Origin of the sequence: Geovibrio ferrireducens (assembly GCF_026226615.1) — a bacterium.
In the GTDB taxonomy this organism is placed as follows: Bacteria; Chrysiogenota; Deferribacteres; order Deferribacterales; family Geovibrionaceae; genus Geovibrio; species Geovibrio ferrireducens.
Genome location: NZ_JAJAPB010000001.1, coordinates 1 through 57179, shown reverse-complemented (window position 1 = coordinate 57179; position 57179 = coordinate 1). Strand labels below are relative to the sequence as shown.

Annotated in this window: 55 protein-coding genes (1 of these 55 running past the window's edge); 35 read left to right on the top strand and 20 right to left on the bottom strand. The window is 47.7% G+C overall.

From position 1 onward, the window contains the following. The 4 genes in view from OSQ85_RS00275 to OSQ85_RS00260 are tightly spaced (at most 17 nt apart) and all read left to right on the top strand, a layout consistent with a single transcriptional unit that may run on beyond the window. A protein-coding gene (locus OSQ85_RS00275; protein ID WP_265820628.1) for a glycogen synthase crosses the window boundary here: on the top strand, positions 1 to 1061 show its 3' portion. 352 nt of this gene lie to the left of the window's left edge; only the last 1061 of its 1413 coding nucleotides appear in the window; its start codon lies off the left edge, out of view; it ends in the stop codon at positions 1059 to 1061. A 2-nt stretch (positions 1062 to 1063) separates the two neighbouring features. After that, on the top strand, positions 1064 to 1792 hold the full coding sequence (locus tag OSQ85_RS00270; protein ID WP_265820626.1) for a DUF4912 domain-containing protein: 729 nt from the start codon (positions 1064 to 1066) through the stop codon (positions 1790 to 1792). Continuing rightward, complete coding sequence (locus tag OSQ85_RS00265) at positions 1792 to 3366, top strand: glycoside hydrolase family 57 protein (RefSeq protein WP_265820625.1); 1575 nt, start codon at positions 1792 to 1794, stop codon at positions 3364 to 3366. Before OSQ85_RS00270 ends, OSQ85_RS00265 begins: the two co-directional genes overlap by 1 nt. A gap of 17 nt (positions 3367 to 3383) precedes the next feature. Continuing rightward, the gene (locus tag OSQ85_RS00260) at positions 3384 to 3899 is read left to right on the top strand and encodes a ferritin (protein ID WP_265820624.1); all 516 of its coding nucleotides are present in this window, start codon (positions 3384 to 3386) and stop codon (positions 3897 to 3899) included. 240 nt (positions 3900 to 4139) lie between these two features. On the opposite strand, the gene OSQ85_RS00255 is transcribed toward OSQ85_RS00260, so the two are convergent. The 10 genes from OSQ85_RS00255 to mqnC all read right to left on the bottom strand — a co-directional run bounded on the left by OSQ85_RS00255 (position 4140) and on the right by mqnC (position 17023). Beyond that, positions 4140 to 4622 carry a DsrE family protein gene (locus OSQ85_RS00255; protein ID WP_265820623.1) on the bottom strand — a complete coding sequence of 161 codons (483 nt, stop codon included), beginning with the start codon at positions 4620 to 4622 and terminating at the stop codon, positions 4140 to 4142. A 41-nt stretch (positions 4623 to 4663) separates the two neighbouring features. Continuing rightward, entirely contained in the window at positions 4664 to 5278 is a 615-nt protein-coding gene (locus tag OSQ85_RS00250; protein ID WP_265820622.1) for a DNA-3-methyladenine glycosylase, read from the bottom strand. 75 nt (positions 5279 to 5353) lie between these two features. After that, on the bottom strand, positions 5354 to 5956 hold the full coding sequence (locus OSQ85_RS00245) for a hypothetical protein (protein ID WP_265820621.1): 603 nt from the start codon (positions 5954 to 5956) through the stop codon (positions 5354 to 5356). 381 nt (positions 5957 to 6337) lie between these two features. Continuing rightward, positions 6338 to 7978 carry a chaperonin GroEL gene (gene groL / locus OSQ85_RS00240; RefSeq protein WP_265820620.1) on the bottom strand — a complete coding sequence of 547 codons (1641 nt, stop codon included), beginning with the start codon at positions 7976 to 7978 and terminating at the stop codon, positions 6338 to 6340. 20 nt (positions 7979 to 7998) lie between these two features. Continuing rightward, a complete protein-coding gene (gene groES, locus OSQ85_RS00235) occupies positions 7999 to 8289 on the bottom strand; it encodes a co-chaperone GroES (RefSeq protein ID WP_265820619.1) in 291 nt (96 codons plus the stop codon). 210 nt (positions 8290 to 8499) lie between these two features. Continuing rightward, positions 8500 to 10335: an N-acetylmuramoyl-L-alanine amidase gene (locus OSQ85_RS00230; protein WP_265820618.1), complete on the bottom strand. Its 1836-nt coding sequence runs from the start codon at positions 10333 to 10335 to the stop codon at positions 8500 to 8502. Position 10336: 1 nt separating this feature from the next. After that, positions 10337 to 13153 (bottom strand): excinuclease ABC subunit UvrA, encoded by a 2817-nt coding sequence (gene uvrA, locus OSQ85_RS00225; RefSeq protein ID WP_265820617.1) that lies wholly within the window; start codon positions 13151 to 13153, stop codon positions 10337 to 10339. After that, the gene (locus tag OSQ85_RS00220; protein WP_265820616.1) at positions 13131 to 14669 is read right to left on the bottom strand and encodes a DUF342 domain-containing protein; all 1539 of its coding nucleotides are present in this window, start codon (positions 14667 to 14669) and stop codon (positions 13131 to 13133) included. The genes uvrA and OSQ85_RS00220 overlap by 23 nt, the downstream gene beginning before the upstream one ends. Then, positions 14656 to 15807 (bottom strand): GAF domain-containing sensor histidine kinase, encoded by a 1152-nt coding sequence (locus OSQ85_RS00215; protein WP_265820615.1) that lies wholly within the window; start codon positions 15805 to 15807, stop codon positions 14656 to 14658. Before OSQ85_RS00215 ends, OSQ85_RS00220 begins: the two co-directional genes overlap by 14 nt. Before the next feature lie 184 nt (positions 15808 to 15991). After that, entirely contained in the window at positions 15992 to 17023 is a 1032-nt protein-coding gene (gene mqnC / locus OSQ85_RS00210) for a cyclic dehypoxanthinyl futalosine synthase (RefSeq protein WP_265820614.1), read from the bottom strand. Between the two features lie 163 nt (positions 17024 to 17186). On the opposite strand from mqnC, the gene OSQ85_RS00205 reads away from it, so the two are divergent. From OSQ85_RS00205 to OSQ85_RS00065, 29 genes are all read left to right on the top strand, one after another. Continuing rightward, positions 17187 to 17870 carry a response regulator transcription factor gene (locus OSQ85_RS00205; RefSeq protein WP_265820613.1) on the top strand — a complete coding sequence of 228 codons (684 nt, stop codon included), beginning with the start codon at positions 17187 to 17189 and terminating at the stop codon, positions 17868 to 17870. Continuing rightward, the gene (locus OSQ85_RS00200; RefSeq protein WP_265820612.1) at positions 17867 to 19282 is read left to right on the top strand and encodes a sensor histidine kinase; all 1416 of its coding nucleotides are present in this window, start codon (positions 17867 to 17869) and stop codon (positions 19280 to 19282) included. The genes OSQ85_RS00205 and OSQ85_RS00200 overlap by 4 nt, the downstream gene beginning before the upstream one ends. 53 nt (positions 19283 to 19335) lie before the next feature. After that, positions 19336 to 20934 carry an ArnT family glycosyltransferase gene (locus OSQ85_RS00195; protein ID WP_265820611.1) on the top strand — a complete coding sequence of 533 codons (1599 nt, stop codon included), beginning with the start codon at positions 19336 to 19338 and terminating at the stop codon, positions 20932 to 20934. Beyond that, positions 20901 to 21704 (top strand): glycosyltransferase family 2 protein, encoded by an 804-nt coding sequence (locus tag OSQ85_RS00190; RefSeq protein WP_265820610.1) that lies wholly within the window; start codon positions 20901 to 20903, stop codon positions 21702 to 21704. The genes OSQ85_RS00195 and OSQ85_RS00190 overlap by 34 nt, the downstream gene beginning before the upstream one ends. A gap of 55 nt (positions 21705 to 21759) precedes the next feature. After that, positions 21760 to 22542: a flagellar biosynthetic protein FliR gene (gene fliR, locus OSQ85_RS00185; protein WP_265820609.1), complete on the top strand. Its 783-nt coding sequence runs from the start codon at positions 21760 to 21762 to the stop codon at positions 22540 to 22542. Beyond that, entirely contained in the window at positions 22542 to 23603 is a 1062-nt protein-coding gene (flhB, locus tag OSQ85_RS00180) for a flagellar biosynthesis protein FlhB (protein ID WP_265820608.1), read from the top strand. The genes fliR and flhB overlap by 1 nt, the downstream gene beginning before the upstream one ends. A 23-nt stretch (positions 23604 to 23626) precedes the next feature. Then, positions 23627 to 25690: a flagellar biosynthesis protein FlhA gene (gene flhA / locus OSQ85_RS00175; RefSeq protein WP_265820607.1), complete on the top strand. Its 2064-nt coding sequence runs from the start codon at positions 23627 to 23629 to the stop codon at positions 25688 to 25690. Beyond that, a complete protein-coding gene (gene flhF, locus OSQ85_RS00170; RefSeq protein ID WP_265820606.1) occupies positions 25687 to 27024 on the top strand; it encodes a flagellar biosynthesis protein FlhF in 1338 nt (445 codons plus the stop codon). The genes flhA and flhF overlap by 4 nt, the downstream gene beginning before the upstream one ends. After that, positions 27021 to 27866 carry a MinD/ParA family protein gene (locus OSQ85_RS00165; protein WP_265820604.1) on the top strand — a complete coding sequence of 282 codons (846 nt, stop codon included), beginning with the start codon at positions 27021 to 27023 and terminating at the stop codon, positions 27864 to 27866. The genes flhF and OSQ85_RS00165 overlap by 4 nt, the downstream gene beginning before the upstream one ends. Continuing rightward, positions 27863 to 28066 carry a hypothetical protein gene (locus OSQ85_RS00160; protein ID WP_265820602.1) on the top strand — a complete coding sequence of 68 codons (204 nt, stop codon included), beginning with the start codon at positions 27863 to 27865 and terminating at the stop codon, positions 28064 to 28066. Before OSQ85_RS00165 ends, OSQ85_RS00160 begins: the two co-directional genes overlap by 4 nt. After that, complete coding sequence (locus tag OSQ85_RS00155; RefSeq protein ID WP_265820601.1) at positions 28066 to 28803, top strand: sigma-70 family RNA polymerase sigma factor; 738 nt, start codon at positions 28066 to 28068, stop codon at positions 28801 to 28803. Before OSQ85_RS00160 ends, OSQ85_RS00155 begins: the two co-directional genes overlap by 1 nt. Further along, positions 28796 to 29884, top strand: a complete 1089-nt coding sequence (locus OSQ85_RS00150) for a protein-glutamate methylesterase/protein-glutamine glutaminase (protein WP_265820600.1) — start codon at positions 28796 to 28798, stop codon at positions 29882 to 29884. Before OSQ85_RS00155 ends, OSQ85_RS00150 begins: the two co-directional genes overlap by 8 nt. A 394-nt stretch (positions 29885 to 30278) precedes the next feature. Continuing rightward, the gene (fliM, locus tag OSQ85_RS00145; RefSeq protein WP_265820599.1) at positions 30279 to 31289 is read left to right on the top strand and encodes a flagellar motor switch protein FliM; all 1011 of its coding nucleotides are present in this window, start codon (positions 30279 to 30281) and stop codon (positions 31287 to 31289) included. Next, complete coding sequence (gene fliN, locus OSQ85_RS00140) at positions 31270 to 32196, top strand: flagellar motor switch protein FliN (RefSeq protein WP_265820598.1); 927 nt, start codon at positions 31270 to 31272, stop codon at positions 32194 to 32196. Before fliM ends, fliN begins: the two co-directional genes overlap by 20 nt. Positions 32197 to 32253: 57 nt before the next feature. After that, positions 32254 to 32631, top strand: coding sequence for a response regulator (locus OSQ85_RS00135; RefSeq protein WP_128467649.1), 378 nt, complete (start codon positions 32254 to 32256; stop codon positions 32629 to 32631). Between the two features lie 2 nt (positions 32632 to 32633). Next, positions 32634 to 33266 carry a protein phosphatase CheZ gene (locus OSQ85_RS00130; protein ID WP_265820597.1) on the top strand — a complete coding sequence of 211 codons (633 nt, stop codon included), beginning with the start codon at positions 32634 to 32636 and terminating at the stop codon, positions 33264 to 33266. Between the two features lie 323 nt (positions 33267 to 33589). After that, positions 33590 to 35698 (top strand): hybrid sensor histidine kinase/response regulator, encoded by a 2109-nt coding sequence (locus tag OSQ85_RS00125; RefSeq protein WP_265820595.1) that lies wholly within the window; start codon positions 33590 to 33592, stop codon positions 35696 to 35698. 218 nt (positions 35699 to 35916) lie between these two features. Beyond that, complete coding sequence (locus tag OSQ85_RS00120; RefSeq protein WP_265820594.1) at positions 35917 to 36663, top strand: OmpA family protein; 747 nt, start codon at positions 35917 to 35919, stop codon at positions 36661 to 36663. Beyond that, positions 36650 to 37621: a hypothetical protein gene (locus tag OSQ85_RS00115; protein ID WP_265820593.1), complete on the top strand. Its 972-nt coding sequence runs from the start codon at positions 36650 to 36652 to the stop codon at positions 37619 to 37621. The genes OSQ85_RS00120 and OSQ85_RS00115 overlap by 14 nt, the downstream gene beginning before the upstream one ends. 205 nt (positions 37622 to 37826) lie before the next feature. Next, entirely contained in the window at positions 37827 to 39401 is a 1575-nt protein-coding gene (locus OSQ85_RS00110; RefSeq protein ID WP_265820592.1) for a SpoIIE family protein phosphatase, read from the top strand. A gap of 9 nt (positions 39402 to 39410) precedes the next feature. Continuing rightward, positions 39411 to 39731: an STAS domain-containing protein gene (locus OSQ85_RS00105; protein WP_265820591.1), complete on the top strand. Its 321-nt coding sequence runs from the start codon at positions 39411 to 39413 to the stop codon at positions 39729 to 39731. A 3-nt stretch (positions 39732 to 39734) separates the two neighbouring features. Further along, entirely contained in the window at positions 39735 to 41153 is a 1419-nt protein-coding gene (locus tag OSQ85_RS00100; RefSeq protein ID WP_265820589.1) for a HEAT repeat domain-containing protein, read from the top strand. After that, positions 41150 to 41980 carry a CheR family methyltransferase gene (locus tag OSQ85_RS00095; protein ID WP_265820587.1) on the top strand — a complete coding sequence of 277 codons (831 nt, stop codon included), beginning with the start codon at positions 41150 to 41152 and terminating at the stop codon, positions 41978 to 41980. Before OSQ85_RS00100 ends, OSQ85_RS00095 begins: the two co-directional genes overlap by 4 nt. Positions 41981 to 42111: 131 nt before the next feature. Then, the gene (locus tag OSQ85_RS00090) at positions 42112 to 42393 is read left to right on the top strand and encodes a hypothetical protein (RefSeq protein WP_265820585.1); all 282 of its coding nucleotides are present in this window, start codon (positions 42112 to 42114) and stop codon (positions 42391 to 42393) included. Positions 42394 to 42396: 3 nt separating this feature from the next. Beyond that, complete coding sequence (locus tag OSQ85_RS00085) at positions 42397 to 43182, top strand: PilZ domain-containing protein (RefSeq protein WP_265820584.1); 786 nt, start codon at positions 42397 to 42399, stop codon at positions 43180 to 43182. Then, positions 43179 to 43595 (top strand): hypothetical protein, encoded by a 417-nt coding sequence (locus tag OSQ85_RS00080; protein WP_265820583.1) that lies wholly within the window; start codon positions 43179 to 43181, stop codon positions 43593 to 43595. Before OSQ85_RS00085 ends, OSQ85_RS00080 begins: the two co-directional genes overlap by 4 nt. Then, a complete protein-coding gene (locus tag OSQ85_RS00075; protein ID WP_265820582.1) occupies positions 43592 to 44734 on the top strand; it encodes a hypothetical protein in 1143 nt (380 codons plus the stop codon). The genes OSQ85_RS00080 and OSQ85_RS00075 overlap by 4 nt, the downstream gene beginning before the upstream one ends. Positions 44735 to 44742: 8 nt before the next feature. Beyond that, entirely contained in the window at positions 44743 to 45966 is a 1224-nt protein-coding gene (locus tag OSQ85_RS00070) for a mechanosensitive ion channel family protein (RefSeq protein WP_265820581.1), read from the top strand. 179 nt (positions 45967 to 46145) lie between these two features. Continuing rightward, positions 46146 to 46931: an IclR family transcriptional regulator gene (locus OSQ85_RS00065; protein ID WP_265820580.1), complete on the top strand. Its 786-nt coding sequence runs from the start codon at positions 46146 to 46148 to the stop codon at positions 46929 to 46931. Positions 46932 to 46971: 40 nt separating this feature from the next. Here the strand turns inward: OSQ85_RS00065 and OSQ85_RS00060 are convergent, their stop codons facing one another. The 10 genes from OSQ85_RS00060 to OSQ85_RS00015 all read right to left on the bottom strand — a co-directional run bounded on the left by OSQ85_RS00060 (position 46972) and on the right by OSQ85_RS00015 (position 55040). Further along, complete coding sequence (locus tag OSQ85_RS00060) at positions 46972 to 47274, bottom strand: NINE protein (protein ID WP_265820579.1); 303 nt, start codon at positions 47272 to 47274, stop codon at positions 46972 to 46974. Between the two features lie 118 nt (positions 47275 to 47392). Further along, the gene (secF, locus tag OSQ85_RS00055) at positions 47393 to 48307 is read right to left on the bottom strand and encodes a protein translocase subunit SecF (protein ID WP_265820577.1); all 915 of its coding nucleotides are present in this window, start codon (positions 48305 to 48307) and stop codon (positions 47393 to 47395) included. Between the two features lie 11 nt (positions 48308 to 48318). Then, the gene (secD, locus tag OSQ85_RS00050) at positions 48319 to 49863 is read right to left on the bottom strand and encodes a protein translocase subunit SecD (RefSeq protein WP_265820575.1); all 1545 of its coding nucleotides are present in this window, start codon (positions 49861 to 49863) and stop codon (positions 48319 to 48321) included. 5 nt (positions 49864 to 49868) lie between these two features. After that, positions 49869 to 50186, bottom strand: a complete 318-nt coding sequence (gene yajC, locus OSQ85_RS00045) for a preprotein translocase subunit YajC (protein ID WP_265820573.1) — start codon at positions 50184 to 50186, stop codon at positions 49869 to 49871. Beyond that, positions 50179 to 51300, bottom strand: a complete 1122-nt coding sequence (tgt, locus tag OSQ85_RS00040; RefSeq protein ID WP_265820571.1) for a tRNA guanosine(34) transglycosylase Tgt — start codon at positions 51298 to 51300, stop codon at positions 50179 to 50181. The genes yajC and tgt overlap by 8 nt, the downstream gene beginning before the upstream one ends. Before the next feature lie 38 nt (positions 51301 to 51338). Continuing rightward, a complete protein-coding gene (queA, locus tag OSQ85_RS00035) occupies positions 51339 to 52355 on the bottom strand; it encodes a tRNA preQ1(34) S-adenosylmethionine ribosyltransferase-isomerase QueA (RefSeq protein ID WP_265820570.1) in 1017 nt (338 codons plus the stop codon). Further along, on the bottom strand, positions 52355 to 53731 hold the full coding sequence (gene thrC / locus OSQ85_RS00030; RefSeq protein WP_265820569.1) for a threonine synthase: 1377 nt from the start codon (positions 53729 to 53731) through the stop codon (positions 52355 to 52357). The genes queA and thrC overlap by 1 nt, the downstream gene beginning before the upstream one ends. 5 nt (positions 53732 to 53736) lie before the next feature. Then, positions 53737 to 54153 carry a nucleoside-diphosphate kinase gene (ndk, locus tag OSQ85_RS00025; protein WP_265820568.1) on the bottom strand — a complete coding sequence of 139 codons (417 nt, stop codon included), beginning with the start codon at positions 54151 to 54153 and terminating at the stop codon, positions 53737 to 53739. 132 nt (positions 54154 to 54285) lie between these two features. Beyond that, complete coding sequence (locus OSQ85_RS00020; protein WP_265820566.1) at positions 54286 to 54630, bottom strand: cupin domain-containing protein; 345 nt, start codon at positions 54628 to 54630, stop codon at positions 54286 to 54288. Then, on the bottom strand, positions 54627 to 55040 hold the full coding sequence (locus OSQ85_RS00015) for a rhodanese-like domain-containing protein (protein WP_265820565.1): 414 nt from the start codon (positions 55038 to 55040) through the stop codon (positions 54627 to 54629). The genes OSQ85_RS00020 and OSQ85_RS00015 overlap by 4 nt, the downstream gene beginning before the upstream one ends. 164 nt (positions 55041 to 55204) lie before the next feature. Between OSQ85_RS00015 and ispF the strand changes: the two genes are divergently transcribed. Further along, positions 55205 to 55684 carry a 2-C-methyl-D-erythritol 2,4-cyclodiphosphate synthase gene (gene ispF / locus OSQ85_RS00010; RefSeq protein WP_265820564.1) on the top strand — a complete coding sequence of 160 codons (480 nt, stop codon included), beginning with the start codon at positions 55205 to 55207 and terminating at the stop codon, positions 55682 to 55684. 15 nt (positions 55685 to 55699) lie between these two features. Then, positions 55700 to 56818, top strand: coding sequence for an ABC transporter substrate-binding protein (locus OSQ85_RS00005; protein WP_265820562.1), 1119 nt, complete (start codon positions 55700 to 55702; stop codon positions 56816 to 56818). Positions 56819 to 57179 lie beyond the last annotated feature (361 nt).

Genomic DNA, 57179 nt, shown 5'->3' with positions numbered 1-57179 from the left:
AGGCGTGCCTGTTTTACTTTGCGGGCGGCTGCTCATCACCGGATATTCTCCACTGCCATGACTGGCAGGCGGGGCTTGTGCCTCTTTACAATTCCCTGCTTTTCAGGGATATGAAATGGAAAACGGTTTTCACAGTGCACGATGTCCAGTGTCAGGGGCTTTTCCAGCGGATGGATCTTGAAGAACTCAACCTTCCGTGGGAAGTGTACGACATTGAGGGAATAGAGTTTTACGGACAGATAAGCTTCCTCAAAGCGGGGATAGTTTACTCTGACTTCATAACAACCGTAAGCCCCGCCTATGCGCGGGACATACAGACCGAAGGCTTCGCCGGGGGGATGGAAGGTGTTATGACAAAATATTCATACAAGTTGAAAGGAATCCTCAACGGAATAGATTATAATGTATGGAACCCCGGTAATGACTGCTATGTTTCATGCAGAATAGGCAACGGGAAAAACTGGAAAAAAGAATGCAAAAAGGAGCTGGCAAAGGATTTCGGCATAAATCCGGACAGACCTCTTTTTGTTATGATAGGCAGGATGAGCAACAGGAAAGGGCTGGAGCTTGTGCTGGACGCAGCGCCTGATCTTGCGCAGAAGGAGGCCGATTTTTTCATACTCGGCCACGGCGACAAGATGTATGTGCGTATTATAAAGAAGCTGGCCGGAAGTTTCGGCAATTTCTTTATACATACCAGATATGACCATGCGCTGGCGCACAGGCTTTTTGCCGCGGCGGACTTTATACTGGCTCCGTCCGTGTATGAACCTTTCGGTTCGTCCCACCTCATAGGAACACGTTACGGCGCAGTGCCCCTTGTCAACCCCGCAGGCGGGGTGGAGGACACTGTTAAATATTTTGCCGAGAACGGCTGCGCGCTGGTGATGAAGGAATACACTGTGGCGGAACTGTTAAACAAGGTTGATGAAGCTATAAAGATGTACAGCACGGGCGATTTAACGCAGAAGGTTATGGAATCCTCATGTTGCGCTGATTTTTCATGGGAGAGAGCAGCGGCACAGTACCTCGAAATTTATCTGTCACCGGACGGAGGATGAACATGAATCTCTCTGAAATGAGTAAGAAAGAGCTTTACAGGCTTGCTGTGGAGCTCAATGTGGAAAACAGGTCAAAAATGACCAGAGAAGAGCTGGCAGCGGCTCTCACTGCGGCTATGTCCGAACAGAAAGTTTATTCCAGTACGGAGCAGCATAAGGCTGAGGTGGCTCACTCCATGCCTGAGAAGGTGCGCCCTGCCGAATATCCCATACCGAACAGGTATCAGATAGACACTGCGGTTCTTCTTCCCATAAACCCCCGCAAGGAATATGTTTACTGGGAAGTTTCGGATAATACCGTAAACCGTTTCAGGACGGAGCACGGCAGCCCGGATGCGGCATTTGTACTGAAAATCTTCGGCAGCACCAGCGGGGAAGATTCGGAAGAGCTTGCCAGTGTCCGCGTGGGCAGGTACGGCAACTGGTTTTTTGACCTTTATGTGCCGGAGAGGCTGATCTGGGCTGAAATAGGGCTGATGGACAATAAGGGCAACTACTTTGCCGTGGCGCATTCACGCAAGGTACGTATGCCGTCTGATAAAATAAGCGAAATTATTGATGAGGAAACCTGGATGACAGTTGGGGAAAAAATTGAGGACATATACCGTCTTTCCGGTGTGAACGAGCTTGACTCGTCCGTTCCGGGAAGCGTTCGTATATTTCAGGAGGCGATGAGATTTCTTGAGAAATCCGTATCCTCCGGCGAAACAGCAAAAAGAGAGGGAAGATAATGTCCGGCTGCTGGATGTTGGTTCTTCACTCGCACCTTCCCTTTGTGAAGCATCCTGAATTTGATTACTTTCTGGAAGAGCACTGGCTGTACGAGGCGATAAGCGAAACATATCTGCCTCTTTTGATGAACATGAAAAAGCTTGAAGAGGAAGGAGTTCCGTTTCGTATTACCGTTTCGGTGACTCCGCCTCTGGCCGATATGCTTTCGGATACCATGCTTATGCAGAGGTTCGAGAAATATCTGGACAGGCTTATAGAGCTTGCAAACAAAGAAAAAGAGAGAACCGCACACGACCGCACACAGAACCGTGTTGCGTGGATGTATCTTGAGCGCTTTGAGCGGCTTAAGGAGTTTTACACAGGCTTTTTAGGCAGGAGCGTGCTGAACGGCTACCGTTATTTTATGAATAAAGGCAGTCTGGAGATAATCACCTGCGGGTTCACCCACGGTTTTCTGCCGCTGATGAACGGCGACAATGCGGTTCGCGCGCAGATTGAGCTTGCGGTTAAAAGCCATGAAAAGAAATTCGGCACACCGCCCAAGGGGATATGGCTGCCGGAATGCGCCTATTACGCCGGACTTGAGAAAATTCTCTCCGATTACGGCATAAGATATTTCTTCGTTGATACACACGGGGTTCTCTACTCCAAACCCAGACCGCGTTACGGCGTGTACGCTCCCGTATACACATCAAACGGAGTGGCCGCCTTCGGGCGTGACTATTATTCCTCAAAGCAGGTCTGGAGCAGCAAGGAAGGCTACCCCGGAGACACATGCTACAGGGATTTTTACCGTGACATAGGCTACGATCTGGACGCGGAATATATTGCGCCTTACATAAGCCCAGACGGAACAAGGGTTTTTACGGGCATGAAGTATCATAAAATAACCGGAAGCAGTGAGCACAAGGAGATCTACGAACCCGAAGCGGCAAAGAGCAAAACAGCGGAACACGCTGCCCACTTTGTTGCGGAGAGGGAGAAGCAGATAAAAGAACTCAACGGCGTAATGGACAGAAAGCCTCTGGTGGTTTCGCCTTACGATGCGGAGCTTTTCGGCCACTGGTGGTTTGAGGGGCCCGATTTTCTCGCAAATGTTTTCCGTGAGATAGATAAAAACCCTGAAATAACCGCCGTAACCCCTATGGAGTATCTTGCGGAGTTTCCCACCAACCAGATGGTTGAGGTGAATCCGTCCTCATGGGGTGACAAGGGCTATTATGATGTGTGGCTTAATAACGGAAACGAGTGGATTTACCGCCACCTGCATTTCATGGCGGATGCAATGGTCAGCCTTGCCAGAAAACACAGCAGCACAAAGGAAGACTTCATCAACCGTGCGCTGAACCAGATGACAAGAGAGCTTTTTCTGGCGCAAAGCAGCGACTGGGCTTTCCTTATGACCACGGAAACAGCCACTGAGTACTCAACAAGAAGAACAAAGGAACATATACATAATTTTCTCAGGCTCAGGGAACTTGTGGACAACAGGGATTTCGATTATGATTTCCTCACGAAGCTTGAAACAAAAAACAGTATATTTCCCGAAATAGATTTCAGGGTATATGCCTGAACAAAACGGAGGAAACCATGATTTCCAAGAAAATGGAAAAAGCGCTGAACGAACAGCTTAACTTTGAAATGTATTCGGCTTATGTTTACCTTGCCATGAGCGCCCACTGTGAAAGCAAGGGGCTCAAGGGCTTCGCCAACTGGTTTAATGTGCAGTATCAGGAAGAGATGATGCACGCCATGAAGTTTTATAACTTCATACTTGACCAGAGTGCGGAAGTGGAGCTTGAGGCCATAAAAAAACCTAAAAAAGATTACGATACGCTTCTTTCGATCTTCGAGGAGACTCTTGTCCATGAAAGGGAAGTTACGAAAAGGATATACAAGCTCGTTGACCTTGCCCTTGACGAAAGAGACCACGGAACAAATGCATTTCTTCAGTGGTTTGTGACCGAGCAGATTGAGGAGGAGTCATCCGTTAACCAGATTATAGATAAGCTTAAACTTGTTCAGGGCAACGGCAACGGCATATTCCTTCTGGATGCCGAGCTTGCCACGAGGGTTTTCACTCCTCCTGCCGCTGCAACAGCTTAATAAATTTAGAGCCTCCCTCCGGGGAGGGGGCAGACTGATGACAAAGACATTAGCCGGCTCTGTTCATATAAAATCCCCCTCCTGTCCCCCTTTGCAAAGGGGGAAGCTATTGCTGTTAAAAGCAAAACACCCTCCTTTCTTAAAGGAGGGCTGGGGAAGGATTTATGCAACTTTTTCCCTTTTAAAAGGACTTTATCAACAAATTGAGCCTCCCTTCGGGGAGGCTTTTTGTATTAAGCGTCAGTCCATCGGCAGCAGGGCGTAGCCTTTGTTCTGGTACGCCGCAAGGCTGATATAGCCGTTTTTCACTATCTCCACGCCGCTTATGATATTTGCTGAGTCTATCTTCATGTACGCCAGCGAAAGGCCGCACTGCTGAAAGCGCACTCCCATATCCCTGAGTTCGTTTATCCGCTTGTGCATTATTTTCTTGAGGCCTGTGTCCATGCTGCTGATATATTTGTCCGACTCTGTCATAAAGGCGGATGCGTCACCCCTGATGATTACTATGAATAAGGGTTTCACACCTTCGCTCTTTAAGTTTTCAATGGTTTTTCTTATGGCGACAAGGCGGAGATCCAGAAGGTTTGCCTTGCCCTGATTCAAATCAATAACTGCCCTGACCGTAGTGAGACCTGAAAGCGAGTCGGAGTGGCTTTCCTCTGCGTATGCGGCATATGCAGCAAACAGCGTAAGGAGAACCGCGACCAGAATTTTTTTCATACTTCCACCGCAGATTCTTTTTGAAGACATTATACCAGATTTTATGGATTTTTTAGCGGTTTTGTGCAGAAATTCATATATTTTACATCTATATATCTATAGGGCAGGTGCTCATCACGCCCTTCCGGAATGCCGAGGCGCGGGGCTTGGGCTATCTTTTCCGGCCTGTAGCCCGTATCCGCCATGAAGAAGCTTTCGTCAAATGTTTTTGCGTCATACTGCGGAACCTTCAATGCCAGTGAGCTGCATATAAGGGTCTGCCCGCTGCACAGTTTTCCGGTTTCCCGCTCCCGCCCGTCGCTTTTGAAGGGGTTGAGCTTTTTCATCATGCGTATCATCTCCGCATCATCCCCGTAAGGATAGCCGGATTTTATCAGCACTGCATTTCCTTCCCCGTGACAGCTCATGTTCAGCGAGTCCCCGCCGCGGGCATAGTACATATATATTGTTCCGGCGGGCATGAACAGCGCCTTGCGCTTTTCGGTGTAGCCGAGGGAGGCGTGGCTTCCCTTTTCATGCAGGTAGTAACTTTCGGTCTCGATAATCTGCGCCCTGAGCCATATGCCCTCATAGAGGCGGAATATCACCTTCCCCAGAAGATCACGGGCTACTTCGCACGGCGTACGGTCAAAGAACGATTCTTCAAGCTTTTTCATAAGGATGATGATAGCGGAATAAGCGAAATAAAAAAAGCCCCGCCTTTTAAGGGCAGGGGCTTTGTGTTGTTAAGTTTACTTTATCATGCCTTTATTAGTTTTGAAATTTTCTGGTTTTTTATATATTGAAAGTAGCCACTTATTGTCTGCTTTTAAATAGCTTTCTGTTTTAGGTGTTTCCATATCAGCAATCATGGCAATCTGTGTCAGGCAACTACGAATGTGAGTTCGAAGCTGTTCTAGAATACTAAAGTATTGCTCTCGAATATGCGGAGATCTATAATTTTCTCTATGAATAACATCCTCTTCCATTTTTGTTCTTAAATATTCTTCATAAGTGATAAATTGACGAACTCCCTCTGCTATAAGCTCTATTAATAGATATAAACCACCGTCATAGTAATCAGATAATTTAACCTGTGAATCAATTAAGACCTTACGAATTTCCTGCAATGAAGTTAAAGAATTATCAATGCAATTATCACAGCATTCTGTTGAGCTTAAGACTCTTTTGTCTGAAAGGCGTATCAATAGCTCTCTTGCTACTGATTTTTCTATATCCGTTGGTTTTAGTGTGAATGAAATAAAAGGCAAATTGATTGTTACGCCATCAATATGTTTTTTAGTCTTTGTTTGAGCTTTTTTCAACAAGTTAGTAATTTCGAATTTGAATTCCATATCTATCCTTATTTTATGACACAACAACATTATTCAATTATGTCTAATCATAAGCTTAACGTTAATTTATACGATCAGCAATTTAAAAGTTCAAAGGGTTAATTAAGCAGTAAGCCCGATTCCCAAAGGTGCTTCAATTAATTATACAAGACGTACTGCGTGGTATATGCAAAATTTGCACAGTCCATTTTTGCCCCAATTCATCTTTGTTTCATCTATTCCATAATCTCAGAATGTTTCCAGCCTAAACTGCTGCTCCATTATACCCATAAATATACACAACTTGCCGAAAAAAATATCAAATAAAAAAAGCCCGCAAACCGGTGAGGCCTGCGGGCTTTGTGAGACTTATTTAAATTTGCTGAACAGGTTGCGTGATGATTACATCATGCCGCCCATTCCTCCCATGCCGCCCATATCGGGCATGCCTGCGCCTGCATCTTTCTTCTCAGGGATCTCAGTGATGAGAGCCTCAGTAGTAAGCATAAGGCTGGCAACAGATGCGGCGTTCTGGAGTGCGCTTCTTGTAACCTTTGTGGGGTCGATAACGCCGTCAGCAACCATATCAGTGTACTGCTCTGAGTATGCGTTGAAGCCGTAGTTGTTGCTGGGGTTATTTTTAATTTCGTTAACGATGATTGAGGGCTCGAAACCTGCGTTCGCAACGATTTGTCTGAGCGGGAACTCAAGAGCTTTTCTCACGAGTTCAACGCCGATCTGCTCGTCGCCGTCAAGAGCCATTGATTCAACAGCTTTAAGGGCTTTGATAAGAGCAACGCCGCCTCCGGGGACTATGCCTTCCTCAACTGCTGCTTTTGTAGCGTTGAGAGCATCTTCCACTCTGGCTTTTTTCTCTTTCATTTCTGTTTCAGTAGCAGCGCCGACTTTGATAACGGCTACGCCGCCAACAAGTTTGGCAAGTCTTTCCTGAAGTTTTTCCCTGTCGTAGTCGCTTGTGGTGTCCTCAGACTGTTTTTTGATCTGGTTTACGCGTGCCTGAATCTCTTCTGTTTTGCCTGCGCCTTCAACTATGGTTGTGTTCTCTTTGTCCACAACGATTTTTTTGGCGCGGCCGAGGTCAGCCAGTGTAACAGTGTCAATTTTGATGCCGAGGTCTTCGCTGATAACCTGACCGCCTGTAAGAACGGCGATGTCTTTCAGCATTTCCTTTCTTCTGTCGCCGAAGCCGGGAGCCTTAACAGCGCAGCAGTTAAGAGTGCCGCGGAGTTTGTTCACCACGAGTGTGGCGAGGGCTTCGCCTTCAACATCTTCAGCGATGATGAGGAAAGGAGCGTTCTGTTTTGCAAGCTGCTCAAGAACGGGAAGAATCTCTTTCATGTTGGAGATTTTTTTCTCGTATATAAGTATGTAGGGGTTATCAAGAGAAGCTTCCATGTTTTCGGGGTTTGTCACGAAATAGGGTGACAGGTAGCCTCTGTCGAACTGCATACCTTCAACAACATCAAGAACTGTGTCTGTTGATTTGTTTTCTTCGATTGTGATAACGCCGTCTTTGCCGACTTTTTCCATAGCCTCAGCTATGATTCCGCCGATTTCTTTGTCGTTGTTGGCGGAAATAGTGCCGACCTGCTCGATCTCTTTTTTATCTGCAATGGGTTTGGAGATTTTTTTAAGTTCAGCTATAACAGCCGTAACCGCTTTATCAAGCCCTCTTTTGAGCTCCATAGGGTTAGCGCCTGCCACAACGTTTTTCATGCCTTCTCTGTAGATTGCCTGAGCAAGAACAGTGGCTGTGGTTGTACCGTCGCCCGCTATGTCAGATGTTTTGGAAGCAACTTCCTTAACCATCTGCGCGCCAAGGTTTTCAAGAGCGTCTTCAAGCTCGATTTCCTTAGCAACGGAAACACCGTCTTTAGTAACAAGGGGTGAGCCGAATTTTTTTTCTATTACAACGTTTCTTCCTTTGGGTCCGAGTGTAACTTTAACCGCGTCTGCGAGTTTGTCCACGCCGCGTCCGATGGCGCGTCTGGCCTCTTCACCGAAAACTATTTTCTTAGCCATGGTATTAATTCCCTCCGTAATTAGTTAAGGATGCCGAGGATGTCATCCTCACGCATGATAAGGTATTCTTCATCGCCGAATTTAACTTCTGTTCCTGCATATTTGCTGAACAGTACTTTGTCGCCCGCTTTAACCGTGAGCTCAACCTTGTTTCCGTTGTCAAGGTATTTGCCGGGGCCTGTAGCGATAACTTCGCCTTCCATGGGTTTTTCCTTTGCACTGTCGGGAATGATGATTCCTGAGGCAGTTTTCTCTTCGCTTTTAAAGCGTTTAACGAGAACTCTGTCCTGAAGCGGCTTAATCTGTGCCATCTTCTTCCTCCTTATATTTTTTGTTTTAATTGCCCTAATCAGGTTATTAGCACTCTGGGGTGTTGAGTGCCAACAGTGTTATTTTTATAGATCGCGGGCGAAAAAATCAAGAGAAAAATACATGAAAAAATGAATAGGGTTATGAATATGGAAAGGGTGGGATAAAGGCGGGCACAGCCGCAAAAATACCTGCGGCTGTGCTGCCTGTGATTACTTATGAAGTTCTATATAGTTCTGTAAGCCCTGAAAAATACCGTAGGCTATCTTCTTTCTGTGGGCACTGCTTTTCAGCATCTCAGCTTCCTCCCTGTTTGAGATGAAGCCCGCCTCAACCAGTATGGAGGGCATCTTCGCACCGACAAGAACATAGAACGGAGCCTGTTTGACCCCTCTGTTGTTTTTGTGGTTTGCCGTTCCGTAAACCGACTGAGTGAGTGATTCCTGTGCCTTGGCAGCGAGCAGGAGCGATTCCTCAAGCTTGGAGTTCAGCATTATATCTTTCAGGATTCCCTGAAGGTCGCTCATGGATTTTTCCGTGGCCATGTTTTCCGCCGCAGCGACTTCCAGAGCCGACTGATCTTTGGTTACGTTAAGCACAAAGGTTTCAAGCCCGCTGCTGTTTTTGTTTCTGCTGGCATTGACATGCACAGATACAAAAATATCCGCCTTAAGCCTGTTCGCTATGGCTGTTCTTTCTTCAAGCGGGATGAACACATCCGTCCTTCTGGTGAGGTGCACCTCAAGATCTGTGTTCTGCTTGAACAGTCTTTCAAGCTCAAGGGCGATGTCGAGGACTATATCCTTTTCCTTAAGCCCGTAATATGAGGCTCCGGGGTCTTTTCCGCCGTGACCGGCATCGATCACTATGCGGCGCACCTTAAGACCGAAAACACTTGCCAGAGTCGTCTTTGAGAGATCACGGTCATTGGTTATGTTTCTCTCCGCTGTTCTCAGTGTTTCCGGCTGTTTGTTGTCTATACCCTGATTGCTTACGTCTATGACTATTCTGTCCGGGTTGCTCATGGCGAAGACAGTGAAGTCCTTAACATTGTCGCTGTCCAGAACAATGCGTGTAACGCCGGGACGGTTCGGAGCCCAGCGCACAGAGCGGAGCAGGCCGTCTTTTATGTCTATCTCCTTAGGGATGGAGGCATCTATTGAGTCGGTCTGGAGGTCTATGAAGAGCCTCGGCGGCTTGTTGAACTCAGGGTTTTCCCTGAGCCAGTGCTTCATGAACTCCGTGGGTTTGTTCAGGTCTATGACCACTCTGGTGTAGTCGCTTGCGGCGAAGTGGCGTATGCTTTTCACCACCTTGTCGCTGGTTCCGCCCGCCTTAACGCCGTAGTAATTTTCACCTGCTTTCTGGTCTGATGCAGCCTGATCTGTGTAAAAGCTGTCTGTGCTTTTAACTGCGGGCTGTGAAACTGTGCCAGCTGCTGAGGCCGGGTTTGACTTGAGTTCGGGCACTGCGGGAGGAAGATTTTCCTCAGGAAGCGAAGCCAGAACAGGGGGTGCGGCAGGCGGTACAACTGTGCGGTCCTTTCTTTCCGCCGCGGCTATGAGTTCGTTTATCTGCTCCAGTTTGTTCTTTGCTGCCGGAGTGTCTTCCGATTTAGGGAACTTAATGAGCATCTTGTTCAGAGTGAATCTAGCCGAGGGGTAATCCTTGCTTGCTATGTAGATGTCGGCAAGCTGGATATACGCAAGGGATGCCAGCCTTGTGTTGTAGTTAACCGCCAGCAGGTTGAGGTTTCTGATTGTTTTCAGGAGATCATCCCTGCTGTTAAAGCGTTTGTAGCTTCTGTAGTATGTCTGCGCTGTGTAGTGCAGGGCATCATCCGCCAGCGCCCCTGAGGGCTGAACGGAATATATCTGGAAAAACCTGTCAGCCACATTCTCATAGGATTTTCGTGTGACTTTGGAAGACTTTTCTATGTAGGCGAGGTCATTCTTGGCCGAGTTGTACTTGTCAATCAGCCCCTCCGCAAACGCGGATGCGAAGGATGCAAGCAGAATTAAAATCAGTAAAAGGTTTTTCTTCTTCACGCTACAGTTTCCTTTTCAGGTATCTTCCCGTGTAGGATTCGGTGCATTCGGCGCACTTTTCGGGAGTACCCTTGAAAATTATTGTTCCTCCCCCGTCGCCGCCTTCGGGTCCGAGGTCGATAATATGGTCGGCACATTTGATAACATCAAGGTTATGCTCAATGATGATAACAGTATTTCCGCTTTCGGTCAAAGCCCTGAAAATTTTCACAAGCTTGTTTATATCATCGAAATGCAGCCCTGTTGTAGGTTCATCAAAAATATAAACTGTTTTTCCCGTGGGGCGCTTCATCAGCTCCTTTGCGAGTTTCACCCTCTGGGCTTCTCCGCCGGAAAGGGTTGTTGCAGGCTGGCCGAGCTTAATATAGCCCAGACCTACATTGACAAGAACCTCAAGCTTATTCTTTAATTTCGGCACATTTTCGAAAAACTCAAATGCCTGATTCACTGTCATATCAAGCACATCTGAGATATTTTTATCTTTATAGCGGATGTCCAGCGTGTCACGGTTGTATCTCTTCCCGCCGCAGGCATCACATTTAACGTACATATCCGGGAGGAAGTGCATCTCAATTTTGATGTACCCCTCACCCTGACAGGTTTCGCAGCGTCCGTAGCGGACGTTGAAGCTGAACCTTCCCGCCTTGTAGCCGCGTTTTTTCGCGTCCGGCGTCTGGGCGAAGAGATCGCGCATATCGGTGAAAATTCCCGTATAGGTGGATGGGTTAGAGCGGGGCGTGCGCCCGATCGGACTCTGATCTATGTCGATCACTTTGTCTATGTGCTCCGTCCCTGTGATTTCGGTGAATACCCCGCCGCGCATCCCTGTTCCGTGGAGGCGTTTCATCAGCGCGGGGTAAAGTGTGTCCATTATGAGTGTTGACTTGCCGGAGCCGCTCACCCCTGTTACGCAGACCATCAGCCCAAGGGGTATTTCAATATCCACATCCTTGAGGTTGTGCTCCTTGGCTCCTTTCAGTGCGAGGATACGCTTTTTATCGGCCTTTTTTCGTTTGGGAACCTCTATCTCTTTGACTCCGCTGAGGTAAGCCCCGGTGAGGGATGCCTCGCAGTGGCGTATCTCCTCCGGTCTGCCGCTGAAAACAATGTGGCCGCCCTTGCGCCCTGCGCCGGGGCCCATGTCTATTACATGGTCACAGGCGGCTATGGTGTCCTCGTCATGCTCAACCACGAGGACAGAGTTGCCTATGTCGCGGAGGTTTTTCAGCGTGGCGATAAGCATATCGTTGTCACGCTGGTGAAGCCCTATGGAAGGCTCATCCAGAACATAGAGAACACCTGTCAGCCCTGAGCCTATCTGGGTGGCGAGTCTTATTCTCTGCGCCTCTCCGCCGGAGAGTGTGGATGATTTCCTTGAGAGGGTTATGTATTCGAGCCCAACATCCTTAAGGAAGCTGAGGCGGCGCTTTATCTCTGTGTTGATTTTGTCTGCCACCTCTTTTTTAAAGCCCTCAAGGTGGATCCCATTGAAAAAGTCCAGAGCTTCCGTGATGTTAAGCTCTGATGTGTCGTATATATTTCTGCCGCCCACGGTTACTGCAAGGCTGGTTGGCTTGAGCCTTGCCCCTTTGCATACAGGGCAGTCCATGGAGGCCATGAATCTGCGCGCCGTTTCCCTGTCGGTCATGTTGTCGGAGTAGAGCTTTTCACGGAGCCAACCCACAACACCGTCAAACTTTTTCTCGTACTGAACCTTCTTTTCGCCTCGAAATGTTTCCAGCTTAAGGGGAGTTTCGCTTCCGTTGAGCATTATCTCCTTTTCCGCCTCTGTAAGCTTTGAGAAGGGTTTGTTCATGTCAATGCCGAACTGCTGGGATATGGCTACCAGTGTGTTGTAATGGTGAAAGTTGTCAAACTGCTCCCATGGCTTGAGCGCGCCGTCCCTAATGCTTAATGAAGGGTCAGGGACAATAGCGTCCATATCAAAGACCGATTTCTCACCCAGACCTTCGCATTCCGGACATGCGCCGAAAGGGTTGTTGAATGAGAAGCTGCGGGGCTCTATCTCCTCTATGCTTATATTGCATTCGGGACAGGCGAATTTCTCTGAAAAAAGGCGTGTTTCGCCGTTGACATCTATCTCCGCCAGCCCTTCGGAGAGCTTCAGGGCGGTCTCCACCGAATCAGCCAGTCTGCGCTGGAGGCCTTCTTTCAGCTTAAGCCTGTCTATGGAGACGCTTATTGAGTGCTTTATTTTTTTATCAAGGTCTATCTCTTCCTCAAGCCTTCTCTGCTCACCGTCAACCAGTACTCGGACGAAGCCGTCCTTGAGGAGTTTTTCGAATACCTTTTTATATTCGCCTTTTTTACCTCTGACTATGGGGGAGTATATCTCCACTCTGGCATCGTCAGGGTGTGAGGTTATGAAGTCCACTATCTGCTGAACAGAGTAGCTCTCCACCTTTTTGCCGCAGGACGGGCAATGTACATCCCCCACACGGGCATAAAGGAGGCGCATGTAGTCATAAATCTCGGTTATTGTCCCCACCGTGGAGCGGGGGTTTTTGCTGATCGATTTCTGCTCTATACTTATGGCGGGGGAGAGGAAGTCGATTGAATCCACATCGGGCTTTTCCATGAGTTCAAGGAACTGCCTCGCATATGCGGAGAGAGATTCCACATATCTCCTCTGCCCTTCGGCGTAGAGTGTGTCAAAGGCAAGGGTGGACTTGCCGGAGCCGCTGACTCCGGTTATTACCACAAGTTTGTTTTTAGGAATTTCAAGATCGATGTTTTTTAGGTTGTGCTGCCTTGCGCCTTTGATGATTATGTTGTCATTCGTACTGTGTCTTGTCATCCAGCGATACCCAGATTATCCTTTCATATTTTTCATCGTAGATGAAGACAACCTTCTCCTTTTTTTCTCTCATGGTTATTTTTTCTCTGAAAATCTGAACATCCAGCCCTTCGAACATGGTTCCGCTTATCTTAATTTTCGGTTTGCGGTGATGGGCTGATTTTATAAGTTTCTGGATCTGTTCCTCAGTTTTCGTCATATTGTCCATGACCTGCTTGCGCAGGACGAGAAGCTGCTTCACCTTCGGATTTTTTAAAATTTCCTTGTTGGAAGTATCAAGCTTACTGAGGAATTCGTCAACCTTTTCCAGATTCTGAATGTATTTATCTTTGTTATCCTGGAGAATTTTCAGTTCATCTTCAAAGTAATACTTGGTTCCGACGCACATCAGGAAATTTGTATTCCCCTTTGTGCCGGACTGATTAATGTTGATTTCGGAGAATGCGGTGATCTTTCCGCCTGCTATGATCCCCGGAGCGCCTGTAGCCTGAACGTATCCGCCGGCTTTTATATTGGTGTTGTAGACGTATTTCAGTATTTCCACATTGCCTCTGGCGGCGATATTCCCTTTTTCCGCGTAACCCACTGTTACATCACCTGCGGCAATCACATTGTTATTTACTTCGCCCTTGATGCCTGTCTTGATTACTATGCTGCCTCCGGCGACCATGGTGGCATCCTGCACTATGCCTTCCACCATGATGTCCTTCTCCGCCTTTACGGAAAAGCCGCTGAGCACATCCCCCCTTATATGCACAACACCGTTGAAAACGATGTTGCCTGTGGAGTAGTCCACATTGCCGGGCACACTGTATATGGGGCTTACTCCGAGCTTATTGTTATGGAAGGTGACGCAGCCGTCCACTGTGGCGTAGTATTCTTTTTCATGTGCATCAGTGGTAATGCCGTCATCCAGAACAAGCTTAATATCATTTCCTTTTTCCGCCGGGATCTCTTCGTTGCGCACGGTAAGTCCTTTGACTCCGTTTGTGAACGGGCGTTTGGTAAGGAGAAGGTCGCCTTTTCGGGTGAGGCGTATATTATCTATATTTTTGTAGTCCACCCTTCCGTTAGACAGGAGGCGGGGCTGGCTGTTTACAGGGTCAAAGTTCAGCATGACCTGAGCATCGGAACCGTTTATGGGTTTGATCCCTTCCGCAAACATCATGTTTTCTATTATTCCGCCTTCGGAATAGATCTCAAAGGCCTGTTTGATTATCTCTGTTTTGAGGTTAACGCTTATGCCGTTTTCAGCAATCAGGCTCATCACGCGCTCAAGGGTATAGGTTTCACCGTCATTCACTGCGGGGTAAAGGGAGATATAGGCGCGCAGTCCGTCTGCGGTAACACTGATGTCAATGATGGAATCGGCTGATTCCATGGTAGTGATTTTGGCGATGAGAACCCCGTCCTCTTTTTTGAGGATATAGTCAGCCGGGGTCAGATCATACTTCTGTGACAGAAGATATTTGAACTCTGTCTCATTTTTTTGTGTGTGGTTTTTAAGTTGGTTCATATCGCAACGGCACCCTAACTTTGAAAACCGTGTATTCACCCGGTTTAGAATCAACACATATAAAGCCGGAGTGAGCCTCGACAATCATCTTAACGATGGCAAGACCCAGTCCCGTTCCCTTTATCTTCCCCGAAGTGAAAAAGGGGTCGAAAATTTTGTTTATCATATCCTGCGGAATGCCTTTTCCGTTGTCATATATATTAAATTCGCAGAAGCAGTCGGTAACGGCGGCACTGACGCGCACCGTTCCCTTCTCTGCCAGAACATCCACAGCATTGCCTATGAGGTTAAACAGCATTCTGAATATTTTTTCCCTGTCCAGCCAGAGTTCGGGATCTGCTTCGTTGATGAACTCCACTGTAACTTTCGTATCTCTGGTGAGAACCCGGAACTGTTTTGCCAGATCTTTAAACAGGTCAGACACGCGGAACCGGACGAGGTTTATGGACACCTTCTGCCTTGAGAAATCCAGCAGATCCAGCGTGAGGCCGTGTATCCTCTTAACTTCCGAGTGGATCGACTCTATATAGTCCGCCACTTCGCCGTCCAGCTCGGTTATGTCTATCAGTTCAAGATAGCTCTGCACTATATTCAGCAGGTTTTTTATGTCATGTGCTATGGAGCTGTTCAGCATGCCTATAACGCGGAGGTTCTCGCTCTTGCGCATATCCTTCATCAGGTTGAACCGCTCAATGCCCAGCGCGCACTGGGAGGCGATGTAGCGGGCTATGCGTACATCGTCTTCGGTGAAGTAGTCATGCTCTTTGTCTGTGAGGTTGAGCACGCCTATGACCTTATTGTTTGTCCTCACCGGAACAGACATGAAGGAGGAAGCTCTGTAGCCCATCTCCTCGCGGGATTCCTCAGAAAGGTTTACCACGGTCTCCACACCTGTCTCGGCGACTCTGCCCGCTATGCCTTCACCGAGGGCTATCTCAATGTTGCCGGGGTCTATTTCAAAGCCCGAATGGGCGGATATGCTGAGTCTGTGCCCGTTGATGAGCATGAGGGATGACCGCTTCACTCCGAGGTATTCCCTTGCGATGGAAATAATGGAGGGAAGAAGATCGTTTACATCGAAAATACTGTTCATCTTTTCGGAAATCTCGACCAGAACTTCCAGCAAATCGTTCTTCAAGTCTCAACCTTTGATAATTATTTATAATTATGTTATCGGATATTCTGTTGTATTTATTAGTACATTAAGTTGTTTTATATAGTTCGAAAACGGTACGTCCTGTCCGTTTCCTCACACGCTCGCGCCTTGCAAAGCAAGCCTTCGCTCCGCACGGCGCAGCCCCTTCCATGGGGCTGTATGTATACTAGAAACGCTTGACTATATTATACTGCATGTCTCTTTGGGCGGCCTTGAAGCCGGCGCGTTCAATGTTGTGGACAATCTCCTCCACGCTCATGCGGAAGGATGCCCCGCAGGAAGCCACAACATTCTCCTCTATCATAAGGCTGCCGAAGTCGTTTCCGCCGAAGCGGAGCGCCGTCTGGCCGGTTTTGGGTCCCTGAGTAACCCATGAAACCTGAAGGTTTTTTATATTGTCCAGATAAATGCGCGCAGCGGCAAATATCCTTAAATATTCCACAGGGCTGGCCTTTTTTCCGCCCAGTTCCGTATTGTCCGGCTGGAACGGCCATGGGATAAATGCTGTGAATCCGCCGGTTTTGTCCTGCAGTGTGCGGATTCTGTCAAAGTGCTCCGCTATTTTCTCATATTCGTCATCAGCCTTGAACATCATGGTGGCGCTGGTCTTAAGACCCTGCCTGTGCGCCTCTTCCATGACTCCCAGCCATTTATCCGAGAGTATTTTGTTCGGGCTTATGCGGAGCCTTTCCTCATCCACCAGCAGTTCCGCCCCTCCGCCGGGGATAGAGTCCATCCCCGCTTTAACGAGCCTTGATATTGTTTCGGCTGTGCTGAGGCCGCTTATCTTCGCTATGTGGTGAATCTCAGGCGGGCTGAATGCATGCAGCCATACTCCGAGGGATTTCATGTAGGTGAGCATCTCCTCGTAAAACTCAATTCCGAGTGTGGGGTGGAGCCCGCCCTGAAGCAGTATCTGTGTTCCGCCGAGAGCCTTTGTTTCGTCTATTTTCTTCTTAAGCTCATCCTTATCAAGAACATAAGCGCCTTCCTCATCCGCTTCACGGTAAAAGGCACAAAACGAACATTTGCATGTGCAGATATTTGTGTAGTTTATGTTTCTGTCTATTACAAAAGTCACCACCCCTTCAGGATGGAGGGATTTTCTTATTCCGTCCGCTTCGCGGGCGAGTTCGTACAGGTCAGCCGTTTCAAGCATTCTGACTGCATCCTGTTTTGTTAACCGCTTTTTTGTCATTATTTATATCTGCCGTTTGTCCGTTTTATAAAACTGTTTAATATTAAATATTGCATATCAGGAGGGCAATTAAAAGAGTTTTTTAACTTTCGGCGCGGCTTCCTGTCTTTTCTTGGTATTTAAAAAGTGAACAAAAAAGTTTATATTCAGTCAGCGGTGAAGAATGAGAATCCTGATTGTGGAAGATGAACCGGAACTTAATGAGCAGCTGAGGCGCACTCTTGAAGCGCAGAGGTATTCAGCCGACAGTGCCTATGACGGTGAACAGGCTCTGGACAGGCTGGCGGAAGTGCCTTATGATCTTGTTATTCTGGATGTTATGCTGCCGAAGCTTGACGGTTTCGGAGTGCTGCGCGAAGCAAGAAATATGGGTGCTGATTCTCCGGTTCTCATGCTCACCGCCAGAACCGGAACCGATGATAAAATTAAAGGGCTTGATTCCGGCGCTGATGATTACCTCACGAAGCCGTTTTCCACCGATGAACTGCTGGCCAGAGTCCGCGCTCTTCTCCGGCGCGCAGGGGGGCAGAATGCCTCTGTCCTGAGTGCGGGGAGCCTCTGTCTTGACACGGCAAAGCGTGAGGTCACTGTGGAGGGCAAACTGGTTGAACTCACCCAGAGGGAGTTTTCCATCCTTGAGTTTCTTATGTACAATAAAAACCGTTCGGTATCCCGGTTCAGTCTTGCCGAGCATGTCTGGGGGGATGATTTTGAGCCTTTCAGCATGTCCAACTTCATGGATGTTCACATAAAAAATCTGCGTAAAAAAATAAGCTCCGGCGATGGTGAATCAGTGGTGAAAACCATAAGGGGTGTCGGGTACATCATCAGGGACAGTCAGGAATGAGCGTACGTCTTAAGATCTCACTTCTTATTGCTTCGGCAGGTCTCATTTCAGCCCTTATTTTTTCTGCCTCTGTTCTTTTTGAGATGCTGGAGCAGCCTTTCAGGGTGATGGATGCTGAACTTCGCACGGTGGCCTATGAATCCGTAATATCATTTGATCAGGCAGGGAAGAGCGGGCTGAGGGACAGCAGGCGCTACTGGCTCAAAATATACAGACCGGGAGAGACAGAGCCTTTGTATATTTCTCATCTGGCGGAGAAAATTGACCTGCCGGAGGGCAGCGGAAGAAAAACAATTGCTTATGCATATGTGCCTAATGATTTGTCATATGTGGAGCATGACTCCCACGGGAAAACCGCTTTCAGAATGCGCCGTTTTGTTATCGAAAAGGAGAAGACAGGCATCTTTGACGATGACAGCGATTACGGCGGCAGCTATGACAGCGACGGGCATAAATATATTGTGTATGCCGCCTTGTCCGCAGAAAGGGTAAGTGATGAAATAACAGACCTTGTTCTCAGCGTTGCAGCGGGGCTTCTGCTTTCGATGATAGTTCTCACTGCGGTGAGCTATATAATAGCAGGCTATATACTCCGTCCGGTGCGGCTTATGAATGCACGGACAAAAAATATCACAGAAAGGCATCTCAGTCTGAGAATACCCCTTAGAAAAGATGCCGGAGAATCTGATGAGTTTAATTCTCTGGCAGTAACGCTGAACGGTGTTTTTGATCGTCTTGAGAATGCCTTTAATAAACAGAAAAGGCTGATAGCCGATGCCTCGCACGAGCTTAAGACTCCGCTGAGCATAATGCGGCTCATAACTGATGAGGTCAATGCGGCGGGCAGCATATCGGCAGATGATGCAGGAAGGCTTTCAGGTCAGGTTCTGCGTATGGAGAGGCTGGTGAAGAACATACTGAACCTCTCCTCCCTTGAACTGGACAGCAGCATCGCCGCTGAGACTGTGGATCTGAAAAAAATCCTGGAGCAGCTGAAAGAGGACTACTCTCTTTTTGCCTGTGAACGGGGCATAAGCCTTTCATCCGGCTACAGCGGGAATATGACAATGAAAGGCGATTATGAAAAGCTTTTCAGGGCTTTTTCCAACCTTCTCGACAACGCTGTAAAATACTCGGATGACAGTGGGGTAATCAGAATTACGGCAATACGCACGGACGAAACCATTGAGATAAAAGTTTTTAATACAGGCGCAGGTATTCCTCCGGAGTCTCTGGACAAAGTGTTCGAGCAGTTTTACAGGGTTGAGGAGTCCAGATCCTCAAAATACGGCGGTTCCGGTTTGGGGCTTGCCATTGTTAAAAGAATAGCGGAACTCCACAAAGGCGAAGTGAAAATTGAAAGCGCTTACGGTGAATCCGTTACAGTTACAGTTATCTTGCCCGCTGTCTGAAAAAATCAGCCAGCTTCATCAAGTCTTCATTTTAATACTGTATAACTCAGTGCATGAGAGATACAGGATTTACCCTGAACAAGAGTCTGATAGTTCTTCTTATCCTTGCTGTTTATACAGGTGCTTTTGCCTATCGTGATGTTCTTTCAGTGGATATTATGGAGGCGCGGAACTACATAACCGCAAGGGAGATGGTTGCTGACGGGAACTGGCTTTTCCCGACCCTTAACGGTGAGCTGAGAATAGCCAAGCCGCCTCTTCCAACATGGATAACGGCATTCGTGTTCATGCTTGCGGGAACCGATAATGATCTTGCTGCAAACCGGATTCCTTCGGCTTTTGCCGGGCTTATTATGCTTGCAGGAGCCTATTTCATTTCCCTCCATGTGACAAAGTCGAAAAGGGCGGCTTTTTATTCGGTAATAGTCCTGAGCACCAGTTATCTGTTTTTCTACATGACCCGTAAAAACACATGGGACATCTACGCACAGGCTTTTATGACTGCTTCCATAGCTGCGTACTGCCGTGCTCTTCCTGCCGGAACAACGGGAGAGAAAATTCTTATGTATGCGCTTGCCGGGCTTTTCGCGGCACTTTCTTTTATGAGCAAGGGCCCGGTTGCATTTTACGGGCTGCTTGTGCCTTTTCTTGTTGCTGGGTTTTATCTTTTCAGGCTCAGACCGGTCAGTTTTTACGGTTTGACCGTTCTTGTGGCTGTTGCGGCTGCACTATCCCTCCTGTGGCCGGTGTATATATATTTCCATGAAACACACTCAGCGCTCAGCACTGCCGCCGCAGAGGCGTCAGCCTGGGCTGACAGACATGTCAAACCCTTCTGGTACTATCTCCAGTTTCCGCTCATGTCCGGTCTTTGGGTTGTGTTTTTGCTCCCTCTGCTTGTTCCGGGGTTTTCTTCCGCACGTCTCGGCAGGCGGAGGGCAGCCTTTTATCTGATATGGATATTTGTTTCGTTTATTCTTCTTTCCGTAATACCTGAGAAAAAGGATCGCTACCTTCTGCCGGTTATTATTCCTGCCGCGCTCATGATAGGTGAGTATGTGAGTCTCCTGACCGGGAACCTTAAAAAGACAACGGCTGACAGTGTTGTCCTCGGAATATGGAGCGGCATCTCTTTTTCTCTCGGAGTCTTTGTGTTCATATCAGCCGCTGTGGTGCAGGTATGGTTTGCGGCTTATGACAGCATGTTTTTTTTAGCGGGGGAGGCGCTTGTGCTTTTCTCTGTTGTTTCTCTTTCTCTGAGCTTTATCAGACGTGAGACTCACAGATATATCCCCCGGTCCGTGGCGGTTTTCTGTCTTTCGGTGATTGTTGCTGTGCCCGCGGCGGAGTCTTTTGTGCCTGATAAAGATTTCAGGATTCTGGAACAGGCAAGAGCAGAAACGGTGCATGCATATGACGGTGACTTTTACGGAGATCTCAGCATTAAGGAGATCTGGGCGGTGGGGCGGAAAGTGCGTCCCGTTGATGAATTTATTGACAATGGAACAAGGGACACAGCGGTTTTTATAACTCAGGGTGATCTGAACGGGCAGGAGCTCAGCAGCAAGGGCTTTTCGATGGAGCATCTCAGAACATATTCACCGGAGGCAGGGAAGCAATGGAACTTTTATATAGTCAGCAGGAAAAAGTGATGAGACCGGAAATTTCAGTGGTTATTCCGTTTTACAACGAAGCAGAAAATATTGACACAGTATGCGCGGAACTCCGTTCCGTGCTTGATTCATCCTTAAACCGCAGATGGGAGGCGGTGCTTGTTGATGACGGCTCCACTGACGGCACAGGGGATAAAATAAATCAATGGACGGAAGAAGCCTGCTTCCGGGCTGTCCATCTTCGCAGAAATATGGGGCAGTCCGCAGCGCTTTTTGCAGGTTTCAGCGCAGCCAGAGGTGAGTATGTGTTTACTCTGGACGGCGACGGACAGAATGACCCGGCAGATATACCCCTTATTCTGGGAAAAATGCTGGAGCTTGGTGTGGATATGATGTGCGGGGTACGGGCTGAAAGAAATGATAATTTTGTCCGCAGGCTTTCAAGCAGACTTGCCAACAGGCTCCGATCACGGCTGCTCGGTGACAATATAAGCGATGTCGGGTGTTCAAGCAGAGGGTTCAGGCGTGAATGTCTGGAAGGTTTCCGCTTTTTCCGCAATGCTCACAGGTTTTTCCCTGCTCTCGTGCAGATGGCAGGCTATACTGTCGCTGAAATGCCCGTGCGGCACAGACCAAGAAACAAGGGAACCAGCAAATACGGTGCGGGTATAAACAGCCGTCTGTGGGTGGGTATAACGGATCTTTTCGGGGTGTACTGGATGAAGAAGAGGTATATCTCCATATCCTGCTATGAATACAGGGCGGATCAGGAAAACAGCCTTAAGCTTTACATCGCCTCCGGAGAGTAGCAAGGCACAAAAGCTTTAGCCTTGTATAAACAGGGCGGAAGTATTACACTGCCCTATGTTTGAGTTCCTGTATCAGACGGATCTGCTGCTGACTTTTATTATGGTCTTCTTCCGCATTTCGGGCATAGTTTTCAGCGCCCCCATGTTCAGCAGCCAGCTTATTCCGGACAATGTTAAAGTTGCTGCCTCCCTTGTGCTTGCCGTTGTGGTTTTCCCCAATGTCCAGTCCATAGGGCTTTCCAATATCCATCCTCTTCTGCTTATTTTGCTTATAACAAAGGAGATTCTTCTCGGTATAGCCACGGGGATGATGGCTCAGCTTCTGTTTGTAGGTGTGCAGATCGGTGGGGAGCTTGCCGGTTTTCAGATGGGGTTCAGCATGGTGAACTCTTTTGACCCTTCGATGAACATGCAGCTTTCCATCATAGCCCAGCTTAAAAACATAGCGATGATACTCTTCTTCATTGCCCTTGGCGGGCATCTTATGGTGATAGGGGCAATGAGCGAATCTTTCCGTGCTGTACCTTTGGGTGTGTTCACTCTCAAGGCTGAGGGGTTTCTGTATATCACAAAAATGCTCAGCGCATCTTTCCTGACCGCGCTTAAGATAGTGGCCCCCATATTTGTGGTAATGCTCTGCACCCACGTTATAATGGGGATAATGGGCAGGCTTGTGCCGCAGCTTAACCTCATGATCGTCGGTTTTCCGCTCCAGATAGCTGTGGGGCTTTCCATTCTCAGCATAAGCCTGAACTATTTCTTTATTGTGTTCGAAAAGCTCCTCCATGAGTATTTCATGCGGGTTGCGACATTATTTTATATCTTCGGCGGTAACTGATGGCTGACAACGATTCGGAGAAGACCGAACAGCCCACGGGGCGGCGGATTCAGAAAGCCAGAGAGGAAGGCAACGTTGCCAAAACAAGGGAGCTCAGCGCTGCTGTAACCTTTGTTGCCACTGCCATATTCATGTATTTTTACATTTCCACAATGGCGGACGAACTCATGAAGTTCATGCGTGAGTCTTTTATGTCCCTTGATTATGCGCTTGATGAGAAAAGCGTCATAAAGCTTATGTTCTTCGTCATAATTTTTATGACAAAGCTCCTTGCCCCTGTGCTTGTGATGCTGTTTGTGGTGAATATTGTTTCAAATGTAATGCAGTTCGGCTTTATTTTCAGCCCGAAGGCGCTTGCCATCAAGTTCGACAGGCTTGACCCTGTGAAGGGTTTCGGTAAAATATTTTCCAAACGCAGTCTGGTTGAGCTTTTTAAATCTCTGTTCAAGATCTTCGTTGTGGGGCTTTCCGCCTACTATATCATAAAAGGGAAAATTCCCACTATCCTCCGCCTCGGTGATTCGGAACCCATAGACAGCATAATGTTTTTTCTCATGCTCATGTTCGAGCTTTTCCTTAAGATAGGTGTTCTGGTGCTTATACTTGCCGTTATCGACTTCATGTATCAGAAATGGCAGAACACCGAAGACCTCAAGATGACAAAACAGGAGGTCAAGGAGGAGTTCAAACAGATGGAGGGCGATCCTCTGATCAAGCAGAAGATCCGAAGTATGCAGAGGGAGATGGCGCGTAAGAGGATGATGTCTGATGTTCCGAAGTCTGATGTCGTGGTTACAAACCCCACCCACTTCGCCGTGGCGCTGAGATACCGTCCGGGCGAGGATAAGGCGCCCACGGTGGTTGCCAAAGGGCAGCGGCTTCTGGCACTGCGCATAAAGGAGCTTGCCAAGCGGGAAGGGGTGCTTGTGCATGAGGATCCGCCCCTTGCCAGAACGCTTTTCAAAACAGTTGACATAGGTGATGAAATACCTGAGAATTTGTATAAAGCAGTAGCAGAAATACTTGCCCTTGTAGGGAAATTTAAGCATATGAGAAGGTAGTGTAAGTGGCGCAGTCCAGTCTTATGACAAAATTGATAAAACAGGGCGAAATAGGCTTCGGTCTGTTTTTTATCGGCATAATCATCGTCATGGTTCTGCCAGTGCCCGCCGTTATTCTCGACCTTCTCCTTGTGTGCAGCATTGCCCTTTCCGTTCTTATCCTCATGGTGGCGATTTACGCGGATGAGCCGCTTAAGTTCTCCACATTTCCGTCTGTGCTGCTTATCATTACCCTGTTCAGGCTTTCGCTGAACGTTGCCTCCACAAGGAGAATCCTCCTGAACGGTTCGGAGGGTGAAGGCGCAGCAGGAAACGTGATTCAGGCATTCGGGCAGTATGTTGTGGGCGGAAACTACACGGTGGGCGTTATCATATTCCTTATCCTTGTGCTGATTAACTTCATGGTTATCACCAAGGGTTCAGGCCGTATAGCGGAAGTCGCAGCGAGATTCACGCTGGATGCCATGCCCGGAAAACAGATGAGTATCGATGCTGACCTCAACGCAGGGCTCATCGACGAGGCAGGGGCGAAGGCGAAGAGAGCTAAAATTCAGCAGGAAGCAGACTACTACGGAGCCATGGACGGTGCGAGCAAGTTCGTCCGCGGTGATGCCGTTGCGGGTCTTATCATAACAGGCATAAACATCGCGGGCGGTCTTGCCATAGGCGTTCTCCAGAACGGAATGGAAGTGGCCGAAGCCGCTGGTGTTTTTACAATACTTACAGTGGGTGACGGTCTGGTGAGCCAGATACCCTCACTCATAGTCTCCACTGCGGCCGGTCTCATAGTTTCCAGAGCGGGCGGCGGGGACAAAGACCTCAGCGGACAGCTTGCCAGGCAGCTTTTCCGCAGCACCAGAGTGCTTTACATAACAGGAGGCATTCTCCTTTTCTTTGCTGTTGTTCCCGGAATGCCGTTTTTCCCGTTCCTTTTCCTCTCCGCTATCTTTTTCAGCATAGCCTACTCTGTGAAGAAGGGTGCTGAACAGCCGGAGGAGGAGAAAGAGGAACAGGAGGAGGAGCGCAAGCCCGCGACTGAGGAGGAAGAGGTCAGGGAGCTGCTGGAAATGGATACAATGGAACTTGGAATAGGTTTCAGCCTTATCCCCCTTGTGGATTCCGCTCAGGGCGGAACCCTGCTTAACCGCATAAAATCAATACGCAAGCAGATTGCCCTTGAGATGGGGATTATAGTTCCTCCCGTGAGGATAAGGGACAATCTCCAGCTTGACGGAAACGGATACAACATACTCCTCAAAGGTGTAAAGGTCGCCACGGGAACAATCTTCCCCGACAGGTTTCTTGTGATGAACCCGGAAGGGAGCGTGGACAAGATAGACGGAATACCCACCAAGGAGCCTGCCTTCGGGCTTGCCGCCAAATGGGTGGATGAACGCCAGAAAGAGAAGGCGGAGCTTAACGGCTTCACCATAGTTGACCCCGCGACGGTGATTGCAACCCACCTCACGGAGGTGATAAAGTCCTATGCCAACGAACTCATCGGAAGGCAGGAAACCCTTGAGCTTGTCAACGGCGTTAAGGAAAAATTTCCGAAGCTGGTGGAGGATCTCGTTCCCGGCATACTGGATCTGGGCACTGTGAACAGGGTATTGCAGAACCTGCTGAGGGAAAGAATCTCCATCCGCAACCTGCGGAGCATTCTGGAAGTTCTCGCTTCTTACGGGGTGCAGACCAAGGATGTGGAAAACCTAACGGAGAGGGTGCGCCTCTCTCTGAGAAGGCAGATAACGGAAAGCCTCCTCGCACCGGACGGAGCGCTCTATGTATTTACTCTGCCATCCGAGATTGAGCAGCTTCTGGCGAAAAATCTACAGCAGGGTGACGAAGGAAGGGATATACTTATAGATCCCCTTGCGGCACAGAAGATACTTTCCAAGATGATAGCCAAGGTGGATGAGGTGTCACAGAAGGGGTTCAGCCCCGTTCTTGTTATTTCGCCGCCCCTGCGTTCGGCCATGAGGCGTTTTGCGGAGAAGTTCATTAAGAATATTAATGTTATATCCCACAATGAAATAAGCGAGAATGTCAGGATAGAAAGCCTCGGCATGCTGGAGATTAAGATATGAAGATAAAAAAGTACGAAGCATACGACATGGCTGAAGCGATGAGAATGATCAAGCAGGAGCTCGGCTCCGAGGCTGTCATTCTCTCCACCAGAAAAGTCGTTAAAAACAACAGCTTCGGTCTTTTCTCCAAGCCTCTTATTGAGGTTACAGCCGCGGTGGATATGGACGAGCGGATTCTCATGGAAAAAACCGCCAAGGCAAAGGCCGCCAGACCCAAGCCGCAGGGTTCAGGCTCCACTTATAACGGTTTCGGCAAAATGGCAGCACCGAAGGAGGATGATGAGTTCAGGCCGGAAACCTTCGCCTCTGATATACGCCGTCCGTCACAGGAAACAGTCTACAGATCAGAAACATCCAGACAGGCAAAGCAGATTAAACCCGAAACCTACCAGCAGGGCGGGGTGGACAAACTGGCGGAACTCATAAACACCCTTGGGCTGAACCGCTTTGAAAGCCTTATCTCTGACGTGGCCGAGATCAAGAAGCAGATGCTTGAGATGAAAAGCGTCCTCACCGAGAACATAGTAGTCGACCTGCCGGAGCAGCTTAAGGAGTTTTACTCCCTTATGGTGAAGAACGGCGTGGATGACGTTATCGCATATAAATTCCTTAAACGTATAGAAAAACGCGCCACAGCAGGGCTTACCAAAAGCCAGATACGCAACCTCATTGTCCAGCTGCTTGGGGATCTCATCCCCATCGAGAAGGACTATTTCTCATCCCTCAACAGGAAGATTGTTGCCTTTGTCGGCCCCACAGGAGTGGGCAAAACCACCACTGTGGCGAAAATTGCAGCCAATCTTTCCCTAAAACTGAAAAAAAGAGTGAGCCTCATCACCATAGATAATTTCAGGATAGGCGCAGTGGAACAGCTTAAGACCTATGCTGAGATTGTGGATATACCCCTTCAGGTTGCCTCCAGCCCGGAAGAGCTTCAGGCTATACTCGCCCGCACGGAAGGCTATGATTACGTTTTTGTGGATTCCATGGGCAGAAGCCAGTTCGACACTGAGCAGATAGGCGATCTCCGCAGATTCCTCAGCGCAGGGGACAGGATGACCGTTGCCCTTGTTATGTCCATGAGCAGCAACCACGCGGAAATGGCCGAAACCTTTGAAAATTACAGCGCGCTCATGCCGGAATATGTGGTGTTCACCAAGCTGGATGAAACAAAATACTTCGGGCCTATGGTGAACCTTCCCATCCGCAAGAAAACTCCTGTTCTCCTTCTTTCCACAGGTCAGAATGTCCCTGATGATATGGAAATTCCCGATGGCAGGAAGATTGCTAGTCAGATCCTCAGGGATATTCCGGGGTTCTGGAGTGAAAGATGACAGATCAGGCGCACAATTTAAGACGAAAAGCATGGGATAAAAAGCGGCGGGCAAAGTATATTTCCGTCTCCAGCGGCAAGGGAGGGGTCGGCAAGACCAACTTTGTGGTAAACCTTGCCTACTGGCTGGCGAAAATGGGGAAAAAAGTTCTTGTTTTCGATGCGGATTTAGGGCTCGCCAATGTTGATATACTGCTTAATCTCACCGTAACCGCTTCAATCCGGAAATATATGCAGGGGGAAGCGGAGATAGAAAATGTAATCAAGAAAGATATTTACGGATTTGATGTAATCCCCGCTTCCAGCGGATTTTCCGACCTCACCAACCTCAGCGAGAGCGAGTTTGAAAAAATAGTGGAAATATTCGTAAATCTTGACGGAGCTTACGACTACATACTGTTTGATACCGGTGCGGGCATATCTGAAACCGTAACGAAATTCGCAGCCATAGCAGACACTGTGATAGTGATCACCCAGCCTGAGCCCACTGCGATTACCGATGCATACGCGTTTATGAAGGTGGTGCACTTTGACCACGGAATAAACCGCATCCGCTTCGTGCTCAACAGGGTGGACGATGTGAACGGCGTAAAAAATATTTACATGAGCATGAAAAACGTTGCGAAGAAGTTTCTCGATGTTGAGCTTGACCTTCTCGGACACCTGCGCGAGGACAAGCAGGTGATAAGCTCTGTAAAATTTCAGAAGCCCGTGTGCGAAATAAACCAGAACGGCGCATACTCCCGCGATATTTACAATATAGCGAGAAATATTCTGGGGCTCCCCGCCGAAAACACCCGGAAGGAAGGACTCTACAGCCTTCTTAAGGGGGTGTTCAAATGAGTTTCCTCCACAGGGAGATAGCGCTTATGCTGGCCACTGTGGCCTTTGTTTCTTCATTTGTTTACAAGTTCTTTCTGCTTGAGGTAAAATTGACTTATGTGACGAGGGATATTATAATGTTTTTCATTATTTATTACGTAACCGAAAAACTTTTCCTCTACATAGACAAGATTATGATTAACTACAGGAAGATACTTTGATGCACTATGAGGCAGGCGGCGCTGTAAACAGGTTTTCCCCCGAAGAGCGGGAAAAAATCATTCAGGAGTTTATGCCCAGGATAAAGTCCTGGGTTATCCGTATGAGTGCGTCTCTTCCTGACAGCGTTGATCTTGACGACCTTTACTCCTCAGCCTGCGTCGGGCTGATAGAAAGCATGGACCGCTTTGACAAGGACAGAAATGTGAATTTCTACACCTTTGCCGAAAGGAGGATCAAGGGCTCAATCCTTGATACTCTGAGGAGCCTTGACTTTCTTCCCAGAAACGTGCGCACCAGGCTTAAGCAGCTTGAGGCATTTATAGAGAGAACCTACCGGGAGCAGGGCTCACGCCCCTCCGTGGAGGAAATAGTCGCCGGGAGCGACTTTGAAGCGAAGGAGGTCTACCGCCTTCTTGAACTTCAGGATAATGACAAACTCCTCAGCCTTGACGAATCTGTCGGCGGCGAAGGGGAAAACAACCTGATCGATTTTATAAAAAGCAAGGGACTCACCCCGGAAGACGAGGCGGTGAAGAATAAGCTCATAGAAAGGCTCGGCGAGGAGATAGACAGCCTCCCCGAAAAAGAGAAATACGCCATTACCCTTTATTATTACGAAGAGCTGACTATGAAGGAGATTGCAGAGGTTCTTAACATTACAGAATCGAGGGTTTCACAAATCCACTCTGCGGCCGTGACAAAACTCAAAAGGAGGCTGAAAGAGTTCTATGAATAAAATCAAGGTTGTTATTGTTGATGATTCCGCATTTATGAGAAAAGCCATTGAATCCATGCTCGCCAAGGATTCAGAGATTGAGATAGTCGGGCAGGGACGCAACGGTCTGGATGCCGTTGAAATGGCGAGAAACCTTAAACCCGATGTAATGACCCTCGATATTGAAATGCCCAGAATGGACGGACTGAGCGCTCTTGAAAAAATAATGAGCGAGAATCCTCTGCCCGTCATTATGGTCAGTTCCCTTACCACAGAGGGTGCGGAAGCTACTATGAAAGCCCTTGATCTGGGCGCGGTGGACTTCATACCGAAAGAGAAATCATTCGCCAGCTTCGGCGTTATGAATATAGAAGACGATCTGCGCAATAAGATAAAGCAGTTCGCCAGAAGAACAAACCTCATGCGCAGGCTGCGCCCTGCATCATTTGCAAGACCCGCTGCTGCGGGAGCTCCGTCAGGAGGACTTCAGGCTCCTGCTGCTCCCGCAGGAAAAACCGTTTCCAAACCCGGCCATAAGCGCATAGTGATAATCGGAACCTCCACCGGGGGGCCCCAGTCACTCCAGAAGGTTATACCCAGACTGCCCGGCGACATCGGAGTGCCGATAGTTGTTGTGCAGCACATGCCGCCGAACTTCACTCAGTCACTCGCGCAGAGGCTCAACTCACTGAGCAAGCTGAATGTTATAGAATCTCAGGGGAATGAAAAACTTGAGCCCAACACTGTTTACATAGCAAAAGGCGGGCAGCACCTGAGAATAAAAAAAATAGGCGCAAACTACGTCACAGAGCTTAATTCAGACGCAGGCGGACACCTTCATGTGCCCAGCGTGGACGTAACAGCGGCCTCTGTGGCGGAAGCCGCCGGAAAAGATGCCCTCGGCGTCATCATGACCGGCATGGGCGCTGACGGCAAAAAAGGGCTCCAGCTCCTTAAACTAAAAGGCGGAAACGTCATAGCGCAGGATGAGGAATCAAGCATAGTCTACGGAATGCCCCGCGCTGTGGTCGAAGCGGGAATAGCTGATGAAATTGTTTCCCTTGACGATATATTTAACAGGATAATATTCCATTGCAGGTAATGCACAGAGCAGTATTTGTATGTTGCGAAGCAGAAGAGTTTTTGAAGGGTTAGAGGGAAACTTTGTTCCTAAAAAGTTTCCCTTGGCTTGAGAAAAATATTTTTTTTAAAGCTAAACCGAGAAACCCTTTTTTAACGAAAAAAAAGTGTTTCTCAGGCTCTTCCCCAAAAACTGGAATTTAAATATTTAAACAGGAAAGCAGATGGCAGATATTTTAAGTCAGGAAGAGATTGATGCTCTATTGTCTGTCTTGATACGGAAAAAAAGCACTTCCTGTCTTTTTTCCGCACACGCTCGCGCCGCATGTATGCGGCTTCGCTTCGCACGGCGTGTTCCCATCCGTGGGAACGCCTGTGGACAATATACGGTTATAAACGGAGTAACGGATTAATATATGGCAGATATTTTAAGTCAGGAAGAGATTGATGCTCTATTGTCCACCGTGTCAACGGAGGATGATTTATCGGACAATTCGATACAGCAGCTTGACTTTGTGCCCAAGAAGATTTCGGTTTACGATTTCCGCAGGCCGGACAGGGTTTCAAAGGAGCAGCTTCGTTCGATCCGCAACCTTCATGATAAGTTTGCGCGCAACTTCTCGTCTTCTCTGTCAAACTTTTTGAGGACCATCACAGACATAACTCTGGTGAGCGTGGATCAGATGACATACGGCGAGTTTCTTATGTCTCTGCCTGACCCCACCAGTTTCAACATTATAAGTATGATACCCATGGAGGGGAACGCGGTTCTGGAGATAAACCCTTCGCTGGTGTTTCCCATAGTTGACAAGCTTTTGGGCGGCCCCGGCCAGCCTCTGTTCCAGACCCGTGAGCTTACCAGCCTTGAGCAGCATATAATCGAGGGGATAATAAGCCTGATTCTCAAGGATCTTGAGGAGGTATGGCGGCAGATTGTCCAGAATATACGTTTCAAGAAGGAACTGAGCGAGAACAGCCCTCATATCATTCAGATTGTTGCTCAGAACGAGGTTGTGATCCTTGTGGTGTTTGAGATAAAGTTCGGCGAGGCCACGGGGATGATGAATCTGTGTATTCCTGCCATAGTTCTTGAGCCCGTTCTCGGCAAAATCAGCAGTCAGGACTGGCTGATCGGTGCGAAAAAGGGCAGGTTCGGGGACAATGAAAAGCATATCCTTGATATGCTGGAGGAGATAAGGATTCCCTTCCGCGCTTCTCTGGGGCACACTACGCTGACGATAGAAGAGATAATGAATCTTCAGGAAGGCGACCTTGTTATGATGGACGCGAAAGCGGGCACTCCTTCAAACATACATATTAATAACAAAAAGAAATTTTTCGGCCACATAGGAACGCTTGGTGTGCGTAAGGCTGTCAGAATAAATGAAATAATAACGGAAGAAGGTAATGAGGAAAGAACTGGATAAAGGCAGGTATGCCGCTTTTACTGGAGTAATAACAGATATGTTTGCCTCTACCTTCGGCAGCATGTTTGATAAAGAGATAAGTATTTCCATGTCCGATGCTTATGCCGGTAATGCGGATGAGCTTATGTACGGGTACGAGGGGCAGACCGTGGTATCCGTAACTGAGGAGAAGTCCGGCTTTGATGCAGGCTTATTCTTTTATACAAAGGATATAACAATGCTCGCCGCGCTGATGCTCATGATGGATTCGGAAGGCACAGATGAGCTTGGTGAGGATGACCCGGATGCTGTAAAGGAGCTTTGCCAGCAGGTTCTCTCCTCACTCAGCGTTCCCTTGGAGGAAAGGCTCGGCAAAAAGGTCAGCTTCAAGGTTGACGATGTAATCAAGAATGAGAACTCCGCTCTCTTTCAGTCTGAGAGCTATTTTATAGCCGATATGAAGTTCACCATAGGGGATCGCAAAACTGCAATGCGCTTTTTTATGGACGAGGATCTTCTTTCGCTGTTTTCCTCTAAGAGCGGAAGCTCCGGTGCTTCCCTTGATGATGAACCGGATTTCGCCACAGCGTTCACTTTTCCGGATGATCCGGACGACAGAATGGGCGATCCGATAGGCTCCATGGGCTCATCCTCCGTATCGGGCGTGCAGAACATGGACATGCTGCTGGATATTGATGTTCCGGTAAGTGTTAAAATGGGCTCCACAAGGATGTTTCTTAAGGATATACTTACTATGGGTTCCGGAAACATTGTGGAGCTTGACGAATCTGCGGATGAACCGGTTGAACTCGTTGTTAACAATAAGGTAATAGCCCGCGGAGAGGTGGTCATAGTTGACGGCTACTTTGGTTTCCGCATAAAGGAAATCGTAAGCAGGGCAGAGAGATTGAAGAAATTAAAGGATTGACTTTGGTGTTATAATATAAATAATATGGTATTATGACATCTCAAGGCGGAGGATTGAATGGCGCATCATCACGTTGTAATAACAGTGGACGACTCTTCCACTATGAGAAGAATCATTAAAAACACTCTTCTCAAGCTCGGCTTCTCAAACATACTGGAAGCTGGGAATGGTGTGGAAGCTCTTGATGTCATGGCGAAAAACAAGGTTGATGTTGTTATTACCGACTGGAACATGCCGGAGATGGACGGTCTTACTTTTGTAAAAACTCTTAGATCCAAGGAAGAGTACAAAACAATGCCGATCCTTATGGTAACGACTGAAGCTGCCAAGGAAGACATACTCACTGCACTCAGAAGCGGTGTGAATAACTATGTGGTAAAACCCTTTACCCCCGATACTCTTAAAGAGAAGATAGACAAACTTCTGGGCCTGTGATTATGAACCATTTTAAGGACGTTAATGAGCTTCTTGATATTGCAAGAAACATCAGTAACGGAAACTATGACGTTGTAGGAATCGATGTCAACCCTGAGAGCGAACTCTTTCACATCGCAGAATATTTCAGCAAGGCTGTCAACAAGCTTAAAACAGTCAGCAGTGCTGTTGAGGATGCCTATGAAGATCTGCCCGGTTTCGAGAGCGTTCTTCACAGCGTAATCAAAGACTCTAAGGAAGCTTCCGAAAACGTTCTTGAATGTGTGGATAAAATCAACTTCAACATAGACGATATAAAGGAAAACCTCTCTTCTCTCAGAAAATATGCCGAGAGCGGGGACTTCAGCAAGATAAACGGTGTTCTTGACCGCCTGCGCGATAAAGGGCTGGCCGGGCAGGATGTCAGCTTCGATATAATAGCCTCCCTCGAATTTCAGGATATAACCAAACAGAAAATTGATAAGCTGATCAAGATTATTTACGACCTTCAGGAAAGACTTACACACCTCGTGCTTATGCTTGGGGTTAAAGATAGAAAAATTGATGTTGAAACCCTTGAGAAACTCAAATCAAAAGACGGTATAATGGAAAATCAGAACCTCGTTGACGAACTGCTTAAGGAGTTCGGCATATAAACGAGGCACATGAATGTGCCGTCGCCGTGCGTAGCGAAGCCTTGCTTGGCAAGGCGCGAGCGTGTATGTCAAATTCCCATGGATGGCGAATTTGGCATTATCATGTTTGACGAACTGCTTAAGGAGTTCGGCATATAAACGAGGCACAGAACTTTGTCATTGCGAGCATAAGCGAAGCAATCTCAGATCTTTTAAGTGCGTTTGAGTAAATTTTGACTGTAAATTGTCTTGAAGTAATTTTCCCGGCTGTTATTTTACTTTCAGACACAAAAATATCCGCCCGGCGGAAATCTGACACAGCTAAACATTAAGGAGGTTCCTATATGGACGGCATCGGCGACATGCAGGATCTTGTACAGGATTTTATTCTTGAAACAGATGAAATTATAGAAAGTCTCGACCATGACCTTGTTGAGCTTGAGAACAGCAAAAACGATCTGGATCTCCTTAATAAAATCTTCCGCGCCGCTCACACCATGAAAGGCGCCTCATCCTTCCTCGGATTTGATAAAATGGCGAACCTCACCCACCATGCGGAGGAGATTCTTAACAAGCTCCGTAAAAACGAAATGCAGGTTAACGCCGTGATCATGGACATACTCCTTGAATTTGTGGACGTAACCAAGCATATCCTTGCCGACATAAAAGCCGGCAAAAACACTGTGAAAATAGATGAAACTGTTAAAAAACTGAAACTTGCCAATGAAGGCAATTTTGATGAAATAGACGGCAGCGGCGAATCATCCGGCAAATCAGGCACTCCCGCCCCATCAGGCAGGCGTGCCGATAATGATGTAAATCAGGTCAAAAAAGCTGCCATGTCCATCGAACAGACTATCAGGGTGGATGTTTCAAGGCTTGATTCTCTCATGAACCTTGTGGGTGAGCTTGTTCTCAGCAGAAACAGAATAGGGCAGATCTCCGGCGAACTTGAGAAAAAGTTTGAAGGCGAGTTCCTCATAGAGCAGCTTATGGAAACCACTTCGCAGATTGGGCTCATTACTACGGAGCTTCAGCTTGCGGTGATGAAAACAAGAATGGTTCCCATCGGCAAGGTTTTCAACAAATTCCCCCGTATGGTGCGCGATCTCTCCAGAGAGAAAAACAAGGAGATAGAGCTTGTCATCACGGGTGAAGAGACAGAGCTTGACAAATCCGTTGTTGAGGAAATAGGCGATCCGCTTATACACATGATCAGAAATGCCGTTGACCACGGTGTGGAAGGCCCTGAGGAAAGAAGGAAAGCAGGTAAGCCTGTGAAGGGCACGGTTCATCTTTCTGCTTATCATGAAGGAAACCACATAGTGGTTGAAATCAGGGATGACGGAAAGGGGATGGACCCCGGAAAGCTCAAAAAGAAAGCGGTAGAAAAAGGGGTTATTTCTGCTGAGGAAGCCAAAAACCTTGATAACGAAGGCGCTTTCAATCTTATCTTCAAGCCGGGCTTTTCCACTGCTGAGAAAATTACAAGCATCTCCGGCCGCGGCGTTGGGATGGATGTTGTTAAAACAAACATAGAAAAACTGAACGGTATCATAAATATAGAGTCTGAACTGGGACACGGGACACGCTTCCGCCTTAAACTTCCCCTTACGCTTGCCATCATTCAGGCACTGCTTGTGGATGTTTCAGGAGAGACTTTCGCTATTCCCCTTGTTTCCGTTGTTGAAACAGTGCGTATCAACCTCAAGGAAGTTCATAATTTCGAGGGCAGGGAAGTTCTTAAACTCAGGGACTCTGTTCTCAGTCTGCTCCGTCTTGACGAGATATACGAACTCGAAGGCTCGTACAAAGATGATATATACGTAGTTGTTGTCGGCCTTGCCGAGAAGAAGCTCGGCTTCATAGTTGACAAGCTTGTGGGGCAGGAGGAGATAGTTATCAAATCCCTCGGCGAATACCTCGGCGGCAATGTGGGCATAGCGGGCGCAACAATTATGGGTGACGGGCGCGTAAGGCTGATTATTGACGTTGCCGGTGTAATCGACATCGCAGGCAAAATGCCCAGACGCTCACGCAAGAAAAAGAAAACCGGAGCAGTCAAGAAAAATGCCAACAGTGTAAATGTTCTTGTTGTGGATGACTCCGCTACGGACAGAAAGATAATGAACCGCCTCCTCTCCTCCACAGGATGGATAAACGTTGATGAAGTATCCGCCGGAAGGGACGCGCTTAAATACCTTGAGAGCAATGACCCCGATATAATCGTCACAGATATTATGATGCCCGATCTTGATGGGTATGACCTGTCCAAAATGATAAGGGAAAGGGGGTATGAAAAACCGATTATTGCAGTTTCCGGCAGATCCGAAGTTACGGACAGAAAAAAGGTAAGCGCCGCAGGGATAAACGCTTTCCTTCTTAAACCGCTGAATCTGCAGACAATGCTTGATAAGATTGATGAGCTCCTTGCCCAGAAAGCTTCTAATTAGCATTACCGCGCTTCTCCTGTTCGCGGGGGAAGCGTACTCCGCTGTTTATGTCTATGAGGTTACAACCGTGAGCCGCCGCTTTCAGACCGCCTCCATGCTCGGTCCGAAAGCTTTTCTGTTTCATAACGGCGGAAGCGACATAATCAAAAACCTGAAAATTGTTCAGAAATATCCCGGAAATGATTTTAATAAAGCTCTGGAGGAAAACAGACTTGGGAATGCCAACTACCGTCCGCTTCTTTATGAAACTCCTCCTGCCGATTCTAATTATATACGTTTTATTTGGTGGCGTTGAGAAAGCCGCCGCAGACGGGCGCAAACTTTTCCTCATCCACATAACCCGCGAGGGGAGTTCCGCCGTTACCACTATGCATGTCCGTGCCGAGGATATAGAGGAGGCGCGCAGTCAGATTGTGCTGAACGGCTGGAAGCTTATCCGTATTGAAGAAAAAGAGGCCGCAGAACCCTTTCCGGCCGATCATAAATTCCGCTATACCGGTGATAACAAACCCGCCGCAGGGACTGTCCGTGATAAATCCGTAACCGCCGAAACCCTCCCGCCGCAGCAGGCTGCTTCTCTAGGCTCTGCTCTTCCGGCAGGTTCACCTGCCATTCTCACTGATGACAACTACACTTACATAGGCACACTGTATTTTAATATAGGCGAGTTTCAGGCAGATGTTCCGCCGGAACTCAGCGCTAAAATTTCCTCCCTCAGGGATTCCGGGGAATACCTGATTCTGGGGCACACCGACACGCTGCGCGTTATGGAAAATAACCGTTTTGACACGAACTTTGATCTTGCCCGCAAAAGGGCGGAATTTCTTAAATCAGTGCTGACTGCTGACGGAATATCCTCCGTCAATATTGCCGCAAAGGGGATGGGCACACTTATGCCCGCTGCGGAAAATATGAAGAACGGTCAGCCCATGAACAGGAGAGCGGATCTCTATGGCCGAAGATGACAGAATAAAGTATGAGGATTTTTATAATATCAGCCTGAAAAACTTCTATGAGCTGGTAACGGAAATCCTCCATGACTTTCATTTTGCAGTGCACAGATCCGTTTATGACGGTCAGGGTAAAAGACGGATTGAGATCTGGCGCTCCTCCAAGGATGAGAATGACAATGCCCTTGTCTGGCTGGAGATTGTGGATTCCGGCAAGGATCTCGACCCCTACATAAGCACCGATGTTCTGCGCACCATGAATGAAGAGAATGTGATTAAGCTTTTCTTCTTCACCAACGGTTCCCTGGAAAAAAAGGAAAAGGAAGTTCTGGACGGCAGGGATCATTATATCTTTACCCCCACAGATATAATGGAGACCATAAACGCCCTTGATAAAAAGAAAAAGTATAAACATCAGAAAAAAAGGAAGTCAAAAGGGGTTCCCAGCGGCTATACACTCCTTAAAAACTATCTCAAAGGCAGACAGACTGAACGCGGCTCAGTAACAGTGCCCACCAGCAAGGTTACTATGGTTGCTGAGAAATATACCAAAATGACAAGGGAAATTCTTGATGAGATCGACCGGATGGAGGATATAAACAATATCACTCCGGAAATCAGGGACAAGTTCAAGAAAATTCAGCATGACATTCTGCCCGAAATTCTGAAAGTATCAGTCTTTAGCTTTACCGATAAATTTACCGATGTGAAAATCAGGCTCTTCTCACTGATGCAGTACCTGCTGATCTATGTGGGTGCGATTATTGAATATGAATCAGAAGATGAGATGAAGCGCAGCCGCGAACAGGTGGAGCTTGACCTCCAGTTTCTGGAAAGTCTGGAAGGTACGGTGGATGAATACAAGGTTTCCCTGATGGAGAAAGCGCAGAAAATAGCGTGGAAACTTCTTTATATGTCCATAGCAGTAATAGTTTTTTTCGCCTCTTTCTTCCTTATTATGATGACGGAATGAGGGGAAACGATCTTAACTGTTTATAATGATAGTGAATTTTGTTATAACATGTTTTAAGCAAGGCTTGACAGCAGCAGAAGGAAAATCCTGAAAATTCCTGATAAGAGTGGTATTATTTGTTAACTTTGACGGAGCATTATATTATAATCAGGCTAACTGCCTGCGGCAGTTTTGTATAAAAATAAAAGGGTCACGGCTGGAATAGATGGAGTTTAACCAGGAAATTCTCAACTACATGAACGAAATAGTCATGGTAGTTAATGACAGATACGAAATCATGTTCTGCAGCACCCCGATGAAAAATATTACGGGGAAACCTTCTGACAGGCTGATAGGCAAGAAATGCCATCTTGTCATATTCAACAGGCTTGAGCCCTGCCCCAACTGTCAGCTTGAATTACTTAAAAGCGGCAAAATGGCCGTGGATATAGAGCATGATACAATAACCCACAGGGGCTTCCGCAAGCTGCTCTCTTCAAAATTCCAAAAACTCTCGGACGGAATGTACGCCGAGATCATGGACGACATAACAAGCACAAAGAAGCTTATAGACAAGCTTACACACCATACAAAGGAGCTCAAAGCCTCGAACGTGATCCTCAATCTCCGCAGAAAGGAGACGGAAAAGGAGCACAAGTTCATCATGAACACTGTAAACTCTCTCAATGAGGGGGTCATGGTTGTTAACCCTGATATGTCCGTGAACATTGCCAACCAGAATCTGGTGGAAATGTCCAGACAGAGGGAATCTGAGGGCAGACCTGCGAAATGCTATGAAATGTACGGTTACACTGAGCAGTGCAGGGACTGTCCCATGCTGGACAAGAAAGTGACACGCTCATTCCGGGAAGCCTTCGGCAAAAAGCTCACCGTGAGCTTCAACAGGTTTGACCAGTACATAGTGGAGAGCATAAGAGACACCACCAAAGAGCTTAAGCTCATAGACGAGATAAAAAGCCAGCAGTCAGTCCTTGAGGAGAAGCAGAGGCAGATGTCTCTGCTGAATAAAGACCTTCTGCGTATGAATGAAAGGCTCAAGGAAGCCCAGAGGATAATTGACGAGGAGCTCAGACAGGTGGGCGAGATACAGGCCAGCCTGCTTCCGGAGGTTCTGCCCGCCATAAACGGTTATGACTTCGGTGCTTTTTACACCCCGGCAGAGCATGCCGGCGGTGATTATTACGACTGTATAGAGATGAGCAACGGATATTGGGGTCTGGGAGTTGCTGATGTTTCCGGGCACGGAATCCCCGCATCTGTTATAATGGCTATAACAAGAGCAATAATGAGGTCGTACACCTATGACATAGTGGCTTCTTCCGAGGCGCTTGCCATGGTAAACGAAATCCTCTGCGACAATATACATACAAATGACTTCGTTACCATGTTTTACGTGGTGCTGGATTCCAGAACCGGCAGATGCAACTTCGCCAGCGCGGGACACAACCCCATGCTGTTTTACGACAAATCTGAGATGCTTGTCCGCAAGGTTACCGCTCAGGGGCTTTTCCTCGGTGCGTTTGACAGTGTGGAGTATGAGCAGGGCGGATTTGAGATCGATTCTGGCGATATTGTGTTCATGTACACGGACGGACTGAACGAGGCCATGAACGGGCAAAGGGAACAGTACGGCTATGACAGACTGATTTCAAAAATAATGATGTTCAGCGAACTGTCCGTGAGCGAGATGATTAGAAACATTATGGACGATGTTAAGCTATTCGCCGACGGAGTGCCGTTCGAGGACGATATAACCATACTGGCATTCAAAAAGATTTAGGAGGCAGCAATGTTCGACGTTCAGGGTAAAAACGGAAAGCAGGTAGTCTACATCAAAGGCGAAGTTAACGCGCAGACAGGCGGGGAGCTTAAGAAGAAAGTTCTGGATATGTTTGCTTCAAACAATGCCGCGGTTCTCTCTTTCAAAGGCGTTGTGTATATGAACAGCTCCGGGCTCAGAGAGATAATTGACCTGCTCAAAAACGCAAACAAAATGAAAAAGGAACTCGGACTCTGCGAAATGTCTGCTGATATAAGAGAGATGTTTGCCTTCACCGGTCTTGATAAAGTATTTAAAATTTATGAAACAGAGGCGCAGGCACTGGGGTAGGAAATGGGCGTTGAACTTACCAGAAACAAAGACACTCTCCGCGTCGTAATAGGCGCTGATGAACATGTGGAAGGGCTTAACGAAGGTCTGGCGGCTGTAAGGGCGGAAACAGAGATCTATAAAGTTATCCTTGATCTTAAAAACTGCCTGTTTTTGCAGAGTAAATCTCTGGCCACCATTCTGGCTTTCAAGAAAGAGGTGCAGAAAAAGAAGGCTGAACTTCTCCTTGTAAACGTCAGTGAAGAGGTGCATCAGCTTTTTGATATGACAAACCTGCTTCCGCTGTTCAATATTTCTCAGGACTACACTTCGTTTAATGCGGATGAGCTTCTGGAAAAGTTATTCGACCCCGAAGAGGCGGACAGAGTCTCCGACTACATAGCGGAAAATTACACAGACGATATAAAGGCAAGGCTGTACGATGTGCTTGAGGGGGATGATCCTCTGCTTAAGGAGTACGCAGTGCTTACCATAGGAAAAGCGCATGACTACGATGCCACGGAAAGGGTCAGAGAGTGTCTCGACAGCGATTCAGGCTCCGTAGTCCGCGCGGCTATACTTGTTTTAGGCTGGTTCGGCGAGCTTTCTGTTAAGGAAAGGCTGTATGAGTTCCTTAAAAGCAGTGTGAGCGATGTTGCTGAGGCTGCTGCCGGTTCCATTGCCCTTCTGGCTGATGACAGCGATGCGGAAAAGATAGGCTCTCTTCTCATGGCCGGAAACCCCCGGCTTCGTATAGTAGCTTCCCAGGCTCTTTCTCTTATCAACGATTCTAAAAGTTACGCCATCCTGCTTGAGCATCTTAAAGCCGAGAAAAATGAGGATGTGCGGGCATTTACCGTAAAGAGCCTCGCAGGGTTCAATAAGCCCGGCGTGGCGGACATTCTCCTTGCCGGTTTTGATGACGAATCACTTAAGGTAAGGGAAGCCTCCGCAGGCGGCCTTGTTCGCATCAAAGCCAAGGATAAGGTTGACGAAATACTTAAACGGATTACAGATAAAGACAGCTGGGTGGGTTACTTCGCGGTGAAGGCGCTGGGCGAAATGCACAGCGAGGTCAGCGCAGAAAAGCTCATAAGCGCTTACGCCGCTGTCGAAGAGAATGTACGGCTTGCCATAATCGAGGCACTGGGCAAAATCAGGTATGATTCCTCTGCATTTTTGCAGGGGCTGGTTAAGGATGACAACGAGGATGTCCGCAAGGAGGTTCTGGGAGCCCTTATGAAAATCAAGCCTGAAAGCGCGGCGGAAACCGCAGCCGTGATGGTTGCTTCTGATGAAAGCTGGCTTGTGCGCTTTAAAGCTGTGGAAATTCTGGACACCATAAAGCCTCAGGGCTACAAGGATATTCTCCGCAGCAGACTCACAGCGGAAGAGAACAAGTATGTCCGTGAAAAGATTCAGAATATACTGGAAGTGTTATGATTCAAATCGGAACGATCAAAATAAAGGATGACGAATTTGTTGAGCTGAAGGACATCATCTACAACAGTTCCGCCATATCTTTTTCGGACAGCAAAAAATATCTGCTTGAAAACAGGCTGACGAAAAGGCTTCAGGAACTGAACTTCAGCAGCTTCAAAGACTACATCTATTACCTTAAGTACAACGTTAAGAAGAAAGAGGAGATGGAGATTCTTCTCAATCTCGTGACAATAAATGAAACCTACTTCCTGCGTGAGCGCGCCCAGATGGATTACATGATAAAAACTGTAATCCCTGAGCTTCAGGCAAAGGGGAAAAGAAGTATCCGGATATGGTCTTCTGCCAGTTCATCCGGCGAGGAAGCCTATTCAATGGCGATTCTGCTTAACGAGGCGGGTCTCCTGAACAGGATGAGCATTGAGATATACGCTTCGGACATCAACACCGAGGTACTGGAAACGGCAAGACAGGCCGTTTACCGCAGTGTATCGTTCAGAGGGGTTCCCCAGCAGATAGTTGATAAGTACTTCACCAAGGACGGGTTTTCGTTTAAGCTTGATCCGGCGATAGCCTCTCAGGTCAAGTTTTTTCAGGGCAACCTGCTCAGCCCTATGGTCGCCTCCAAGTTCGGCAAAGCTGATATAATTTTCTGCCGCAACGTGCTGATATATTTCGATATGGAAGCCAAGATCAAGGTGATTGAGACCTTCCATAAAACACTGAACGATCCGGGTTATCTGTTCCTCGGCCACTCCGAAACCCTGAACAAGATAAGCGATAAATTCCAGATGAAAAACTTCGGCGGCGGTATAGTGTACCTGAAATAAACAGCCCTAAACAAGATAAGGAATTCATGGCTTTTCACGAATTGCGGCCTAACTTATATAATACGGATTGCTGCCGATAAGAAGATCAGGACAGCCGCAGATTCAGCATCATATAAGTCGGAGGTGAACGTATGGCTCCCGGTCCGATTGATGTTCAGGTCATCATGAACAAAACCCCTGTTACCGAAAAGGTGCAGGAAGTTATGGAAAGAAACGCGGAACAGCGCCATGCTCACCTTGCCTCTGAAATGGCAAGGCAGAATGAGCAGAATGCCCGTTCGGTCACAAATGTACCCCGCTCCGAAAATCCCAATATCGATGACAGAAACCGCAAAAAACGGGATGAGGGAAAGAAGAAGCGGAAAGCCCCGCCGGAAAGCCAAACGGGGCATTTTATAGATATAGAGGCGTAATAAGTGATAGTCCGCGCAAGGCTCAGCATTATATATCCTGATGATATAAGAACAGTTTACGGCCAGCTTACCTCCAAGGCTCCCCTTGTTTTACAGCTTGCCTCATACTCCCCCGCAATGATGTCTGACAGCCTTGAGATGACGCTCCAGTGGCATGAGGCCGGCGCATCGAAGTGTGTTCAGGTTGAGTTCACCAAGGCCGAAGGGACACAGGTATTTCTCAAAGTTGTCAAAGACCTGCGCGGGAAAGCGGAATGCGCCCACAGAGTGGAGTATAAAGGCTTTTTTGACATTAAAAAAATATCGGCCGATGAGTACTCCTCCTATGCCAGAAGGGCGGAAAGGAATAACGCTTCCAATAAGAACAGTATGGTAAACAAGATTCAGTCGATTATCCCGAACGAAAGCATAACCAATCAGCATCTTTTCCGCTTCCTTATCGAAATGGATTCCAAACTGGAGAAGCTTGTATACCTTGCTGATGCCGAAAATAAGGAAACCGATCTCCAGACGGTTAAAGCGCTCTACATAAGCAGCGAAGGCTGCGGCTTTTTCACTGACGGAACGCTGAAAATGGGCGAGCTTATCTTTCTGGAAGCCAGATCCTTCGACACAGGGGGCAGGCTGCGCTTTTCTGCTGTGGGTAAAGTGGCAGGCGGCCGCAAGACAAAGCTGGGCATACTGGCGGATCTGGAATTTACCGATATGGAAGAAGCTGTTAAGGAAAATATCATCAGATACGTTTTTGAAAAGGACAGAGAGCTTTTAAAAGAAGCGAGGGATAAATGACAACATCCGCTCTCTTGATAATAACATATATTATTCTGCTTGTTCTTGTGCTGGTTATTGCGGCTCTTGCTGCGAAGGTGCGCAGGCTTGAGAAGAAGCTTATAGAAGTCACACCCTCCGATTTGTATCCGTTTATAGAGGAACTCAGGGAGCTTGTGATAGAGAGTGAGCGCATAGCCACAAAGCTTGAAAACTCCATCAGAGAAAGGGAGAGCGTGCTGGAAGACCTCACGGTGCTTGCGGATTCCAAACTGGCCGATTACGGCAGGGCAGCGGAAAAGGCAAAACCGGAGAAGACCCTTAAGGAAAAGATAAGGGAGCTTGCCGAAGACGGCATGCCCGATTCTGAAATAGCCAGAAAACTGGGCATCTCCACCACCGAGGTTAAGATAGTGCGCAGCATGGGCGCATGAAGGTAGGTTCCGGCGGGCAGCCGGGTCTGACAGACCAGAGCGGAAAACTTCTGGAACTGATGGAGGGTGAGAAGCTGGGCGGTTCCGTTGTGCGCAGAATGAACAACGGAATGTATCTTATAAATCTTAAAGGCCGTCAGGTTACCGCAACCCTTGACACTGAGCTTGGCGAAAGCACCCGCTTCCGCGCTCAGGTGGTCCGCAGCGGTTCTCAGGTCGAACTTAAAATAATCAGAAATTTTGAAGACGGTTTTAATTCCGCAGTGGTGAAACCCGCGGCGCAGTCCGGCGTGCAGACAGAGGACGGTGCGGATGCGGTGATATTCCGCCTGCTGAAAGGCACTGTGCCCGGTGTTAAAGAAGGTGACACTCTGAATCTCAATATAGTGCGCACAATGGGGGACGGGCTTAAGCTGCTGGATGCGCTGGGCTACCTCTTCAAGGCTGACATAGGCCAGACAGTGCTGAACACCCTTAAGGCGCAGATTCTTAAAACAGATCCTTTCCTTGAACTCATGGTGATGAAAACCCCCATAGAAAACCTAGATCCGCTGAGTGTAAAAACCGAGGTAGGCAAGTTTGATTTCGCGGCACTTCTGAAAAGCACAGGGAAATTCTCAAGCCTCAGCCTGCTGAATCTCAGCGCGGATGACATAAAGGCGGCCATAAAAGAGAGCGGCATTTTCTTTGAGAATAAGCTGGCAAACGATGAACAGGTCACAGGTGATGAAAAGTTCCGCGCATACACAGAGAAGGATGTTCCCGCAAGGGAAGCAATAACAAGGCTCCAGCTTGTGAATGTTCTCATGGCGGATGGTCTGGTGAGCTATCTTAAAACAAAGGACGAGGATGTAAGCGATGCCCTTGTCAGGTACAAAAAGGATGACAAGGGGGGCGGAATCATGTATATCTCCCTTGAATTCAGCAAAATAGGCAAAACATTCATCACCGTGAGGCAGATCGGTGATGTTTTTGATATACTGGTGAAAAGCGAGACCGACATATCGGAAATGCTTAAAAATGCAGAGGTTGAAAGCGCCCTCATCCGCTGGAAAAAATATGAACAGAAGGACGAGGCGGTTTTCGAAGTAAAAAAGGATTCAGCATTACATTTGGGAGGTTTTGACGCCACAGCATGAAAGAAAAAATGATTGAAATACTTTCCTACATGAATATACCGCTGGAAGGTCTGATTAAAGCGGGTGTGATTCTCTTCTTTGTTTTCCTTGCTTACGCTGTACCGAGATTTTTTATACTGAGGCTCATTCATGCCGCAGTTAAGCGCAGCGCAGCGGAGTGGGATGATGTTTTCCTTAAGAATAAGGTATTTAACATAGTTTTCACACTGCCTCCGGTATTCGTTATACATTACGGAATGCAGTTTTTCCCGGCATTTGAGACTCCGCTTATCAGACTTCTGAATGTTTATATAACTGTTATGATAGTGGTCTTCGCCAGACGGCTCCTGCGCTCCGCCGTTGAGGTTTACGAGCAGTTCCCTGTGGCAGTAACAAGACCCATAAAAGGATATGTGCAGCTCATTGAGATATTCCTGTTTATCATGGGGGCGATTCTTGTTGTCTGCTTCTTCCTTGGCAAATCACCATGGGCTATACTGAGCGGAATAGGAGCAATGACTGCGATAATCATGCTGGTGTTCAAGGACACTATCATGAACTTTGTGGCAAGCCTCCTTATTATTTTTAATGACCTTGTCCATGTAGGTGACTGGATAGAGGTTCCCGGAACAGGAGCCGACGGAACCGTGACCGAAATGGCTCTGCACACTGTAAAGGTGAAGAACTTTGATAACACCATAGTCACCATCCCCACCCATAAGCTGATAGACGGTTCTTTCCGTAACTGGAGAGGAATGCGGGAATCCGGCGGAAGAAGGATAAGGCGTTCTATCCTGATAGATCAAAAAAGCATACGCTTCCTGACGGAACAGGATATTAAAAATCTCGAACGGATAGACGTTCTCAGAGACTATCTCCAGCGGAAAAAGGATGAACTGGCAGAGGCCAATAAGTGCGTTTCCGGCGAATGCAGCGTAAACGGCCGCAGACTGACCAATATAGGCACTTTCAGGGCGTATATCCTCGAATACCTCAGACAAAAAAAAGAGATAGACAAGAGCATGACCTTTCTGGTAAGACAATTGGCTCCGACTGCTGAAGGTCTGCCCCTTGAGGTTTATGTTTTTTCCAATGATATAAACTGGGTGAGCTACGAAGGCATTCAGTCGGATATTTTCGATCATCTGCTTGCCGCTGTTAGGGAATTCGATTTAAGGGTATTTCAGAATCCCAGCGGTTACGACATCTCAGACTTGGCAGATAAACTTAGCATTAAACAGATTAACGGCTGATTAAAACAAGCAGTAATTATTTTTTCTGATAACAAAGAAAAAACTTGTTTTGTTTATAACGATATTTTATATTCTTTCAAACGTTAGCCTGTTATTATAAGAATAAACGTTATGATTGTGCAGTTTCGCACAACACATGTTTCATTAGCCCGTCAATGGGTATTTTTAAGGAGTATTTTATGGTTTATAAGCCGGATGTAAAGCCTGTCCAGTCAGTTTACCACGCGCTTCAGCTTTTTGAAGTGTTCAGAACTGCGGAAAATAAAGACGAGTTCGGAGTTACCGAACTCAGCAAGTCACTGGGACTGCACAAAAACAATGTATTCAGGCTGCTTGCCACCCTCGCTTCCAGAGGCTACATAGAGCAGAACTTCAACACTGAAAACTACCGTCTGGGGATAGGAATATTCAACCTCGGTCAGAAGTTCGTCAGCAAGCTCGGCATACTTAAGCTTTCCAGACCCTTCATGGAGAAAATTGTCGCTGAGGTTAACGAATCGGTCTATATAGGCATACTCCGCGAAGGCAATGTTATCTACCTTGATATAGTTGAAACAAGCCTCCCTGTGCGTGTCGTTTCCCGCGTGGGCAAGGATGTACCCGCATACTGCACCGCTATAGGCAAGGTTCAGCTTGCGTACTCCTCGGAAGAGGAAATAAACAAAATCTATATGGGCGCAAGGCTCAAGAGATATACCGACAACACAATCACATCTCTCCCGGTTCTGAAAAAAGACCTGAGAGGGGTTGCTGAAAATGACTACGCCCTGGATAATCAGGAGTTTGAAGAGAGGGTGCGCTGCGTCGCTGTCCCTGTGAAGGACTATCTGGGAATCCCCGTTGCCGCTCTCAGTGTGACAGGCCCTGCCTGCCGCATGACGGATGAGAGGATCATGAACCAGATTCTCCCTGTGGCCAGAAAATATGCCCGCGAGATAAGCAAGCGCTTGGGCTACCACGAATAAAAGATTACTAAGGCCCCGCTTGAAGCGGGGCTTTTTGATGTCAGTTATTGTATTTGATGTCAAATTCCTGATCGCTCATAAGAATCAGAAATACAGACTCAACTATTGCCACCAGTCCTGGTATAAACGTCCAGCACAGAAGCAGATACAAGATTCCCCAGCCTGTTTTCCCCAGATAAAACTTGTGTATGCCGAATCCGCCGAGAAAAAATGCCAGAAGAGCAGCCGCAAGCCTGTTTCTTCCTCTTTGCGGATATTGCCTTACTCCGCATTTCGGACATATTTCAGCATTCCGTCTTATCACTTCTCCGCACTCAGAGCAGTATTTTGTAGTGTATGACATCATATCCTCCGATCTATTTATATTACTCTTCGGATAGCTTTGTTTCAATACTATGAGGCAAAAAAAAAGGCCGCCCCCTTACGGAGACGGCCCTGAAGTCTTAATTTTTTACAGAAGCTCAGGCAACTGCGCCTGTGGCTTTCCTTGTCATTAGTATATAGACGATGGCTGCTGCCACGCATACTGATGAGTAGGTTCCGAAGCCGATACCTATAAGGAGTGTAAAGGCAAATCCGTTGATAACCTCACCGCCGAGAAAGTAAAGGGCGATTACGGCAAACAGTGTAGTGCCGGAGGTGATAACGGTTCTGGTCAGTGTTTCGTTAAGGCTTCTGTTAAGAATATCTTTAACTGAAAGGGATGAACCGCCTTCGGCTTTAAGATTTTCACGCACCCTGTCAAAAACTATAACTGTGTCGTTGATGGAGTAACCCACGATAGTGAGGATAGCCGCAACAATCGTGAGGTCAATCTCTCTGCCTGTGATGCTCAGAACTCCGAGTGTTATTATAACATCATGAGCGAGAGCAGCCACAGCGCCTACCGCATAGATAGGTCTGAAACGCACCGCAATATAGATCAGCATGCCTATAAGAGCGTAGATAACGGCGTAAAAGGCTTTTGATTTGAGCTGTTCGCCGACCTGAGGGCCGACCTGCTCAATTCTTACTATCTCAACCTTTTCATCGTTGAAAGTCTGGATCAGTGCATTCTGAACATTTTTAGATATTACATCAAGCTCTTTATCCAGCTTCTCCAGACGGATCAGCACATCGTCACCGTCACCGAAGTTCTGGATGATAGCATCGCCTATCCCTGCGCCGCTTATGGCTTTTCTGATCTCATCAAGGTTAGGATCCTTTTCGAAATGAGCCTGTATAACAGTTCCTCCGGCGAAGTCTATGCCGTAGTTAAAGCCTTTTGACAGGAGGATTCCGAAGCATATCACAGTGAGTATGATGCTCGCTGTGAAGTAATATTTAGTGTAGGAGAGAAAGTCTATTTTTGTTCCGGGTTTAATTATCTCAAACATTTCAGCCTCCCCTATATGCTCACGGATTTTGTTTCGCTTCCGCCGAGAATGGTGGCAAAAACGGTTCTGGTGAAGAACAGCGCCGTGAAAAGGGACGCAAGAATACCGATGGAGAGCGTTACCGCAAAGCCTTTAATGGGGCCTGTTCCGAACTGGAAGAGAACCACGGCTGCGATGATTGTTGTTATGTTCGAGTCAAGGATAGTGGAAAGAGCTTTTTCATAGCCGTACTCCACAGCATTAAGCGATGTTCTGCCTATGCGTATCTCTTCTCTTATGCGCTCATAAATAAGAACATTGGCATCAACCGACATAGCAAGGGTAAGTATCATGCCCGCTATACCCGGCAGGGTGAGCGTGGCCTGAAACTGGCTCATTACAGCGAAGATAAGCAGGAAGTTAAAAAGAACCGCAACGTTTGCGATGAGTCCTGCAATCCTGTAGTAAATTCCCATGAATATGATAACAGCGGCGATACCTGCGATTGCTGCCTTAAGGCCGGAGTTGATGGAGTCCTGACCGAGTGACGGGCCTACCGTTCTGTTTTCTTCGATGCTTACAGGAGCCGGAAGGCTGCCCGCTCTCAGAACGATTGCTATCTCTTTGGCTTCCTCAAGTGTGCCTATTCCGTCGATTATGGCGCTGCCGCCCGCAATCTTTGATTTGATCACAGGTGCGGAGTAAACATTATCGTCAAGGACGATAGCCATTCTTCTGTTTACGTTCTGACCTGTAACCTCTTCAAACAGCTTGCTTCCGGCTGAGTCCAGCGTGAACTGAACTGCGGGAAGGTTGTTCTGCGTGAAGGAAACGGAAGCGTCCACAAGGTAGTCTCCGGTGAGCACAGCCTCTCTTTTAAGAACAAAGGGAACACTGCTGAGCACCTTGCCGGTGTTTTTATCTGTGGTTTTCTGATAAAGAAGAACTGAGTCAAAGGGTATATTTCCTCTGACAGCGTCTTCGGGGTTAACTGTTTCGTTTACGATGTGGAACTTAAGCTGAGCCGTTCTGCCTATGAGGCTGATTGCCCTTTCGGGTTCAGTTATGCCGGGAAGCTGAACCACAACCTGGTTCTGACCCTGACGCTGGATAACCGGTTCGGTAACGCCGAACTGGTCGATCCTGTTTCTGACAACCTCAAGCGACTGATCAACGGCGTATTCCTTAATCTGTTTAACAGCGGCATTGTTAAAACGGTAGCTGAGGATATTGCTGCCGGATGATGCCACAGATTCAAGGGTATCGTATCTGTCAGAGATGATTTTCTTGACCTTCTCAGCATCGTCCGTGTTGTTGAGGGCGATGTTGATTCTGCCTCTGTCATCCATCTGCACATAGCCGAAGTTGACCGATTCTGCGGCGAGTTCCTTTCTAATTTTTACCGCAAAGCTTTCAAGCCTTCCCTCAACCGCCTTTTCGGTATCCACGCCGAGAACGACATGCATACCGCCCTGAAGGTCCAGTCCGAGTTTCATGTTTTTGCCGTAGGGCAAAACGGAAATAACAGCCCAGACCATTACAATCAAAATGATGATCCATCTGGTCCTTAGTTTCATTAGGTTTATTTCTCCCCGGCTGAAGCTACGCTGGCCACACCGCTTTTAGCGGATTTGACTTTAACGCCGTCAGCTATTTCGACGATGAAAGTGTTCTGGTCGGCGACTCTGTCAATTTTACCGTAGATACCTCCGGCGAGGATCACTTCGTCACCTGCTTTAAGCGCATCGAGCATTTCAGCGTGTTTTTTCTGTCTTTTCTGCTGGGGTCTGATAAGCAGAAAGTAGAATATCGCGAAAATGAGAATAAGGGGTAGAAGCTGAATTAAAGCTCCGCCCTGTCCGGGCTGTGCGTTTGCAGCCAACATAGTACCGTTAAACATTGTCTCCTCCGAAACTGATTTTATCCAGAATTTCCTTTTTGAAATCCTCAAAGAACCCATTATTTATAGCATTTCTTGCCCGTTTTACAAGAGAAAGATAGAAGTGCAGATTGTGGATGGAATTGAGCTTGAGAGCCAGAAGCTCACCGGATTTATACAGGTGTCGCAGATACCCGCGTGAGAAGTTGCGGCATGTGTAACATCCGCATTCCTCGTCCACAGGTGCGTCAGAAAGCCTGTGTCTGGCTGCTTTTATGTGCAGCTTGCCGTTGTTTGTGAAAAGAAGCGCATTGCGGGCGTTTCTCGTGGGCATCACGCAGTCGAACATATCCACACCGCGCTCTATCCCGTTCAGCAGGTCTTCCGGTGTGCCGACCCCCATAAGGTAGCGGGGCTTGTCCGCAGGCATGTAGTCGGTTATGAAATCCGTGATCTCATACATCGTGGGTATATCTTCCCCAACGCTGAGGCCGCCGATTGCGAATCCGTCAAAGGGGAGGGCACATATCTGTTCCGCGCTGCGCTTTCTCAGGTCGGGGAAAACGCCCCCCTGAATTATGCCGAACAGCGCCTGATCCTCTCTGGTTTTCGCCTTGAGGCATCTTTCCGCCCAGCGTGTGGTAAGCTCAAGGGATTTTTCCACGTATATCTTCTCGCTGGGGTAGGGCACGCACTCATCAAACGCCATCATTATGTCAGCGCCGATCTTCTGCTGTATCTCCATTGATTTCTCAGGTGAGAGGAAAAGCTTGCTGCCGTCAAGGTGGGAACGGAACTCAACCCCGTCCTCATTTATCTTGTTCAGCTTAGCCAGACTGAAAACCTGAAACCCGCCGCTGTCTGTCAGTGTGGGTTTATTCCATGAATTAAACTTCGCCAGCCCGCCGAAATGTGCCACAGTGTCCTCACCGGGGCGGAGGTGAAGGTGGTAGGTGTTGCCGAGAATTATCTGAGCGCCTATTTCATCCAGCTCACGTGGGGCAACCCCCTTGACCGAGCCCACAGTGCCCACAGGCATGAAAATGGGCGTTTCGATCTCGCCGTGGGGAGTGACAATGCGCCCTGCGCGTGCTTTTGACTTTTCGCTTGTTTTTTCCAGTGTGAATTTGAGCATTATATTTCCTGTCTGATATTTTCAAATTTCAGGTAGCTTTACTTTATGAACATGGCATCGCCGTAGCTGAAAAACCTGTATCTTTCCGCTACTGCATGTGCGTATGTGTTCAGCATAAACTCGCGCCCGGCAAAGGCGCAGACGAGAACGAAGAGTGTGGATTTGGGCAGGTGAAAGTTCGTTATGAGAGCGTTCGCCGCCTTGAAGGAGTAGCCGGGTTTAATGAAGATGTCCGTTTCGCCGCTTCCTGCACGGGTTATGCGCTTTTCGTCAGTTACGGACTCCATTGTCCGCATGGCTGTTGTACCCACACAGATCAGCTTTTTCCCTTCGTTTCTGAGGCTGTTTATTCTGTCCGCAGTTTCATCGCTCACATGGTAGCGCTCTGAGTGCATGCGGTGATCTTCCAGATGATCTGCCTTCATGGGGCGGAAGGTTCCTATGCCCACATCTAGGGAAACCTCAAGTATCTGCACACCCTTGTTCCGCAGTTTTTCCAGAGTACTGTCAGTGAAGTGCAGCCCTGCGGTGGGTGCGGCTACTGACCTTGCCTCCTTGGCGTACACTGTCTGATAGCGGATTTTGTCCTCTTCGCTGTCATCCCTGCGGATATACGGAGGAAGGGGAACATGCCCCCACTTTTCCATCACCTCTTCCGGTGTGTGAGTGAGGAAGCGGACTATGCGGAGCCCTTCATCAAGAAATTTCTCGATTTTTATTACCGCTTCGCCCACATTAACCTCCGTTCCTTCCTTCACCTTACCTCCTGTGAGGGCTGTGAATGAGAAATCGGAAATTTTGTCCAGCAGAAATATCTCCACCCTGCCGCCTGTGGGTTTGAAGCCTTCAAGGCGGGCGTTCATTACACGGGTGTTATTGATAACAATGAAATATTCATCATCTATAAGTTCGGTAATATTATGAAAAAGCAGATCACGGGCAGAACCCTTCCTGTCCGCAAGGAGCAGGCGTGAGCCGCCCCTTGTCTCAGGAGGGTATTGAGCTATAAGTTCTTCCGGGAGCGGAAAATCGAACAGTTCCGCAGGGGTCTTCATCAAACGTTCCGTCTTATGAATTCCTTAACCGCCTCTGCGTTATTAGGCATATCAGAAACTTTTCTCGGCAGACCTTCCAGCTTCACTATTCCGGCGGGTTTTTCAGGCGCTTTGCCTGTCGCTTTCACAACCACGTCGGGGAATTTTGCCGGATGCGCCGTTGAGAGGCATATGATCGGGGATTCTGTCTCAAGCCTGAGCCCTGCCGCCACTCCGCATGCGGTGTGGGGATCCAGCGTGTAGCCTGTGGTTTTATAGAATGAGGCTATGACATCCTCTGTCTCTTTGTTTGTGGCGGAGTATGTGCCGAATTCCTGCTGAACTTTTGCTATGTCAGTTTCGGGGAATTTTATTCCTTTCTCCGTTTTCAGTGTTTTCATAAGGCTTTCAACCTTGGCAGCGTCCTGATTATAGAAGAAATAAAGGTAGCGCTCAAAGTTGCTTGCTATCTGTATGTCCATTGAGGGGCTGTATGTTGCCACAACCTCTCTGGAGGTGTAATCCCCATCGTTTATGAAGCGGCTGAGGATGTTGTTTTCGTTTGTAGCGAGTATGAATTTCTCAACAGGCAGTCCCATGAGCTTCGCATAATATCCGGCGAAAATATTGCCGAAGTTGCCTGTGGGCACTATGAAGACCGGCTTTCTGCCGTTTTCCGCCGCACGGAACGAGCACCAGAAGTAATATACTATCTGCGCCAGAACCCTTGCCCAGTTTATGGAGTTTACAGCACCGAGTGAGAAGTCATGCTTGAATTTCAGGTCGCCGAAGATCTCTTTAACAATGTCCTGACAGTCATCAAACGTGCCGCTTAGAGCGAGATTGAAGACATTTTCATCGGTTACTGAGGTCATCTGCATCTCCTGCACAGGGCTGACCCTGCCTTTGGGGTGCAGAATGAAGATGCGGATATTTTTCCGGCCGCGCACGCCGTAGATGGCCGCACTGCCGGTGTCGCCGCTGGTGGCTCCGACTATGTTGAGCTTCTCGCCCCTTTTCTCAAGTATATGCTCAAACAGGTTTCCGAGAAACTGAAGAGCTATGTCCTTAAAGGCGAAAGTGGGGCCGTGGAAAATTTCCGCTATGTACAGTCCGCCCTTTTTGACAACGGGGATAACCTCCTCCGTGTCAAAAGCGGCGTAGCTTTTTTCTATAATCTCTTTCAGCTTCGTAGGCTCAATATCCGTGGCGAAGCGGCTTATGATCTCGTAAGCAAGCGAGGGATACCCCAGCGCCGAAAGCTTTGTCAGCTCATCCGCAGTGAATGCGGGAACACTTTCAGGCACAAGCAGACCGCCGTCATCGGCAAGCCCCATCATAACCGCGTCTTTAAAAGAAACAGCGGGAACTTTCCCCCGTGTGCTTACGTATCTCATAATTATTAACCTACAAGCTCAAGAGCAGAGAAGAAGTATGCGATTTCTGTTGCTGCGGTTTCGGGTGCATCGGAACCGTGAGTTGCGTTGTTGTCGATGTTTTTGCCGAACTCTTTTCTGAGCGTGCCTTCTGCCGCTTCTGCGGGGTTAGTTGCGCCCATGAGGTTTCTCCATTCTTTAATGGCTCCCTCTTTTTCAAGAACCATAACCACACAGGGGCCGCTGCTCATGAAGCTGGTGAGGTCGTTGAAGAAGGGTCTTGCGCTGTGAACTGCGTAGAAGCCTTCAGCCTCTTTTTTTGACATGAATATTTTTTTGAGGGCAACAATTTTGAAGCCTTCTTTTTCGATGCGGGCAAGGATGTTGCCTGTGTTGCCGGCGGCAGTTGCATCAGGTTTTACGATTGCGAAAGTTCTTTCCATTTCAGACCTCCATATACTAAAGCAAGCTATATAAACAGAACTGAGTGGAAAAATCAACCGTTTCGGGCGGAATTTAAAGGGAAAAGGGGAAGGCGGCCTGGAAAAAGCCGCCCTTTATGATGAAATTTTCTTTTATTCCAGTATCAGTGCTATAAAAGACAGATTTTTGTCAGTTTTATTGGCTATGGAGTGCGCCTCGCCTCTGGCGGTGATCATCATGTCGCCGGGAGTGAGTACGTCTTCCCGTCCGTTGTCGTTAACTTCGGCGAATCCGTCCAGAAGAACGTAAATCTCCATATCCTTTTCGTGGTAGTGATAGCCTACAGATGCTTCCGGCGGGAGATCCATGAAAGCGAAGGCCATAATCTGCCCTCCGTACTGTTTCGCCGCTTCATAGGGAATCTGAACTGCGGTTCCCGTTCCTCCCCTCGGTTTTTCGATGTGCTTAGCCTCAATATCGCTTACGCGTACTATCATATTGCCTCCTTGGGTTTATACACGGAAGTATAAATCATCTGTGCGTCAAGATAGTACAAATTATCGGTTTTGTAACCTTTTTCCTTAAGGAACTGGTAGGCCAGTCTGCACTCCCTGCCCGACTTGCAGTAAAGAACAGTTTTCCTTTCGTCAAGAATGCTTTCCGCAAGTTTACGGAAGGCCTGAGGCGGTATATTTTCAGCCCCTTTGAGGTGATGCATTTTAAAATGCGCTGAGTCCGATAAATCGATCAGGCGGAGATTCTGTTTTGTTTTGAGCATATGCATCAGATCTCCGAAATCGATTGCACCGTTTTCAATATCCTCTCTGCGGGTCATATGCGTGTAAATATATGAGAGGCACACAAGCACTAAAGCTCCTCCCAGACCTGTTAATAAGCTGTTTATCATAATAAACCCCGTGAACACACGCTCTTAATTAATTATGCACAAATGATCTTAAAAAATAAAGCGGAAATGAACGTATTAATAAAAAAGGTTTTTAAAAAAATAATGTACAGATTTTGCGGTTCCTATTAAAATCATGTATCATTCCGTTTAAGGAGAATTGAGAAGTGAAATTAAGGGTCGGCAGCGGGTTTGATGCCCACAGATTTGCAGAGGAGAGAAAACTGATCATCGGCGGCGTGGAGATCCCTTATGAAAAGGGGCTTGCCGGACACAGTGATGCTGATGTTCTTCTTCATGCGCTTACGGATGCCATAGCCGGCGCTGCTCTCCATACTGATATAGGCGGACTCTTCCCGGATACTGACAGTAAATATAAGGGGATAGATTCCCGCATTCTCCTGAGGGAGGCCGTCCGTCTGGCCGCAGGGGAAGGGTGGAGAGTTGTTAACGCCGACTCCACTATAATAGCGCAGATGCCGAAAATGGCTCCCTATATATATGATATGCGCAGGAATATAGCTGATGATCTCGGTGTATATATAGATGAGGTAAGTGTTAAGGCGACAACAACGGAAAAGATGGGTTTTACCGGAAGGGGCGAGGGTATTGCCGCTTCTGCGACCGTTCTTATAGAAAAAATATAATTTATTGAGGTTGGTATGAAAAAGTTATTGGTATTCGCACTGCTGCTGGTTTCAGCGACGGCTTTCGCCGGAACAATCAAGCTTGGGGCTCTTTTTTCAGTGACAGGCCCCGCGGGCTATCTCGGTCTTCCCGAAAAACAGACAGTGGAAATGCTGGTGGATCAGGTGAATGCCGCAGGCGGAATCAACGGCAATAAGATAGAGCTTGTGTTCTATGATACCCAGGGGGATGAGAACAGAACCCTCAGCTACTTCAAGCGTCTTGCCACAAAGGATAAGGTTGTTGCTGTCCTCGGCCCGACCAGAACCGGCTCAACTCTGGTAATAAAAGACCTTGCGGAGAGGTTTAAGCTTCCTCTCATCTCCTGCGCCACAAGCCAGCAGATTGTTACACCTGTAAATAAATATGTCTTCAAAACTGCTCAGTCAGATACCCTCGTGGTGGAAAAACTGTTCGAGCACCTTGTCAAAAACGGCAAGAAGAAGATAGCGATCATCACCGAGCAGAGCGGCTACGGCACGACAGGCAGAGATGCCCTTCTGGAAGTTGCTCCTAAGTACGGTGTCAATATAGCTATTGAGGAAAAGTTCCGTGATACGGATAAGGATATGACGAGCCAGCTTGCTAAAATCAAAGCGGCTGATGTGGATGCGGTAATCTGCTGGGGAGTGGGACCTGCTCCTGCAATTATAGCACGTAATGCCAAGGCTCTCGGCATGGGCAATATATATATGACACAGGGTGCGGCCTCCGCCAAGTTTATTGAACTTGCTGGTGATGCGGCTGACGGCATAAAGCTCACCGCGGGCAGAATCATAGTCGCTGACCAGCTTCCCGAAGGTGACAGATACAAAAAGGTGCTGATGGATTACAAAAAGAACTTTGAATCCAGATTCAATGCTCCTGTAAGCGCTTTCGGCGGACATGCCTACGATGCGTTCCATATATTTAAGATAGCCTATGAAAGATCCAAGGGCGACCTGAACAAGCTTCCCGCAGAGATAGAAAAGGTGAAGGGATTCATCGGCATAGCCGGAGAATTCAATATGTCACCCTCTGATCACACCGGGCTTACAAAGGATGCATTTGTGATAGTTGAGATTAAAAACGGCAAATTCGTTCTCGCTGAATAGATAAACTACTAATAATGTACAGTAAATAAAAAAGTTAAAATTTTTCAAAATAAACGGTTGACTTCTTCCTGCCGTTTTCGTATAACTACCTTCCGCTGCACGGGAGACCGGGTGGCGGAAGGGTTTAAAGCCCTGATGAGAAAGACGAAATAAATGTTAAAAGTTTTCTTAAAAACATGTTGACTTAATTCGCAGCTTTCTTTATAACAACCTTCCTCTCCGGGACGGGCTTGAGTGCCGCAGAAGGGAGAGGGATTAGTTTTCCAAAAGTGTTTGACAGAAGAATAAGTCGTTAAGGCAGTTGATAAAACTTTTAAAAAAAGTAGTTGACTTCCTTAGTGGAATTTCTTATAACTACCTT

What these genes read in the sequence shown, in the direction of transcription:
- yajC (WP_265820573.1), bottom strand. Translation starts at nt 50,186, where the DNA reads ATGTTTAACGGTACTATGTTGGCTGCAAACGCACAGCCCGGACAGGGC.
- secD (WP_265820575.1), bottom strand. Translation starts at nt 49,863, where the DNA reads ATGAAACTAAGGACCAGATGGATCATCATTTTGATTGTAATGGTCTGG.
- OSQ85_RS00220 (WP_265820616.1), bottom strand. Translation starts at nt 14,669, where the DNA reads ATGAACCAACTTAAAAACCACACACAAAAAAATGAGACAGAGTTCAAA.
- OSQ85_RS00270 (WP_265820626.1), top strand. Translation starts at nt 1,064, where the DNA reads ATGAATCTCTCTGAAATGAGTAAGAAAGAGCTTTACAGGCTTGCTGTG.
- OSQ85_RS00265 (WP_265820625.1), top strand. Translation starts at nt 1,792, where the DNA reads ATGTCCGGCTGCTGGATGTTGGTTCTTCACTCGCACCTTCCCTTTGTG.
- groES (WP_265820619.1), bottom strand. Translation starts at nt 8,289, where the DNA reads ATGGCACAGATTAAGCCGCTTCAGGACAGAGTTCTCGTTAAACGCTTT.
- groL (WP_265820620.1), bottom strand. Translation starts at nt 7,978, where the DNA reads ATGGCTAAGAAAATAGTTTTCGGTGAAGAGGCCAGACGCGCCATCGGA.
- OSQ85_RS00255 (WP_265820623.1), bottom strand. Translation starts at nt 4,622, where the DNA reads ATGAAAAAAATTCTGGTCGCGGTTCTCCTTACGCTGTTTGCTGCATAT.
- OSQ85_RS00060 (WP_265820579.1), bottom strand. Translation starts at nt 47,274, where the DNA reads ATGTCATACACTACAAAATACTGCTCTGAGTGCGGAGAAGTGATAAGA.
- OSQ85_RS00070 (WP_265820581.1), top strand. Translation starts at nt 44,743, where the DNA reads ATGATTGAAATACTTTCCTACATGAATATACCGCTGGAAGGTCTGATT.
- OSQ85_RS00080 (WP_265820583.1), top strand. Translation starts at nt 43,179, where the DNA reads ATGACAACATCCGCTCTCTTGATAATAACATATATTATTCTGCTTGTT.
- OSQ85_RS00125 (WP_265820595.1), top strand. Translation starts at nt 33,590, where the DNA reads ATGGACGGCATCGGCGACATGCAGGATCTTGTACAGGATTTTATTCTT.
- OSQ85_RS00105 (WP_265820591.1), top strand. Translation starts at nt 39,411, where the DNA reads ATGTTCGACGTTCAGGGTAAAAACGGAAAGCAGGTAGTCTACATCAAA.
- OSQ85_RS00195 (WP_265820611.1), top strand. Translation starts at nt 19,336, where the DNA reads ATGAGAGATACAGGATTTACCCTGAACAAGAGTCTGATAGTTCTTCTT.
- fliR (WP_265820609.1), top strand. Translation starts at nt 21,760, where the DNA reads ATGTTTGAGTTCCTGTATCAGACGGATCTGCTGCTGACTTTTATTATG.
- flhF (WP_265820606.1), top strand. Translation starts at nt 25,687, where the DNA reads ATGAAGATAAAAAAGTACGAAGCATACGACATGGCTGAAGCGATGAGA.
- OSQ85_RS00200 (WP_265820612.1), top strand. Translation starts at nt 17,867, where the DNA reads ATGAGCGTACGTCTTAAGATCTCACTTCTTATTGCTTCGGCAGGTCTC.
- OSQ85_RS00015 (WP_265820565.1), bottom strand. Translation starts at nt 55,040, where the DNA reads ATGATAAACAGCTTATTAACAGGTCTGGGAGGAGCTTTAGTGCTTGTG.
- OSQ85_RS00150 (WP_265820600.1), top strand. Translation starts at nt 28,796, where the DNA reads ATGAATAAAATCAAGGTTGTTATTGTTGATGATTCCGCATTTATGAGA.
- fliM (WP_265820599.1), top strand. Translation starts at nt 30,279, where the DNA reads ATGGCAGATATTTTAAGTCAGGAAGAGATTGATGCTCTATTGTCCACC.
- ndk (WP_265820568.1), bottom strand. Translation starts at nt 54,153, where the DNA reads ATGGAAAGAACTTTCGCAATCGTAAAACCTGATGCAACTGCCGCCGGC.
- OSQ85_RS00005 (WP_265820562.1), top strand. Translation starts at nt 55,700, where the DNA reads ATGAAAAAGTTATTGGTATTCGCACTGCTGCTGGTTTCAGCGACGGCT.
- OSQ85_RS00120 (WP_265820594.1), top strand. Translation starts at nt 35,917, where the DNA reads ATGCCAACTACCGTCCGCTTCTTTATGAAACTCCTCCTGCCGATTCTA.
- OSQ85_RS00095 (WP_265820587.1), top strand. Translation starts at nt 41,150, where the DNA reads ATGATTCAAATCGGAACGATCAAAATAAAGGATGACGAATTTGTTGAG.
- OSQ85_RS00100 (WP_265820589.1), top strand. Translation starts at nt 39,735, where the DNA reads ATGGGCGTTGAACTTACCAGAAACAAAGACACTCTCCGCGTCGTAATA.
- OSQ85_RS00250 (WP_265820622.1), bottom strand. Translation starts at nt 5,278, where the DNA reads ATGAAAAAGCTTGAAGAATCGTTCTTTGACCGTACGCCGTGCGAAGTA.
- flhA (WP_265820607.1), top strand. Translation starts at nt 23,627, where the DNA reads ATGACAAAATTGATAAAACAGGGCGAAATAGGCTTCGGTCTGTTTTTT.
- OSQ85_RS00090 (WP_265820585.1), top strand. Translation starts at nt 42,112, where the DNA reads ATGGCTCCCGGTCCGATTGATGTTCAGGTCATCATGAACAAAACCCCT.
- OSQ85_RS00160 (WP_265820602.1), top strand. Translation starts at nt 27,863, where the DNA reads ATGAGTTTCCTCCACAGGGAGATAGCGCTTATGCTGGCCACTGTGGCC.
- OSQ85_RS00135 (WP_128467649.1), top strand. Translation starts at nt 32,254, where the DNA reads ATGGCGCATCATCACGTTGTAATAACAGTGGACGACTCTTCCACTATG.
- flhB (WP_265820608.1), top strand. Translation starts at nt 22,542, where the DNA reads ATGGCTGACAACGATTCGGAGAAGACCGAACAGCCCACGGGGCGGCGG.
- OSQ85_RS00110 (WP_265820592.1), top strand. Translation starts at nt 37,827, where the DNA reads ATGGAGTTTAACCAGGAAATTCTCAACTACATGAACGAAATAGTCATG.
- OSQ85_RS00165 (WP_265820604.1), top strand. Translation starts at nt 27,021, where the DNA reads ATGACAGATCAGGCGCACAATTTAAGACGAAAAGCATGGGATAAAAAG.
- OSQ85_RS00130 (WP_265820597.1), top strand. Translation starts at nt 32,634, where the DNA reads ATGAACCATTTTAAGGACGTTAATGAGCTTCTTGATATTGCAAGAAAC.
- OSQ85_RS00205 (WP_265820613.1), top strand. Translation starts at nt 17,187, where the DNA reads ATGAGAATCCTGATTGTGGAAGATGAACCGGAACTTAATGAGCAGCTG.
- OSQ85_RS00065 (WP_265820580.1), top strand. Translation starts at nt 46,146, where the DNA reads ATGGTTTATAAGCCGGATGTAAAGCCTGTCCAGTCAGTTTACCACGCG.
- OSQ85_RS00245 (WP_265820621.1), bottom strand. Translation starts at nt 5,956, where the DNA reads ATGGAATTCAAATTCGAAATTACTAACTTGTTGAAAAAAGCTCAAACA.
- uvrA (WP_265820617.1), bottom strand. Translation starts at nt 13,153, where the DNA reads ATGACAAGACACAGTACGAATGACAACATAATCATCAAAGGCGCAAGG.
- fliN (WP_265820598.1), top strand. Translation starts at nt 31,270, where the DNA reads ATGAGGAAAGAACTGGATAAAGGCAGGTATGCCGCTTTTACTGGAGTA.
- OSQ85_RS00260 (WP_265820624.1), top strand. Translation starts at nt 3,384, where the DNA reads ATGATTTCCAAGAAAATGGAAAAAGCGCTGAACGAACAGCTTAACTTT.
- queA (WP_265820570.1), bottom strand. Translation starts at nt 52,355, where the DNA reads ATGAAGACCCCTGCGGAACTGTTCGATTTTCCGCTCCCGGAAGAACTT.
- OSQ85_RS00155 (WP_265820601.1), top strand. Translation starts at nt 28,066, where the DNA reads ATGCACTATGAGGCAGGCGGCGCTGTAAACAGGTTTTCCCCCGAAGAG.
- thrC (WP_265820569.1), bottom strand. Translation starts at nt 53,731, where the DNA reads ATGAGATACGTAAGCACACGGGGGAAAGTTCCCGCTGTTTCTTTTAAA.
- tgt (WP_265820571.1), bottom strand. Translation starts at nt 51,300, where the DNA reads ATGCTCAAATTCACACTGGAAAAAACAAGCGAAAAGTCAAAAGCACGC.
- OSQ85_RS00075 (WP_265820582.1), top strand. Translation starts at nt 43,592, where the DNA reads ATGAAGGTAGGTTCCGGCGGGCAGCCGGGTCTGACAGACCAGAGCGGA.
- mqnC (WP_265820614.1), bottom strand. Translation starts at nt 17,023, where the DNA reads ATGACAAAAAAGCGGTTAACAAAACAGGATGCAGTCAGAATGCTTGAA.
- OSQ85_RS00190 (WP_265820610.1), top strand. Translation starts at nt 20,901, where the DNA reads ATGGAACTTTTATATAGTCAGCAGGAAAAAGTGATGAGACCGGAAATT.
- OSQ85_RS00115 (WP_265820593.1), top strand. Translation starts at nt 36,650, where the DNA reads ATGGCCGAAGATGACAGAATAAAGTATGAGGATTTTTATAATATCAGC.
- OSQ85_RS00020 (WP_265820566.1), bottom strand. Translation starts at nt 54,630, where the DNA reads ATGATAGTACGCGTAAGCGATATTGAGGCTAAGCACATCGAAAAACCG.
- secF (WP_265820577.1), bottom strand. Translation starts at nt 48,307, where the DNA reads ATGTTTGAGATAATTAAACCCGGAACAAAAATAGACTTTCTCTCCTAC.